Here is a 57,671-nt window from a genome sequence, read left to right as displayed (position 1 = left end):
AGGTTAAGTTCAGTTGTTGTACCTGATTGAACACATACAGAAGCGCCATCAAGCTCTTGAGCACTTGTTAGGCCAAGTTCTTTCTTAACCATGAAGCCTTGACCATCGTAGTAGTTAACGCCTACGAAGTTCAGACCTAGAGCAGTGTCACGATGTAATGTCCATGTTGTGTTACGAGATAGTACGTCGATTTCGCCAGATTGAAGCGCAGTAAAACGCTCTTTTGCTGTTAGAGGTACATACTTAACTTTAGTCTTGTCACCGAGTACAGCCGCTGCAAGAGCTTGACAATACTCAACATCAATTCCTTCCCATTCACCTTTTGAGTTAGGGTTAGAGAACCCTGGAAGACCGGTACTTACACCACAAGTTAGAAATCCTTGAGATGTGACTTTGTCCAGAGTGCTTTCTGCCGCTGATGCCGATGTTGCCATCATCGCAGTTGATGCAGCTACTACTGAAGCAAGAAGTGTTAGTTTATTTGTCATTTGTATCCTTCCTTGTTAACCAGGTGACACCTGATACTCGTGCTCGTTTGAGTTTCTCTTATGTGTTGCGTTTTCTATGACCTTGTTGTTCAAATTAAACGAGTTGCATTTTGCAAATGAAACTGTGTGCGATTTAAACAACTGTTTATAAGGTTAGGAAAGGATCCGTAGTTTCACAAATGTATAATTTAAAAAGAATTTTGAATGAAATCACAAATCCGAACACAATTAGAATGACCAAATGTTAAGTGAATGTAAATAGTGCAACGGTTCACACTGTTGGTGCAACGAGATTTAGATTTTTATATTGATAATCGACTAGATAAATATTCTGAATAAACATCACAATGATGAAATATTAAACTTAAGAAATGTTGAAATTTGGTCAATAAATATTTTTATTACACTTCGATAGTTATGAATATGCTCCAAATTTGGTAGCATGGCTGAATAGTTATTGAAGTAGTCTCAAGGAAGAACATGCGTTATTTCCCAATGTTTTTGGATGTAGAAAATAAGCCAATCTTAGTGGTTGGTGGGGGTGAGGTTGCTTGCCGTAAAGTCGATAGCTTACTACGAGCGGGAGCGGATGTGACTTTGGTGTCTCCCAAGGTAGCGCCTTACTTAAAGCAGCTTGTGGACGAGAACAAGCTTCACTGGGTTCAAAACTTTTACTCGTCACAGATCATATCGAAAAATTACTTGCAGGTTTGGGCCACAACAGACAACCCAAGCTTGAATCACCAAGTGTATAATGATGCGAAAAAACTGGGCATTTTAGTCAATGTGGTTGACGATCTTCCTTACTGCGACTTCATCACACCTTCGATGATAAATCGCGGCAGAATCCAAATTGCCATCTCTAGTGGCGGGGCATCACCTGTTTTAGTAAGAAATATCAGAGAAAAACTCGAAACGGTATTGCCACAAAACATAGGTTTGATAGCAGACTTCGGTGCATCAAAACGCAATTCAATCAAAGAGTCATTCCCAACCGTCGACGAGCGTCGTAAATTTTGGGAGCGTTTCTTGTCATCCAGCTTTATCGAGCAGGTGAATGACAGAGAGCAGTTAGAGTCTTACTACCAGCAAGCGCTAACCGAAGGCATTGATGGCGAAGGGCAGGTCACTTGGATTGAATTCGAGCAAGATGTCGAGCTGTTGTCTATGAAGGCTTTACGTTTGATGCAGGAGGCAGAGCTCGTACTTTCACCGAGCGATTGTCCATTTGAATTTATCGACCTGTGCCGCCGAGATGCAGAAAGAGAGAGCTACGCCAACAGCGGAGAGCTATCAACAAAGCTTGAGCAAGCAAGAGCAGAGAAATTACGAGTGTGTGTGTTTATTCCACCAGCAAGCGTAGAGTTTAATCTGTTGGTCGGCAAAGACCTAAAATTGTCAGCAGCCCAAGTACTCAGTTGAGGTAATTGCTTCTAGTTGAAATGAGAGCTTTCTGGTTGTTTGAAATCGGCTAGAGGCTCGGAATAAAACTAAAGCTGGACCAGATAAATAAAAAGCCACTTCAAAAGAAGTGGCTTTTTGCTATTTCAAACACGACATTGTGCTGATGAATGAGCAACCCAAATCGGCGGTCACTCAAACTCAAAAATTAGTCGCGGAAGTTGTCAAACTGGAAAGGTTGACCAAGTTCACCGCCGCGAACTAGAGCCATAACAGCTTGTAGGTCATCACGCTTCTTACCAGTAACACGAACTTTGTCGCCTTGGATAGAAGCTTGAACTTTAACTTTGTTGTCTTTGATTAGCTTAACGATCTTCTTAGCGACATCAGTTTCAATGCCTTGCTTAAAGATAACCGTTTGGTGCCAAGTGCGACCTGTTTGGTCTGCCGCTTTCGCTTCCATCGCGTTAGGATCAACATTACGCTTCGTTAGGTTGCTGCGAAGGATATCGCGCATTTGCTTCAGTTGAAAATCGTCTTGAGCAGTCAATTTTACTGATTCATCTTTGTAATCAAAGCTTGCGTCAACGCCGCGGAAATCGAAACGAGTCGATAGTTCACGGTTTGCGTTGTCTACTGCGTTACGCAGTTCTACTGCTTCTACTTCAGAGATAATGTCAAATGATGGCATTGTGTTGTTTCCTTAAGCTAAGTTTCTATCTTTAATTGCTGTTGCAAGCATGTCTAGCATTGTTGCAGTATCTTCCCAGCTTAGGCATGGGTCAGTAATCGACTTGCCATATTCTAGGTTGTTAATGTCTGTCATTGGCTGGTTGCCTTCAATAATGAAGCTCTCTGCCATAATGCCTGCAATTTGGTTCTTGTTAGATTTAATTTGCTCACAAATGTCTTGTGCAACTTCTAACTGCTTACGGTGTTGCTTCTGACAGTTAGCGTGGCTAAAGTCTACAACCAAACGTTGAGGTAGATCGAATTCAGCCAGTTGCTTACATGCAGTATCTACAGATTCAGCGTCGAAGTTAGGGCCTTTATCGCCACCACGTAGAATAACGTGACCGTATGGGTTGCCAGAAGTACGGTAAACCGTCATGCGGCCGTTCTTATCTGGAGAGTAGAAGTAGTGTGAAGCATGTGCTGCACGAATTGCATCGATAGCAATCTTGATGTTGCCGTTGGTCGCGTTCTTGAAGCCAACAGGGCAAGACAGTGCAGAAGCCATTTCACGGTGAATCTGAGATTCAGTTGTACGAGCGCCAATCGCACCCCAAGTGATAAGGTCTGCAATGTACTGACCTGTGATCATATCAAGGAATTCAGTCGCGGTAGCTAGGCCAAGCTTGTTGATATCTAGCAGAAGCTTACGAGCTTTGTTCAAGCCTGTTTCAAGTGCGTATGAACCATCAAGGTTAGGATCTGTAATCAAACCCTTCCAACCTACAACAGTACGAGGCTTCTCGAAGTAGGTTCTCATTACAACGAACAGTTCATCTTTGTACTGGTCTTGAATTTTGCTTAGGCGCTCAGCGTAATCAAGTGCCGCATCTGTATCGTGAACAGAGCAAGGGCCTACGATAACTAATAGGCGGTTATCACGACCAGTTAGGATATCTTCGATTTGGCGGCGAGAATTTTTAATGCGCTCAGCAACGTCGTCAGTAATAGGGTGTGCATTGCCTAGTTCGGCAGGAGTTGGCATAGGACCCAGAGCTTGGGTTCTCAACTCATCAGTTTTTAATGGCATGTGATAGCTTTTTTATTCTATTGCGAAGTGGTTAAGATAACGGAATTGAACAGAGGAATAAACTCTATTGAGTCAAAGTTATCTCAGTTATTGCTAATATTCTTATTTTTATCAGCAGGCCAGCGTCAAATAAGGGATTTTCACTTGTATTAACAGGCAGCTATCGGTATTTTCGTTTGAACACAACATAAAAATGCTGGAGCAGCAATGACTCAAGAAAATCAAAGCACTTTGCACCCAGAACTCGTCGTAGGTGATGTGCTGCCTTCTTATAACGATAATAATAATTCCAACCACTTATACGTTTCACTATCAGAATTGGTGATGGATCGTGTCTTTTATCACCCAAGTATCGAGAGTCACTTAGATACTTTGACTGATATTGAAAAAACGTCTTTAGAAGCGATCCTTGGCGATAAAACAGTCGATGAGCATTTTGTTTCGACCTTAGTGATTGCCATTCAAGCTGCCGTTCAGCCAAATCACACTTCTGTTCGTATCGCATTAAGCAGTGCAGACAGCTATGGATTCCGTTCGCTGCTTGGCGGGAACTGTGAAGCAGAAGAGATTAACCCTGCACTAGGTGTTCGTGGCGTTGCTCGTTACGCGACACCAGAATACAGCAAGGCTTTCGCTTTAGAATGTCAGGTTATTAAGGCATTACGTGAGCAGGGCATCAACGTTGAAGTAGTTGTGCCTTACGTTCGTGCGTTAAGCGATGCCGCTAAGATTATTGACCTGCTTGCCGAGCAAGGGCTACCACGCGGCCTTAACGGTTTGAAAGTACTGTTCTCGTGCGATGTGCCGTCTGCAGTGCTACTGAGCGAACGTTTACTGCATTACTTCGATGGTGTAGTGGTAAACGTTGATAGCTTAGCGTCTTTCACTTTAGGCGTAGACAAACACAATGAAGCTCAGCAACACGCTTTTGATCCACAAAATGAGGCGGTCATTACTTTGTTGGATATGATTGTTAAAGCAACCCTGAACGCGAAGAAGCCAGTGCTGCTAGTAACTCAAGGCTTAGTGGATTACCCACGTCTACAAGGTTACATAGCTGATCTTGAAGGCGTAGAAACGGTCGTGACTGCATAAATCGGTTTGTTGTCTTAGTAAGTCAACTGGCTCTATCCGTTTATTTGAAGCGCTAAAGCTTTGAGAATGAAAGAGATATCATTATGCGATGATATCTCTTTTTTGTAACATTTTTTTGACATCTCTATCGCTAATCGATTAACTGGTCTGATGACTGATTTGACTAGGTAATCCGAATGTTGACCCCTCTACAAAAAGCAAATTTCTACTTAAGCATGTTTGGCTTTTTCAAAGTCCCACTTATCTGGTTGTGCCGACCAAAACTACTCGCGTTGGACAACCAACATGTTGAAGTGAAAATCCCGCTTAGAAGGCGTACTAAGAATCACCTTAACAGTATGTACTTTGGCGTTTTGGCTGTAGGTGCGGATGTCGCGGGTGGGTTTCTTGCGATGAGCAAATCTCAGCAGCAAGGTGAAAAGATCTCGTTGGCTTTTAAAGAGGTGACGGGTAACTTTTTGAAGCGCCCTGAAGGTGATGTGCATTTCACTTGTAACGACGGTGAGCTGATCAACACTATGCTGGCAGAAACCATGTCGACCGGAGAACGGGTCAATCAACCCGTAACCATTATCGCGACTTGCCCATCTTTACATGGTGACGAGCCGATGGCGGAGTTCACGCTTACGCTTTCAATTAAGAAAGTCCCTTCAAGAAAATAGCGATTAAATAATAGATTTTGGTTTAGAAGTCATGGGTAACGTTGAAGAGATAAAACAACGGTATGTGAATGGTTTCCACATACCGTTATAGAGAACTTTATAACGGCTCTATGACTCTTGAGTGATCTGCTCAATATCAACTATTTTTGAACGGTTCATAACGATCTTCCAACGGTAGTAGGTTGGTTCGTTATCATGGTTGTTCTCTTTAATGATCAGGTTGAGAAGATGACGCTTTTCTACTGATTCGCGGCTCACTTGTCCTTCATTCAAGCGGTAGATCTTGTTTGAGCCTTTATCCATCAACCGTGTCAGCGCTCTGAGGCTGATCGATAACGTTTCACGAGTCTCCTCATAACCACTCATAAAGGTCGATGTCGACATCTCAGTATGAGAGCGGTAATGCAAGATTTGCTCTTCACGTTGTACCACACGCTTTTTACGGATCGACTGAATGCGATCTGCAAGCTTAGAAAAATTTGCGTAGTCCAACCATTCCAGTTTATGGCCTACTGACTTGTTGGTCGTTGGATCATAGTAACGACGCTTCCATTTTGGCTTGCCTTTACGCAGCCAGCGCCAAAGGATGTCTCTCAAGTCATCTTTAAAGATCTCACGCAGTGCGTAAATGAAAGACATTGCCACGATGAAAGAGGCGGTAATCTCACCAAGAAAGTCACGAGCCAAGATCACAGTAGTGGTCACGACAACCATCACCAAACCGGTCGCGATGCCTTTCACGGCACGCTTAACGTTCTTACCCATCGACGTTGTCTTTTCTTTAAGCACGATAGGGTGTTCAATCAAACGACGCAGCAAACGCATCTTGTTACTCAAGCGGGTAACGTCCTCTCGAACTCTTGCTGAGTTGTAGCGGTTCAGTTTACGGTGCGCGGTCTCTTTATCACAAAGCGTTAAGAGTCGTTCTTTAATCGTTGAATACTCACTACCTCGTGGCATGTGTGAAACTAGCGATAGGAACTTTTGCTCGGTATACCAAGATAGGTAGTTATCGATATTAGCGTAGTAGCGCTTGAGATTTTCTTCGTAAGGGATGCTTCGGCGTAGCTTCTTCAAGATATCTAAAGCCAATTCAATGACTTCATCTACTTCATCAGCCGTTACGTCGTCACTATCAGTTTTATTTAAGCTGCTGACTGCTTTATCTAACGCGATAACATATTGGTAGGCAAACAGACTCAAACTGACACGATACTGTGTTGTAGATAAGCGTCCACGTTTTGCCAAGCGACTGTGTACCAAAGGTAAAAGTGTTTTGTCACTATAGTAGGCACGTTTTTGAGTGATTGAGCTGTAGAAAAAGGCACTTTCAGAAAGCACTTCAGGAGTCAGTCCAAGTTCACCGGGAATGAATAGATAAACGTCCATGTCGAGCTTTTTGGTCTTAGCCATGGCATGGTTAATTTTAAGTGTTATCGCATCTTGTTTATCAACGGTGATCAACGATGTCTCCTAGAATGTAAAAATATGAATGAAACTAGCGAAAGCATATCAGAGATCACGTATAATCTCCGCCAAATTTAAAGTAGAGACAACCTTGATGATTAATATTGGTCAAATAAACAACTTAGAAGTAGTAAAACAAGCAGACTTCGGTGTATTCCTTGACGCGAGCGACTATGGAACCGTGTTGCTGCCGAAACGATTTACTCCTGAAGGTGTTGAAATTGGTCAAAAGCTAGATGTTTTCTTATACATAGATTCTGACAACCAGATCGCTGCAACGACTGAAAAACCAATAGCTCAAGTAGGCCAGTTTGGTTTGATGACGGTTGAAGGTGTTAACAGCACTGGTGCATTCATGAGCTGGGGCGTGAAAGGTAAAGACCTTCTTGTTCCTTTCAGCGAGCAGCGTGGCCGTTTAAACGAAGGTCAGTCAATCTTAGTATATGTGTATATCGATAAAGCATCGAGCCGTATCGTTGGTACAACGAAGTTCAACAAATGGTTAGACAACACGCCTGCGACTTATAAGCAAAATGAGCAAGTCGATCTCATTATCGCTGAGCGCAGCCAGTTAGGTTACAAAGCGATCGTGAACGGTGAACACTGGGGTATGATTTTCCCATCTGACATCATCGGTAAGCTGTTCATTGGTAAAACACTAAAAGGCTACATTAAAAACGTTCGTGAAGAAGACGGTAAGATTGATTTGTCTCTTCAGAAGGTTGGTGTGGCTAAGATGGATGACCTAAGCATTAAGGTTCTTGACCTGCTTGAGAAGAAAGGCGGTTACCTGCCTTTGAATGATAAGTCTTCTCCTGAAGTTATTTTCTCTGCATTCAGAACCAGCAAAGGTACGTTCAAGAAGACAATTGGTGGTCTATACAAATCTGGCAAGATCACTATCGACAAAGAAGGTATCAGCTTAGTTAAGTAAGCGAGCCTGTCGGTCAAAAAAAAGCCCAAACCTTCCTGTTTGGGCTTAGGGGAAAGGGTTCCGAAGAGCCTACGCTAATCGTTTTAATCTTTTGACTGTTAGATTGAAGTCTAGTTTAGATTCTCTAAAGTGCGATTTTTCTTTTTGGAAATAGTGACTTGAATTGATATTTATATAATTAGCTGTTGATTTACAAGCGCTCGCACACTGACTTATATGGCCGATAGAATAGAAAAAGCCCAAACAATTAACGTTGTTTGGGCTTTTTGTTTATTAAGGTGTATTCAGTGCGAACGCTTTTAGAAAAGGTTCTTATCGCGCACGAGTTCGCGTGGTAAACCGTTCTTCACTCGGTTGCCAACCCACTTACCAAGGCCGATGATTGCACCATTGTACTTCACTAGCACTTCACCTTTTCCTGACAAGTTTTCAGGGCGAACATCGCGGCCCATGAACCATTCACGAGCATCTTCAATACTAAGCTCTACAACATTAGCTTCATTACCTGTTGCGAGCGTTGTCGCTACTTGGTGCTGCCAGCGGTAACCTTTTTTATGGGTTTCAGCGATCTTGATTCCCATGCGAGAAAAACGGAACTCACCGATCATCGGCTCTAGCGCTTCTGGGAATAGCCAAACGTCTTTGTCGCGAATCCAAACCTGAGTATCGCTTGGCAATTCGATATCGAGAGTACTCATTAGTTGTTCAGCGACTTCTTGCTGAGTTTTCTTTGATGCTTTTTCAAATGGGAATTTACCCATACGTTTTTTAACTTCTGGTGGAGTAACAGACGCTAGTTTACGGATACGTGCAACAAAGAAACCTTCAGAGTCATAGACCTGTGGGAAGATGTGAAGAAAGCCTTCTTCTGTCGTGGTTGCTGTTGCGTTGTCGAATAGTGATTCCAGAGATTCGAATTCAACCGCATCACCAAAGGTTTCTTTTAGGTGATGACACACTTGTTGGTTCTCTTCGGTGCTAAGCGTACACGTTGAGTAAACCAAAACACCATTAGGTTTAAGAGCATGGAATGCACTTTCAATCAGATCTTTTTGCGTGTCGGCAATGTCGACCACTGATTGATACGTCCAGTTCTTCATCGCATCGGCATCTTTACGAATGGTGCCTTCGCCAGAGCAGGGTGCGTCTAGCAACACAGCATCAAACTGTTCTGGTAACCAACCACCAAAAACTCGACCGTCAAAGTTACTTAGAGCGGCATTACGAACGCCACAACGTTCGATGTTAGCGTGAAGGACTTTCACACGGCTTGCTGCATACTCATTGGCAACCAATACACCGCGATTATTCATTAGCGCAGCGATTTGCGTTGTTTTAGAGCCGGGTGCAGCCGCAGTGTCTAGCACCGCTTGGTAATCAGCTTCGCCTTGGAAAAGTGCCGAGGGTGGCATCATCGAGCTGGCTTCTTGGATGTAGAAAAGACCAGACATGTGTTCTGCCGTATTACCTAGTGGCGCTTCACTTTCGTCCGCTGTAATCCAAAAGCCCGTTGCACACCAAGGTACAGGTTCCAGTTCCCAGCCTTTCTCTTTTGCTCGTACTAGGAAGTCTTCAACACTGATTTTCAATGTGTTGATTCGAATACTTTTACGAAGTGGTTTTTGGCATGACGCAACAAAAGAAGCCATATCTAGATGACTAGGCATGATTGCTTCGATGTGCGTTAGGAATTCTTCAGGAATATATACGTTAGCGTGCAAAAGAGTATCTCGATTTATTGCATTAATGCGGGGAGTTTAAAGCAAAATGAGGCCGTCCTAAACCATATTTGCAGCAAACAACAAAAATGCAGCCTAATGGCTGCATTTTGATGAAGAATTAATCTTCCAGAAACGTCAGAGAGTTCACTCTATGGACGAGGAATTGCGGTTCTCCATGATTTCCACTCATCTTCGGCTTGAGGATAGAGGTAGAAAGACTGATCTTCGCTTGCTACTGGTTGAAGTTCATTTGTCGGTGGCGTTGAGAATGTAATACCACCTCTTAACAAGCTGTCTACCGTTCCGGCTTTGATGTTTGCGCCTGACAGGCCGATAGAGACATCGACGCCCGACACGTTCCAGAACACGGTGTTTGCGCGGATTAGATACGCGTAGTCAGGTTCTATTTGAATCGTAGATATGATGCGATCAGCAAACTCGCCCAGCTGAACATCTATAACACTGCCAATTTCTAGTTCACGGAATAGGATAGGTGTACCTTCAGATACTGAGCCGCGCGTTTCGCTTTGCAGTTGGAATATCTTGCCTTCAGGCTGCACAGGTCCTTTGCTAAGCTCAAATTTCGTGTTTCTTTCACCTTTGCCCGGGTCTACGTTGATGTGTTTAGAGAGCAGCGCAGAGACGTTTTTGATGCCATTAAGGCCAATCTCAGGTTCTGCCAACCAGAAGTGACTGTTCGTCACGGCAATCTTGTCGACGTACTCAGGTAAAATACGCGCAGTAATTTCAATGCCGCCCTTGTTGAAGTTCGGAATCACCAAAGTAACCTCACCAACAGTGACACCTTGATATTTGATCGCCATGCCCTTGTTGACTTCTTGATCGCCAGAAGAGGTGATAGTAATCGCGCGGCCAAATTTTCGAGCAGATTTTGAATCTTTGTAAAGCTTCCACACGTCACCAAGTTTGTTGTCGATTCCCGGCAGAGAGTCAAAAGCAATACCGCCTTGGATAAGGGTTTTAACTGGTGCCGCTTTAATGCTGATACCCGATAGCGACGCATCAACCTCAACGCCTGATCGGTTCCAGAAAACAGTGTGCTTGTTGAGTAAGTGCGTGTAACGATTTTCGATTGTGACTTTGATTCTTACGCCACCGTCGGCAAGCTGAAAATCAGAAATACTACCCACTTGTAGGTTGCGGTAGAGGAGTGGACTGCCTTTAGAAATTGAAGGTAACTCACTGGCAAACAAAGAAAGTGTCTTTGAACCAGACTGATTAAACTTAGCAATTTCTGCTAACGACTTACTTTGGAAAAGTTGGTAGTCCGCTCGAGCTTCAGATTTACCTTCACTCACAAAGCTAATCGAGCCGGTAAGAAGCTGTTTTGCTGGTGGGACCGTAACACTCAAGCCTGATTCGGTTAGCTCTGCAGTCGCACTACCTGTCACAAAGAAACGGTTGTGGCTTTTGATAAGGTGCGCGTACTCATTATCGATAAGTGCATCCATGAAGACTTCGTGTTTATCAGAGCCCGTACCAACACCATCAACTAATCCCACATGGATGATAGAGCCAACGGCAATGCCTTTGTAGAGAAGTTGTGTACCGACATCTAACCCGAACGAATTGTTCGACGTTAAGCGAATCGCAACGGATTTCTCTTGTTCCTGACTGAATTCATTTTTGCGGATTGCAGTAAATCGACGCGCCTTTTCACCTTCACCCGGTACCAAGGTTAAAAAGTTACCTGTCACTAAATTGGCAATGTTTTTCATGCCAGTAAGCGACAGTTCAGCCTCTTCTAGAACGAATTTACTGCCGCTGTTTAAAAAGTCACTGAATGCCGGTTGGATAGCGGCAGATGCAACGACGTTTTCACGCCCTTCACTTAGCGATAAATCAGTGATTTGACCGATTTCAATGCCGCGATACATGATCGGAGCACCCGTTGCACTGATTTTATTATCATCGGGAACGGCAATCTTGATAGAGATACCTCGACCCGCTGTTTTCAGATCTGGGTAGAGTTTGAACTTAGTATTCATCTCAACCGGTTGGCCTTCTCCTGGAGAGTCGACCGCAATTGAACCGCCAAGCAATGCACTTAGGCTCTCTAAGCGAACATCAACACCAGAAAAGCCAATACTGGCACCTAAGCCACTGACATTCCAAAAACGGCTTTGGTCGGTAATGATATGGCTGTATTCATCTTTAATCGACGCTTGAATCGTAACGGATTTCGCGTTGTCGTTTAACTGGTAGTTGTAAACCTCACCAATTGGGATTTTACGGTAAACGATTTGAGAGCCAACAGACACGCCGCCCAGATCTTTGGTCGTCAGTGAAATGTTCAAACCTTCAGAAGCCAGTAAGTCAGAAGGGGAGGATTCTAACGCTTGGAAAATGGTTTCTGGGTCTTGTTTGGTTTCGCTCGGGTGGATAGCAATATAGTTACCTGAAACAAGTGCGTCTAATCCTGAGATACCCGACAAACTTGCTGTCGGTTTTACAAGCCAGAAACGAGTGCCTTTTGAGAGTAGCTTCTTCGCTTCAGGGTAGATGTCTGCATCGACATAGATGCTCGATAGATCTTTGGATAAAGTGATGTCGCGCACCATACCCACCTCTAAGCCTTGGTAACGAATCGTTGTTCGACCTGCGACTAAACCTGCGGCATCTGAGAAGTATATTTGCACACGTTGCCCAGCATCGTGTATTGATTTCATGACCAACCAACCGGCTAAGGCGACGGTTAATATCGGCAGAATCCACAAAGGGGAGATGCCTTTGTTTTTCCTTACTTCTGGTGAATATGACGTTTGTGATTGGTTATCGTTGTTCATTCACTGACTCATCTTTAGAGGTGTAGTTATCCCAAATTAGCCTAGGATCTAAGCTTTCCGCTGCTAGCATCGTGAGAACAACTACGACGCCAAAAGCGACTGCACCATAACCTGGTGTAAAGTTTAAAATTTGCCCGCGGTCGACCAAGGTCATCATGATCGAAATAACGAACAGGTCCATCACCGACCATTTCCCCACCCATTTCACAATGAAATAGATGGTCATGCGTTGTCTGTGGTAAACGGCGCGCTTCATCTTGATACAGATTAAGATGTACGCGAGGCCGAGTATTTTCGCGACGGGCACGACGATACTGGCAATAAAAATGATCGCTGCAATGCCGTACATATCGCTATTTATCAGCGACGCGACACCAGAAATTATGGTGTCTTCTAGCCTTTGTCCGTTTGTTATAAGGATAGAAATCGGAATAACGTTGGCTGGCACAATAGCCACTGATGCGGCAAACAGCAGAGCCCATGTCTTCTGTATAGAGTAGGGCTTGCGGTGGTATAAGTCATGGTGACAACGCACGCAAGTATGTCCATCCGGTTGAGATAGGTGGCAGTTGTGACAGTGTATGTTCTTACTTTCAGCAAAAGAGTAGTCAGATTCTTTTGCCCAAGCTTCCCAGTAGCGACGCACACTGATACGGCTTACCAATAATACGCTGAAAAGTTGCAGAAGAATCAAGCCAACCAATCCTGGGCCTACAAAAATATCTGAGTAATCTTGCAGTTTGAAACATGAGACCGCCAAACTTACCAGAAACACATCCAACATCATCCAATGTTTGAGAGTCTGAATAATGGCTAATGCATAACGAAAGGGTGTAAAGATCTTAAGACGCAGTGATGCATGAGTGATGAGTACCGAGGTGCACACGAGCAACGGAGCGATCGAACTGCAGAACAGGATCAGCAAACCAAGTAGAGGAAAGCCTTCGCCCATTAAGGTAAAAACACCCGATGGTAACGTCGCGGGTATCATGACGCCAATCAGGCGAATACTGATGAATTCAAAAAAGTGCGATGGGATAAACAGCAATAAGCAGGTAATTGCGATTGCTAGGTTTCCAGAGAGGCTAGGGGTACCGCCTCTATAAAGCTGAGTTCCGCATCTTGGGCAGTAAGCTGATTTCCCTAAAGGGATGTCCATTTTATCTACGGGAAGTTCGCAGCCCTGGCAAAGACGCACTGAGCTGCTGTCGCATTGGTGTTTTGTTGATAAAGGGTTGGTTACGGATGGGGAGGTCACGCGACCTCCCAAGTTGAAACGTAAGTTAGGTTAGTAACCCGACTTAAAGACTCAGAGCCACAAACATCAGGCGTGCGATTGCACACTGCCGTAGAGTGTTTGATAGAGTCCTTGTTGTTCAACCAATTCACCATGTGTTCCCGTCTGTGTGACTTGTCCATCTTCTAAAACATAGATTAGATCGGCTTGTTTCACCGCTGATACTCGATGAGCCACTATCAAAGTTGTGCGATCTTTCAAAAACTCGCTCAACGCTTTATGCAGTGCTGACTCTGTTGCTGTATCGAGTGCAGATGTCGCTTCATCAAGAATAACAAACTTAGGATTGCTCAGCACCATACGAGCTATTGCTAAGCGTTGTCGTTGACCACCAGACAGTCGAACGCCATTCCTACCAATTTGTGTATCTAAGCCATTGCTCAGTTGCTTGATGACATCTTGCATTTGAGCGACTTCAAGCGCACGCCACAACGACATTTCGTCGTATTCAGCACCAAGGGTCAGATTATGCCTTAATGTGTCGTTAAAGAGTATAGGTTGTTGTAAAACAACGGCAATTTGATTGCGTATTACATCAAAGCTGATGTCATCGGTTGTTTCACCGTTATAGCGAATGCAACCTGAGTCCGCTTGGTAAACCCCAATTAGCAACTGGATTAAGGTAGATTTACCACCACCACTCGCACCCACCAAAGCGACTTTCTTACCTGCAGGGATGTGTAGTGATAGCCTATTTAAAACAGTGTTTTCTAATGTGTAAGAGAATGTAACGTCTTCGATGTCGACTGTCACTTCTTGATCTTCATAAAACGGGTTTACTTTGCTAATCGGGCGCTTCTCTTCTTCTAATTGAAGTAGATCGTTGATGCGTTGCAGTGCCGCTTTTGCACTATACCAAGAGAATTGAATCCCTAGCAGCTCTTGAACCGGGCCCAACATGAACCACAAGTAACCAAATACCGCAAAAATCTGACCAATGGTTAAGTCACTGAATAGAACCATTAGCATAGCGACAGCGCGGAAAAGCTCGAAACCTAACAAGAAGAGGAGAAACGAAACGCGGCCAGCAGCTTCAGATTGCCAAGCGTATTTGTCGGCATCGATTCTTACTTGGTTTGCTTGAATCTTAAGCTCATCGAGAAAAATGCGTTCTTTATTCGCTGCACGCAGTTGGTAAATACCATCTAAGGTTTCCACCAAGCGATTCTGAAAACGTTCGAAAGATTGGTTCTCGTACTTTTTAAGGTGCTTAACCTTGCTGCCTAGTTTACGAGAGAAATAAATAACAACAGGATTGACCAGTAGAATGAACAATCCTAAACGCCACTCTAACCACAACAGCACGATCGCTGTCCCGAACACGGTCAGGAAGCTGATGATAAATTTAGAAAGAGTCGAGCCAATGAACTTATCTATTGTCTCTATGTCTGTTATTAGGTGAGCATTAATACCGCCACTGCCTTTGGTTTCGTATTGTCTAATGCTAATGCGACCAAGCTTATCTATCATCTTGCTGCGCATTTGATAGGTAATTGTTTTGGACACAAGCGTAAACTGACGCCCTTGCAGAATGTTCAACGCTTGGCTAACGGAGCGCATGATAATCACTAACAACAAAGTTAGTGCTATATAGCCAGTCGGTGTTTGTAATGAAGATGGAAGTAGGTGGTTCATCATCTCTAAGCCTGAAGCGGGCTTATCGAGTAATACTTCATCAACCATTAATGGCATGAGCAACGGGATAGGGACACTAATGAGAGTTGCAAATATGGCAATAATGTTAGCAAACAGTAATTTGGACTTGTGTTTTTTTACTTGAGTTATTAACCAAGAACGGCTAATAGTGTCTTCTGAATTGTTCATTGTAATGAGAATAAGTCCTATTTAGTTTGATGGCCGCATTCTACTGCGTTCTCTTGATAATGGAAGTCTCAATTTAATTGGAAGTTAATATGAAAATAGAACATTACCAACGCTTAACCAAACAAGCCGTTGCATTAATTGAATCAGAAACCGATCTAACTGCTAATCTTGCTAATATCAGTTCATTATTATTCATGGAATTGGATGACTTGAATTGGGCGGGTTTCTATTTAATGAAGCAGGATTTAGCTAAGGAAAAAGACGAACTTGTACTGGGCCCTTTCCAAGGTCAACCTGCTTGTGTGCGAATTCCGGTCGGGCGTGGTGTGTGTGGAACTGCGGTTGCGACGAATACAGTTCAGCGCATTCATGATGTTCATGAGTTCGAAGGTCACATCGCTTGTGACGCTGCAAGTAACTCAGAAATCGTTATTCCGTTCTCGATTGGCGGAAAAATCGCGGGCGTTCTTGATATTGATAGCCCAAATGTTGGTCGTTTTTCTCAAATTGACGAGGACGGATTGACATTTTTCATGGCAGAAGTGGAAAAGCTGCTTAATTCGCACGCGAACAAGGCATAAATTATTCTCTTACTGTGGTTTTTCCCAAGCATCTCTCTATAATACGTAAAAATATTTTCTTAATGCTCGCGGAAAACCGCAAAAACCAGGAACCCACATGGAAAACACTGAAAAGTTAAAAAACAGCAAAGAAGTTATCGCATATATTGCTGAATGTTTCCCTAAATGCTTTACTCTAGAAGGTGAAGCGAAGCCACTTAAAATTGGTATTTTTCAAGATCTTGCTGAACGTCTAAATGAAGACGAAAAAGTAAGTAAGACTCAGCTTCGTGCAGCGTTAAGACAGTACACATCATCATGGCGTTACCTGCACGGCGTAAAAGCTGGCGCAGAACGTGTTGACCTAGACGGCAACGCGTGTGGCACACTAGAAGAAGAGCACGTTGAACACGCTAAAGCTACACTTGCAGAAAGCAAAGCGAAAGTTCAGGCTCGTCGTAAAGAACAAGCACAAAAAGCTCGTGAAGAAGGCAAAGCGAAACCTAAGGCGAAGAAAGCTCAACAGCCTCGTCGTCAAGCGCCTAAAGCACCAAAAGTAGAAAAGCCTGTAGAAACACGCGCTTTGAACGCTGACGAATTCATCGCTGGCAAAGAAGTAAATGTGAACATGGGTAAAGGAAACATGGCTGCGACCATTGTTGAAATCAATAAGGAAGATGTGCGTGTTCAGTTAGCAAACGGCCTACAAATGGTTGTTAAAGCGGAGCACTTGCGCGCTTAAAGGAGATACTCCTACGCATGAAATGCCGTTCAAAATTGACACTGATTGCTGCTAGCTTTTGGCTAGCAGCTTCAGCTCAGGCTCTTGAAGCCAAATTAGATCAGGACGATTTACCTCTACTCGCTCCTGAGGTCCAACACGAAACTGCTAGTAAACGTGTTACTTCTCGATTTACTCGTTCTCACTATAAACACTTCAATCTCAACGATGATTTCTCTCAAGCTATCTTTAATCGTTACTTAGAGATGCTGGATTATAATCGTAATATCTTCACTCAAGCTGATATTGACTCTTTCTCTGCGTCATCTAAACAAATTGATGATCAGCTGAAATCGGGCAATAACCAGATTGCATTCGATGTTTATAATCTGTCTATGCAGAAGCGTTTTGAACGTTTTCAATATGCATTGTCTTTGCTAGATACAGAGATTAAGTTTGATACCGATCAAAGTATTGAGCTCAATCGTAGTGAAGCTGAGTGGCCAAAAGATATCGCTGAAGTGAATGAGCTTTGGAGAAAACGCGTTAAATATGATGCGTTGAATCTAAAACTTACTGGTAAAGAGTGGCCAGAGATTCAAGAAGTTTTGGAAAAGCGTTACAACAATGCGATGAAGCGTATTACGCAATCGCATAATGAAGATGCTTTCCAGATCTACATGAACGCATTTGCGCGTGAAGTTGATCCTCACACAAGTTACCTTTCTCCAAGAAATGCAGAACAATTCCAATCTGAGATGAACCTATCTCTAGAAGGTATTGGTGCTGTGCTTCAGATGACAGACGACTACACCGTTATTCGCTCTTTAGTTGCTGGTGGCCCTGCGTCAAACAGCAAACAATTGAGTGATGGAGACCGCATTGTTGGTGTTGGTCAAGATGGCGAAGAAATTGTTGATGTTATCGGGTGGCGTTTAGACGATGTAGTACAACTTATTAAAGGCCCTAAAGGGACCAAAGTTAAGCTACAGATCTTGCCAGATGGTAAAGATGCAAAAAGTCACGTTGTCACAATTGTTCGCGATAAGATTCGTTTAGAAGACCGCGCTGTTAAATCAGAAGTGATCGAGAAAGACGGCAAGAAAATTGGTGTATTAGAAGTACCAAGTTTCTACGTTGGCCTTTCTAAAGATACCGATAAACTGATCACCGAGCTTAAAGAGCAAGGTGTTGAAGGTATTATTGTTGACCTCCGAAACAACGGTGGTGGTGCACTGACTGAAGCAACTGAACTCTCTGGTTTGTTTATCAAAGAAGGACCTGTTGTTCAGGTTCGTGATAGCTACGGTCGTGTCAAAGTGAACAGCGATACTGATGGTCAAATCAGTTACCAAGGCCCGTTAACGGTATTGGTGAATCGCTACAGTGCTTCGGCATCTGAGATCTTTGCAGCAGCGATGCAGGATTACGGTCGTGCAATCATCCTAGGTGAAAACTCTTTCGGTAAAGGTACGGTACAACAACATCGTTCTTTGAATCATATCTATGATTTGTTCGATAAAGAGTTGGGCTACGTTCAATACACAATCCAGAAATTCTACCGAATCAATGGTGGCAGTACGCAAAACAAAGGTGTAGTACCTGATATTGCTTACCCAACGCCAATAGACCCGGCAGATACTGGTGAAAGTGTTGAAGACAATGCTCTACCTTGGGACAGCATTGATAAAGCAAACTACTCAGTGTTACAGCGTAACGATGAGCAAATTGCTGCTTTAACAGCTCAACACCAAGCTCGTATTGCGACAGACATGGAATTTGGCTTTATCGCGCAAGATATTGAAAAATATAAGGCAGATAAAGACGATAACGACCTTTCTTTGAATGAAAAGGTACGTCAGCAAGAGAGCGATGATGCGGATGCGCTTCGTCTAGATCGTATCAATCAACGTCAAAAAGCCGCTAAGTTAGAGGCATTTAAAACGTTGGATGATATTCCAAAAGACTACGAAGCCCCGGATGCTTATCTTGATGAATCAGTTGCTATCATGCTGGATATGATCAAGAAATAAACAAAATACCTGTTATAAGGTGATTGTTTAAAGACGTACTATTTGAAAAGCGAGCTTAGGCTCGCTTTTTTTGTACCTGTGTTCTTGCCTCGAATAATGTCATGTTAACGGCATGCTTCCTCGCTTTTTAACTTGCTGCAGAACCACTGTTATTTGATTTTCGGCTGTGAAGTACACTGTAAAAATAACTAAACTTAAGTATTATTTTTCGAGTGATAATGACATTTAAGTTACTTCGCACTTAAAATTTAGTGACTTAGATCATATTTTTTCGCTTTCTATTCATTACGTGCCTAAGCTTAAAGAAAACGAGGGGACGCTTATGAAATGGATTCTACTATTTTTATCTTGTTTAAGTTTTGTGGCTTTTGGGAGCGAGGTCGCTTCGAGTAACCAACAATCAAAAAGTGATAGTAATCTATCTCATTTTGACCTTCCTTTGCTGCTTGGTGATTGGTATTTGATGAATCCTGATCCTGAGCAAGGCACTGAAAACTTTAGAGCGATCAAGCTCACTCTTGATTCAAACTACTCATTCACTATCGATATCCAAAAGAAAGACTACAGTGTCGATCATTGGGAAGGTTTGTATAACGCCAATGAAGACACGATTATTTTGGGTTTGAATACCTCAGAACCTCAGGTTTACGCGTACAGCAGTAATCACAACATGCTGAATCTTAACGGTGTTATGTTCACTAAGGCCTTGCCAAATGCATTGGCGGGAATCTGGTCAAGCGCCCAACTGTCTGGAAGCGATCTACGTGCGAGTAACATTCAAAAAATGGATTTAGTCCTTCAGCCGGACTTTATATTCATGTTCCGAGTATCAGATGAAGAAGGTGGTGAAGTCATTCGTCGCGGGGTGTATTACACAGAAGGCGATCAACTAGTGTTACTTTATGAGAACGGTGAACACGGCACTCGATATACACTGAACAGCGATGTGTTAACGCTGCAAGGTGAAGAGGGAGATATGTTTGCGGTACTCAATCGCATTCGATAATCGTCAGTTTTAGCAGTAACGGCGTACTCGTTGATAATATTGTGCACAGTTCATTTCTTAGGCGTTCCTGTCTGATTTGATTGATAAAATAGCAAAACATGGAGGCATTTTCTTACAATGCCTCCTTTTTTTAATATTCCCCTTGTTTTATTGGCGCTCAACCTTTAGATATATACAGTTAAAAATAATTACGTATAACGATCAAAAGGAACCCGTCATGGCACATACACCTCAAGCCAAGTATCGTAAAGATTATCAATCACCATCTCACACGATTTCTGAAATCGAACTTACTTTCGATTTGTACGACTCAGCATCCATTGTTACGGCTGTTTCTAGTGTTAAGCAGGAGAAAGACAGCACGACATTAGTACTTGATGGTGAAGGCTTGAAGTTGGTTTCTGTTTTGGTTGAAGGCAACGAATGGACTCAGTACGAGCAGTCTGAAACTCAACTTACGCTGAATGACCTTCCAAAAGAATTTACTCTAACCATCGTTACCGAAGTTAACCCTGAAGGGAACAGTGCACTTGAAGGCTTGTACAAGTCGGGTGGCGCGTTCTGTACTCAATGTGAAGCTGAAGGTTTCCGCCGTATCACTTACTACATGGATCGCCCAGATGTGTTGGCGAAATTCACTACAACGGTAATTGCAGACAAAGCAGAGAACCCATTCTTATTAAGTAATGGTAACCGTGTAGATGAAGGTGAAGCTGAAAACGGTCGTCATTGGGTGAAGTGGCAAGACCCACATCCAAAACCAGCGTACTTGTTTGCTTTAGTAGCGGGTGACTTTGATGTACTTCGTGACGCATATACAACGCAGTCAGGTCGTAATGTCGATCTAGAAATCTTTGTCGACAAAGGCAACCTAGACCGCGCAAATCACGCGATGGTTTCTTTGATTAACTCAATGAAGTGGGACGAAGAGCGTTTCAATCTTGAGTATGACTTAGACATCTACATGATCGTAGCCGTTGATTTCTTCAACATGGGTGCGATGGAAAACAAAGGCCTGAACGTATTCAACTCTAAGTTCGTTTTAGCGAACGACCAAACAGCAACAGATACTGACTACCTAGGTATCGAAGCAGTAATCGGTCACGAATATTTCCATAACTGGACAGGTAACCGAGTCACTTGTCGTGACTGGTTCCAATTAAGCTTGAAAGAAGGCTTAACGGTTTTTCGTGATCAAGAGTTTTCATCTGATCTTGGTTCTCGCGCAGTAAACCGTATCAACAATGTTCGTATTATTCGTGGGCCACAATTCGCTGAAGATGCGAGCCCAATGTCTCACCCAATTCGCCCTGAAAAAGTGATAGAAATGAATAACTTCTACACATTAACGGTGTACGAAAAGGGCAGTGAAGTGATCCGAATGATCCACACATTGTTGGGTGAGGAAGGTTTCCAAAAAGGCATGAAGCTGTACTTTGAACGTCACGATGGCACGGCGGCAACATGTGAAGACTTCGTAGCGGCAATGGAAGATGCATCGGGTGTTGATCTGTCTCAGTTCCGTTTATGGTACAGCCAGTCTGGTACGCCGACGCTTTCTGTTGAAAGCCACTACGATGCAGAGAAAAAAGAGTACACGTTAACGACTCGCCAAGTAACAGCGCCAACTCATGAGCAAACCGAAAAGCAGGCTCTGCATATTCCACTAGATATCGAGCTATACACAGCTGCGGGTGAAGTTGTTGAGTTACAATGTAACGGTAAGCCAGTTCATAATGTATTAGATGTGAAAGAAGCAGAGCAAACGTTCGTGTTTGAAAACGTTTCTGAGCAACCGATCCCATCATTACTTCGTGAATTTTCTGCGCCAGTGAAATTGGAATATGACTACTCAGATGAAGAACTGATCTTCTTGATGGTGAATGCTCGCAATGAATTCTCTCGTTGGGATGCGGGTCAAATGCTATTAGCGAAGTACATCCGCAGTAACGTGGAGAAAGTTCAGCAGGGTCAAGCGTTTGAGCTTTCTGATTCTGTTGTTGATGCATTCCGTGGCGTACTGCTGAGTGATTCACTAGAGCCTGCGTTTATTGCAGAAATGCTTTCTCTACCAAGCCACAATGAAGTATCGGGTTGGTACGAGCGCGTTGATATTGATGCGGTCGCATCGGTTCTTAACTCGATGAAAGTTACATTAGCTGCAGAACTTGAAGACGAGTTAGCGGCGGTTTATCACAGCCACGCACTAACAGAATACACGATCGATCACGATTCGATTGGTAAGCGTACTCTACGTAAAGTTTGCTTAAGTTACTTAGCTCATACTGGGCAGGGTAATGACTTGGTTGTTGCGATGTATCAACAAGCGAATAACATGACAGATACGATGGCAGCAATGGGCGCGGCAAACAGTGCACAACTACCATGTCGTGAAACCTTGATGGTGGATTACAGTGACAAGTGGAAACACGATGGTCTTGTTATGGATAAGTGGTTTGCATTGCAAGGTACAAACCCAAGTTCAAACGCACTTGAAGTGATCAAAGCGTCGATGTCGCACCAGGCGTTCAGTTTGAAGAACCCGAACCGTACCCGTAACTTGGTCGGTTCATTCTTAAACATGAACCCGGTTCAATTCCACGACAAGTCTGGTCAAGGCTATGCATTTGCAGGCGAGATCTTACGTGAACTGAACAGCAGCAACCCGCAAGTGGCTTCACGTCTGATTGACCCGCTACTTAAGTTCCGTAAGTACGATGATGAACGCCAAGCTCTGATCAAAAAAGAACTAGAGACGTTAAAGAACATGGACAACCTAGCAAAAGACTTGTTTGAGAAAGTGACGAAAGCACTAGAGGCTTAAGTCAGCGCGCATTCAGGTAACTGTTTGCTAATAAGCGGTTTACTAATAAACTGTTTGCTATAATGAAAGGTCATCAGTGGTAGAGAATATCTGCCACTGATTTTTTGTTTCTGGTTCATCGAATTTTCGATAAGCTAGAGCAGCTTCAAGTTCAGTTTCACCGTCAGACATCTAAAAGTGCCAAAAAACACTGGCACTGTATATTTATACAGGTATCGTATGAATCGCTATATTTTCCAACTTAACATCTCATATCAGCAGTTTTTGGCCAGCTATTCTGGCGCCGCAAGTAAAGTTCAAGTGATAACAACAACAGGTTTACGCTTACAGTTACCTGCAACTCGGTTCAGACCATTTCTTACACAAATAGGGGTTAGAGGGCAGTTTAGGCTGACAACTGACCAAAAAAATAAGTTTATTAAGTTAGAAGCTCTGTAAACCTTGGCGTGCCTAGTGAGTTAAAAGGAATCTTAATCACATAATCAAACATTTCAGCTCTTACCACCTCCAAAACAATTAACTATTTTTCAATAATGCTTTTACAATAAATGAATGCATTACCTTTGCTTAACTCGTTAGTAGAAAAGCGCTCAACGGCACGTTTCAAACACCAGATTAAGTGATCCCCCTAATAATAAAATATAATTCTAATTGTGGAGTGTGACTATGACCGCACGTGAAACTGTGGTTCCAGTTTTACTTGAAAAAGTTTACAAGCTGATTCAAGACAAACTTGACCTTGCTCATCGACCTCTCGTAACTCAACTTGCTCAACACTTGTTTAGTAACGTTTCTCACGACGATCTAACTCAGAGAAACGAATCCGATTTATATGGTGCTGTAGTTAGCTTATGGCATCACATCAATGAAAAGAAAGCCGACGAAATCTCTGTACGCGTATTCAACCCGACGGTAAGTCGTCAAGGTTGGCAGTCTACTCATACTATCGTTGAGATAGTCGTTCCAGACAGTCCATTCCTTGTTGATTCCGTAAAAATGGCATTGACTCGCCTAGACCTTTCTTCTCACCTTATGCTTCATAACCCAACACAAATCTCTCGCTCAGATAAGGGCAGTGTTGTCGGTGTAAGCAATAACGAAGGTGCATTCCAATCGCTTTTCCATATCGAAGTTGACCGTCTGAGTAGTAAAGCTGAAATGACAGCACTTAAAACGGAGTTGCTGGATATCTTTACCGACACTAGCTTAGTCGTGAACGATTGGTTGAAGATGGTTGAAAGACTTGAAGAAGTGACCAATCAAGTTGAACAGCAAAAAGAGAGCATTCCAGTAGACGGCCAGCGCTTTGATGAAACGTTGGCGTTTCTTCGTTGGTTAGGCCAACACAACTTTACATTCATGGGTTATAAGGAATATGACCTAGTTTCAGTTAACGGCGACACTGAACTGCAACCGACCAAGGAGCAAGGTCTTGGTTTGTTTGCGAACTCAGATCGTGTACGTAACGTTAAGCTATCTGAGTTTTCTGATTCGGCACGTCTTGAAGCGAAAAAGCCTTATGTGCTTATCGTAACCAAGGGCAACACGGCTTCACGCATTCACCGCCCAGCTTACAACGATTACATTGGTATTAAGAAGTTCGATAAGAACGGTAAGGTCATTGGTGAGCACCGCTTTACTGGTCTTTACACATCTGCCGTTTATAACCAAACCGTTGAAACGATTCCTCTTGTTCGCGAGAAAGTAGAACGTATTTTGGATGCGAGTGGTTACCGTGAAGGTTCATACTCTTACAAAGCGCTGCACAACATTCTTGAAAACTACCCACGTGATGAACTGCTGCAAGCTCGAGAAGAAGAGCTACTAGAAGTCGGTACGGGCGTAGTACAAATGCAAGATCGCGATCTCCTGCGTTTGTTTGTTCGCAAAGACCCGTTTGGTCGTTTCTTTAGCTGCATGGTTTACGTAACAAAAGATCGTTACAACACTGAGCTTCGTCGCCAAACACAGCGCATCTTGAAACAGTACTTTGGTTGTGAAGAAGAGGTTGAATTTACAACGTACTTCTCTGAAAGCCCGCTAGCAAGAACGCACTATATTGTTCGTGTTGATAACAACAACATGGATGTGGACGTGAAAACAATTGAGCAAAATTTAATGGAAGTATCGTCTACGTGGGATGACCGTCTGTCTGAATCTATCATTGCAAACTTCGGTGAAAGCAAAGGTCTTCCATTGTCGAAAGAGTACATGCGTGCATTCCCACGTTCGTACAAAGAAGACATGATGCCAGGTTCTGCTGTTGCCGACATTGAACGTTTAGAAGCGCTAAGTGAAGACAACAAACTGGGTATGCTTTTCTACCGTCCTCAAGAAGAAGCGGCAGATTCAAAAGCCGTTCGTTTGAAGTTGTTCTACCACAGCGATGAGCCAATTCACCTTTCTGATGTTATGCCAATGCTTGAAAACTTTGGCCTACGCGTTATCGGTGAATCTCCATATGAAGTGCGTAAAACCAACGGTGTGACCTATTGGATCCTTGATTTCTCTATGCTGCACAAGAGCGATAAGACCATTGATCTTCGTGAAGCTCGCGATCTTTTCCAACAAGCCTTTGCGGCAATCTGGGCGGGTGAGTTAGACAGCGATGGTTTCAACCGCTTAGTACTTGGCGCTGGTCTTTCTGGCCGTGAAATCTCAATCTTACGTGCTTATGCTCGTTACATGCGTCAAGTTGGTTTCCCATTCAGCCAACAATACATTGAAGACACATTGTCTCATTACCCAGAATTAGCGAAAGGGCTAGTGAGCCTATTCGGCAAGCGTTTTGACCCGAAACTGAAGGGCAGCGTAAAAGGCCAACAAGATCTTATTAAGAAGATCACTGAACAGTTGGATCATGTAGAAAGCTTGGATGATGATCGTATCATTCGTCGCTACATGGAAATGATCACTGCAACGCTTCGTACTAACTACTACCAAGTAGACGAGAATAAGCAGTCTAAACCTTGGTTGGCTCTGAAAATGAGACCAAGCGAGATTCCAGATATCCCTGCGCCGGTTCCTGCGTTTGAGATCTTCGTTTACGCACCAGACATTGAAGGTGTGCATTTACGTGGCGGTAAAGTAGCACGCGGTGGTTTACGTTGGTCAGACCGTCAAGAGGACTTCCGTACTGAGATTCTAGGCCTAGTTAAAGCGCAACAAGTTAAGAACACGGTTATCGTACCGGTTGGTGCTAAAGGTGGTTTCGTTTGTAAGCGTCAACACATGATGTCTGGCCGAGACGAGATCTTTGCTGAAGGTCAACGTTGTTACAAGCGCTTCATCCGTGCATTGCTAGACGTTTCAGACAACATCATTGAAGGTGAGGTTATCCCACCTAAGAGCGTTGTTCGTCACGATGAAGATGACCCATACTTGGTTGTTGCAGCCGATAAAGGCACCGCGACATTCTCAGATCTAGCGAACTCAGTAGCTGAAGAGTACAACTTCTGGCTAGGTGATGCGTTTGCATCGGGTGGCTCTAACGGTTACGACCACAAAGCCATGGGTATCACGGCGAAAGGTGGCTGGGAATCGGTTAAACGTCACTTCCGCGAAATGGGTATTAACTGTCAAAGCACAGACTTCACTGCCATTGGTGTGGGTGATATGGCGGGTGACGTATTTGGTAACGGTATGCTGCTATCTAAGCACATTCGCTTGCAAGCTGCGTTTAACCACATGCACATCTTCATTGACCCGAATCCAGAATCAGCATCAAGCTGGGTAGAGCGTGACCGTCTGTTTAATCTGCCTCGTTCAAGTTGGGAAGATTACAATAAAGACCTGATTTCTCAAGGTGGTGGCATCTTCTCTCGCCGAGCGAAGTCTATCTCTTTGACACCTGAAATTCAGAAAATGCTGGGTACCAAGAAAGCATCAATGGCACCAAACGACTTGATCAAAGCGATCTTGTCTATGAAAGTTGATCTACTTTGGAACGGCGGTATTGGTACTTACGTTAAGTCTTCTAGTGAGACTCATACCGATGTGGGTGACCGTGCAAATGACGTGCTACGTATCGATGGCCGTGACCTGAAAGCTAAGGTTGTTGGTGAAGGCGGTAACTTGGGTATGACTCAATTGGGTCGTATTGAATACGCTCTAACGGGCGGTCGAGTTAATACTGACTTTGTCGATAACGTTGGTGGTGTAGATTGCTCGGATAACGAAGTTAACATTAAGATCTTCTTGAATGGCTTGGTGTCTAATGGTGATCTTACCGTTAAGCAACGTAACCAAGTTCTTGAATCTATGGAAGATGAAGTAGGTGAAATCGTACTAGACGACGCTTACTGCCAAGCTGAGTCTATCTCTGTTACTGAGCATCAAGGTGTAGGCTTAGTGAAAGAGCAAATCCGCTTTATCCACACAATGGAAAAAGCCGGGTACTTAGACCGTGGTTTGGAATACATCCCAGATGACGAAACGCTGCTAGAACGTGAGAAGCAGGGCCAAGCACTAACAAGACCAGAGCTATCAGTATTGATCGCTTACGGTAAAATGGTTCTAAAAGAAGATCTTGTGAGTGATGACATTGCGAATGATGAGTTCCATGCTCAACAACTGATGCAATACTTCCCAACAGAGTTACGCCGTAACTACTCTCAGCACATGGATAACCATCCACTTCGTGCAGAGATCATTGCGACTGCGCTTGCTAACCAAATGGTTAACGAGATGGGCTGTAACTTCGTGACTCGCTTGCAAGAAGAGACGGGCGCGAACATTGTTGATATTGCGAATGCTTACGCGGCATCACGTGAAATCTACGGCCTGGGTAAGGTATTGAAGAGCATCCGTGAACTGGACAACATCTCAAGTTCTGAAGCTCAATACGAATTGCTTTACCATGTACGTCGTACGCTTCGTCGTCTAGCACGCTGGTTGCTAAGAAACCGTACCGGTAAACAGTCAGTGAATGCATTGATTGAGCTTTACCAAGGTGATGTCGTCGCAATTACTGAGAAGCTGGATGAAAACCTAGTGGCTTCAGAAGTAGAAGAGCATCAAGCAATGGCTCAAGTATGGATTGACCAAGGTGTAAACGCTGAGCTGGCTAATTCAGTGGCTCGTTTGTCTAGCCTGTACTCAGCACTGGATATATCTACAGTGGCTCGTGAAACAGGTAAAACAGTACAGCAAGCGTCTAAGCTTTACTTCAACCTAGGCGACCGTTTGTCACTGCACTGGTTCTTGAAGCAAATCAATGGCCAAGCTATAGACAACAACTGGCAAGCACTGGCGCGTGCAGCATTCAGAGAAGATCTGGATTGGCAGCAACGCCAGTTAACTGGTCAAGTACTTAACTGTGGTTGTGCTTCAGATATCGATGTGATTAAAGCGCTTGATGACTGGATGGAAAGTAACTCTGTTTCTCTACATCGTTGGGAAAGCATCCTAAACGAATTCAAAGTAGGTTCTGTTCATGAGTTTGCTAAGTTCTCAGTAGCACTGCGTGAATTGATGCTGTTGAATCTAAACTGCATGTCAAAAGACTAGTTACTAGATAAGACGAAAAAGTATAAGGGCAGGCCAAAAGGTCTGCCTTTTTCGTTTCGGTAAAGTGGAAACAATAGGCCTAACGACTTTTGAAGAACAAACTTCGACGCAAACGTTGTTTGTTGTTAAGTGACCTGATGGCTGTACTAAGGTTGAGATTAGAAATGGCTTAATAACTTGAAGAAACGATAACGTTTGCTTAATAATGAACCTCATTCGTTAGCAAACTTGATTATCTTACCCTTACAGACAGTAATAGATTGAATAGTTGGGTAAATAAGTAAATAATAGCGCCCCGTTTACACGGGGCTTTTTTCTATCGGAGGCACAATGCTTTACCGTCTAGCCAGAACTGGCTTTTTCCAACTTGATGCCGAAAAGGCACATGATCTTGCAATTCAAAATTTCAAGCGCTTCACAGGCACACCTATTGATCTTTTGTATCGCCAACAGTTACCTCACCGACCTGTAGAGTGCATGGGTCTTACTTTTAAAAACCCAGTTGGCCTTGCTGCTGGCCTAGATAAAAACGGCGAATGTATTGATGCATTTGGCGCAATGGGTTTTGGTTTCGTAGAAGTAGGAACAGTGACTCCGCGTCCGCAAGCGGGTAACGACAAACCTCGTTTATTCCGTCTTGTTGAAGCTGAAGGTATCATCAACCGCATGGGTTTTAACAACCTAGGCGTCGACAACCTTGTTGAGAATGTTAAGAAGTCGAACTACGATGGCATCTTAGGCATTAACATTGGTAAGAATAAAGACACACCAATTGAAAAGGGCGCTGAAGATTACTTGATCTGTATGGAGAAGGTATATCAATACGCTGGTTACATTGCTGTGAACATCTCTTCACCAAACACTCCAGGACTTCGTTCTCTACAATACGGCGAAGCTCTAGACGATCTATTGTCTGAACTTAAAACGAAACAATCTGAACTGGAAGAGAAGCATGGTAAATATGTTCCTCTTGCTCTTAAGATTGCTCCGGATCTAAGCGACGACGAAATTCGCCAAATTTGTGAATCATTGATCAAAAATAAGATCGATGGTGTGATCGCAACAAACACAACATTGGATCGTTCAATCGTTGAAGGTATGAAACATTGTGATGAAGCGGGTGGCCTAAGTGGACGTCCTGTTCAATCTCGTAGTACTGAAGTAGTTCGTAAACTTCACGAAGAGCTGGGTGACAAACTGCCGATCATTGGAGTAGGTGGTGTTGACTCGTATGTTGCTGCAAAAGAGAAAATGATGGCAGGCGCTAAGCTTGTACAAGTTTACTCTGGTTTCATTTACAAAGGTCCAGGCCTTGTAGGTGACATCGTTAAAAATCTTTAAACGGCAAGACGCTTTTATTTCTGAAAAGCGACAATCTGGCATCGTCTTAATAAAAGAGACACTGTAACTCACTGAGTTGTAGAGAAAAGCGACAAGAAAGAGGAATTCATTTCCTCTTTTTTTTTGCCTATTGCTCAGTAAAATTACTGTAATTGAAGGTAATTTTGCGTTTTACCTAATGGAATGGTTCAACAGTGTGAGACGAAATGATGCTTAAACCTAGCGATACATGGAGTTGGTATTACGATGAGCAGCAATGTTCATTAATGCTAAACCTCGGAGAGGATATGATTTTCAAAACGAATCTGGTCCGCAATAAGCTGGTGGACTGCGCGTTTCGAGATAATGAATTCACCGTTGATGACGCATCTTCATACCAAACCTTCAAAGAACAAATTTCTGGCTTAGAACTGTCTGAGCCTCGTCAAGCTGAATTAGCACTCTATTGTGTGGCAGCAAAGCGTTTCCATAAGCCTGTACAGCCTAAGAGTTGGTTCTTCGACTCACAAGGTACTGGCCATGAATATCCTCAAGAAGGGGATATTGTACAAATGAATAACGAGCATAGCTTAGGGTATTTCATTGTATTAGAAGTGGGAGAGTGTGCGAGCCTATGTGCATTTGTTGACCTAGAAGAGTTCCTGTTAACGCCTTCAAAAGGGTTACGCTTTGGCGACTCGATTAAGGTCATGCACGATAGAATGGTAGACGCGAACGCTATCCTTCATCAGACACACATAGCGATGGTAGGTTAACCTCTAATCTAGCACATCATTTCAACCACGCATCGCAGCACACAAACGTATAAACCTTCCTCAGAATCGGCTCATTAGCCGATTTTTTTGTGCCTAAAAAACCTCATCCTGATAAATACATCACGGCTTAACCATTTAAATAGTGAACTTACGACTATTTTTTCACCTTAATTTCTGCCCGTTTTCATCGCCAGAAGAGTAAATCTACCGTCTTTATTCCCTGTTTTTGGTCTTTTGTAGTTAAATTTCATCCATAAATCTCATTTGGTATATACCAGTTTTGAGGTGAATATAAATTCACATTGCTACTTTGGTTAATAAGTGGTCAGAAATGAAGTTGGTTTGATAGGTCTTATGTTCTAAGGGGATGTGGGTAAGCGATCGCTTCAACACTGTGCATTTGCTAGCCAGTTAGTCGAAAGATTCAATGAAAAGACGTGTTTAGTGTGATGCTCTAGTTACAAATTCAGGTATAATCGAACTCATTTTTATCAATAAAAGAACACTATGAATCAATATCTAGCGGTTACCTCAAACGGCCTTGAGAATTTATTAGTTGAAGAACTAACCCAACTAGGGATTACAAACGCAAAACCTGTTCAAGCAGGTGTTAAATTCAAAGCGACCAATGAGCAAATTTATCGTTGTTGTTTGTGGAGCCGTTTGGCTTCTCGATTTGTACGTGTCCTTTCTGAATTCACTTGTATGGACGACATGGATTTGTACCTATCAACCACTGCGGTTAACTGGGTAAATCAATTCCATAGCTCTAAGCGTTTTGTTGTTGACTTCAATGGTACGAACAACGAAATCCGTAATAGCCAATACGGTGCGATGAAAGTAAAAGATGCCGTTGTTGATTGCTTTGAGAAGAAGTCTTTACCTCGTCCTTCTATTAGCAAAGAGAACCCAGACATTCGTATCCACGTTCGTTTACACCGTGATAAAGCGATTCTTGGTGTTGATATGGTAGGTAGCGGTCTTCACCAACGTGGTTACCGTCCTGAATCAGGTCGAGCACCACTACGTGAAACTCTTGCTGCCGCGATTCTTCTTCGTAGTGGTTGGGACGCAACTAAGCCTTTCCTAGATCCAATGTGTGGTTCAGGTACGTTAGTGATTGAAGCGGCGATGATGGCTGCAAACATGGCTCCAGGTGTTAAACGTCAGAAGTGGTGTTTTGAATCACTAGAAGATTTCGAACCAGAGCTATGGGCTGAAGTGAAAGCTGAAGCGAACGTTCAAGGTCGTCGTGGTGTTAAGAAAGTGGAATGTAAGTTCTATGGCTACGACAATGATGAACGTATGATCAAAACAGCGCGTGACAATGCTCGTCGTGCCGGTGTTGAAGAGTTGATTGAATTCGAAGTAGGCGATGCTGCAAAACTTAAACGCCCTACGGAATTTACGGATGGTGTGATTGTTTCTAACCCGCCTTATGGTGAGCGTTTAGGTACCGAGCCGGGTCTTATTGCACTTTACACAGCATTCGGTGCACAGCTCAAAGCTGAATTTGGTGGCTGTAACGCATCTATCTTCTCTAGCTCAGACGAGCTACTAAGCTGCTTACGCATGCGTGCAGATAAACAGTTCAAGTTGAACAACGGTGCGTTACCGTGTCACCAAAAGAACTACTCAATTTCAGATCGTCCGATGTCAGAGCGTCCATCAGGCGAGCAAGAACAATTGATTGCACCTGATTTCGCGAACCGTCTTAAAAAGAACATCGGTAAAATTGGCAAGTGGGCTAAGAAAGAGCAATTAGATTGTTACCGTATCTACGATGCGGACTTACCAGAATACAATGTAGCGATTGATGTATACCCAGGTCACCTTGTGATTCAAGAATACGCAGCGCCTAAAGATGTACCGGAAGAGAAGGCAAAACGTCGCTTAACCGATATCATCCGTGCTTCTATTCAAGTAACAGGCGTAGAAGCAAACAACGTTGTGCTTAAAGTTCGTCAGAAACAGAAAGGCCGTTCTCAATACCAGAAATTGGCTCAAGACTCATCGAACTTAGAAGTGAACGAGTATGGCGTTAAGCTGATTGTTAATCTTCATGATTACCTAGATACCGGGTTGTTCCTAGATCATAAGATCACTCGTCGTCGTATCGGTGAGATGGCCGCAGGTAAGGATTTCCTAAACTTGTTTGCTTATACAGGAAGTGCATCTGTTCATGCTGCTGTGGGTGGTGCTCGTTCTACAACTACTGTTGATATGTCTAATACCTACCTAGAGTGGGCGAAAGAGAACATGGAGCTTAACGGTCGTGTTGGTCGTCAACATCAGTTTGTTCAAGCTGACTGTCTACAATGGCTAGCTAAAGAGCAGGGTTCTTATGATCTGATCTTTATCGATCCACCTACGTTCTCTAACTCAAAGCGTATGGATCAATCTTTCGATGTTCAACGTGATCACATTCAGCTGATGGAAAACCTTAAACGTCTTCTTCGTGAAGAAGGCACGATTGTGTTCTCTAACAACAAGCGCCACTTCAAAATGGACTTGGAAGCTCTAGATGAGTTAGGTCTTAAGGCTCAGAATATCTCAGCGAAGACACTTCCATTGGACTTCTCTCGCAATAAGCACATTCATAATTGCTGGTTGATTACACATAAGTAGTTAAGAGATCGTATAAGGATATATAGTGCTGACTCTCTACAGTACAGAAGGGTGCCATCTATGTGAGATGGCATTCCAACTCACGGAACAGTTAAACATTAGCCATCACGTCAACGTTGTTGACATTGCATTTGATGATGAGCTCTTTTCCCGTTACGGGGTCACTATTCCGGTGCTCAAATTTGAAAGCTCTGACCTTTCTCAAAGCTCAGAGCTTAACTGGCCATTTGGCTTGTTAGAACTTAATGATTGGTTAAAGAAGAATGGCATTACTTACAATTCATAATGGGCAATTAGCATTTGGTGATCACCCATTATTAGATCGTGCGGACTTCGTGCTGCAAGAAAACGAACGTGTATGTTTAGTAGGGCGCAATGGCGCTGGTAAGTCGACATTGATGAAAATCCTATCTGGAAACATCATCATGGACGACGGTAAGATGCAAATCACGCAAGATGTGGTTGTATCTCGCCTTGAGCAAGATCCACCGCGCAATGAGCAAGGTACCGTTTATGATTACGTTGCTGGTGGCCTAGCGGAAATCGGTGAACAGCTGAAGATCTATCATGATCTTCTGGATCTCATCGGTACTGACCCTAGTGAAAAGAACCTAAATCGTCTTACTCGCGTTCAAGAACAACTGGATCATGCGAATGCATGGCGCTTTGAAGATCGCGTAAGCAACGTATTGGCTGCACTTAAGTTGACAGCTGAAACAAAGCTGACTGATTTATCTGGTGGTTGGCAACGTAAAGCGGCGCTTGCTCGTGCGCTTGTATGTGACCCTGACGTGCTTCTACTTGACGAACCGACTAACCACTTGGATGTTGCGACCATTGAATGGTTAGAGGGTTTCCTGAAAGACTTCCGCGGTTCAATCATCTTTATCTCGCATGACCGTGCGTTCATTAAATCGATGGCAACACGTATTGTCGATCTTGATCGCGGTAAATTGAGCTCTTTCCCGGGCGATTACGAAAATTACCTTGTTGAGAAAGAAGAGGCGCTTCGTGTTGAAGAAATGCAAAACGCTGAATTCGATAAGAAGCTTGCTCAAGAGGAAGTTTGGATTCGTCAGGGCATCAAAGCTCGTCGTACTCGTAACGAAGGCCGTGTTCGTGCGCTTAAGAAGCTACGTGAAGAACGTTTGAACCGTCGTGAAGTGCAGGGCAAAGCGATTATCCAAATCGACGATGGCCAGCGTTCAGGCAAGATTGTATTTGAAGCTGAGAATCTTAACTTTGGCTTTGAAGGCAAAGAAATTGTTAAGGACTTCAGCTTCAACATCATGCGTGGCGATCGAATCGCTCTGATTGGTCCTAACGGTTGTGGTAAGAGTACGGTACTTAAGCTGCTTCTTGACCAGCTTAAGCCTGATTCAGGTCGTTTGCATTGTGGTACTAAGCTTGAAGTCGCTTACTTTGACCAATACCGCGAAATTCTAGACCCTGAGAAGTCTGTAATTGATAACCTCGCGGATGGTAAGCAAGAAGTGACCGTAGGTGGCCGTGAGCGTCATGCTCTAAGCTACTTACAAGATTTCTTATTCTCTCCAAAACGTGCTCGCACTCCTGTTAAAGCACTATCTGGTGGTGAGAAAAACCGTCTGTTATTGGCGCGTATTTTCCTTAAGTCGAACAACTTGTTGATTCTCGATGAGCCAACCAACGATCTAGATATCGAAACTTTGGAACTTTTAGAAGATTTGCTTGCCAACTATCAGGGTACGCTGCTTTTAGTGAGCCACGATCGTCAGTTTGTTGATAATACGGTAATGACAAGTTGGATCTTTGAAGGTAATGGCGTTATTGAAGAATTTGTTGGTGGTTACCATGATGCCCAGCAGCAAAGAAAGCAGGCATTAGAGTACCGACAGGTTGAAAAGCCATCAAAGCCCGAGAAAGTAGTTGAGGAAACTCCCAAAACTGCGCCAGTTAAGGCTAAACCTAAGAAGTTATCGTATAAGCTACAACGAGAACTAGAAGCGCTACCAATGCGTTTAGAAGAATTGGAAACTCAAATTGAAACTCTTCAGGAAGAAGTCAACGATCCCAGCTTCTTTTCAAAATCTGTAGAGCAGACACAACCAGTTTTAGATAAGCTATCTGCAGCAGAGCAGGAGCTTGAAGTTGCTTTTGAGCGCTGGGAAGAGCTCGAGGCACTACAACAGGAAAGTTAAGAAGTAATAATGACTTGTACTAAATTTAAATTAACTACAGTTGCAGCATTAGTTTTAGCTGCAACTAATGCCAATGCTGCGCTTTACAAGGTCGTTGAAGTCACTCCTTCAATTACAGGTGCCTCTGAAATCAATGGTGTGGCGATTCAACCTGGTGTTGCGACAGACGGAACGAATGAGCTTGCGTTAGGTTGCTTCGATTCAGCTGCAACCAACTGTACCGATAGTGCATTTAAACTTGCTGGTGAGACTCGCGATACGCTTGAAGCGGTAAGTTATCGTGAAGAAGTACCATTCGCAATGGATGCACCATTTCAGTACATTCAAGAGCGTGATGATTTCGAAAACTATTGTTATCGAGAGCTGAGATATTCTACATGTGAAAGTTGGGCTGAAAACCGTTGGAATGACACTTGGAGTAAGGAAAGAAATGACCTTACTCACGTAAATGCGAAAGCGTTTGTTGAAGGTGGGGATACTTTTGAAACTCGCAATACGGTAATCAATTCTTTAGATGAGAATGCCCAACCTGTGGGGATCAAATCCAAAGATGATATTCGCAATAATGCATTGTTTACGACGACAGCGGCGCCAACTGGAGCTTCAGAAACTCGTGCTTGGAAAGCGATAACGGCAAGCAACGGTACCGTTTACAATGTAGGTAGTATCTCTGAAGAGTTTGATCCGACTGACACTTCTGAACCAGATAAGGCGTTTGCTTCTAAAGCGGCAATTTGGGGTGGCACAACAACAAAAGAAATTGATTGGGTCAGAAGTGGTAATGCCCAACAAGGCGATTATTTTGCTCAAGGCAGTATGCGTTCAATTGTTGAGTCGAGTTCGATCTTTTATGGTGTCGGTTACAACACTGTAGATGGGAATGGCGACCTTCAAGACATGAACGCAAGTGTTTTTGTTAGTGATTCATTAGACATTTCAGGCTCTTGGTCAACGAAAGTTATTAGCGGTGCAGAGGTTAAGTCTGGTTCATCTAACGATGATGCGAGATACAGTAACTCCGTTGCTACTGACATCAACGATAACTTGTTTGCTGTGGGTTATTCTAAGCGTAATGGTTATGTACCAGAGAGCGGTAGTGCAGGTAACAAGATTTTCGTTGTTACGGATGCATCTGCAGTGACTCCGACGGCAACATACCTGTCTGGTGGTATCTTCTTTGGTGGCTCAAGTGGTGAAGCTAAAGCCGTTAACAACTTCAATGAGTTTGTCGGTCAAATAGATGCAGAAACCACTCGTGAGGTTGATGGTAGTGAGCGTAGACATAGAGGCTTTATCTACCCTTACGATCTCCCGTCTTCAACTGATGAACGCCGTGTTGATATTTTTGGTGGTAAAGCATGGTGGTTAGATGACTTAACAAATGATGGTGATGCGTCTAGTCACAATAACCAATTTAGAATCATTGATGCGACGGATATCAATGATGCTGGCGTGATTTCAGCAACGGCTATCAAATGTACAGTCGACGGTAATGATAAGCCTTATGACACAACATCACACAACTCATACTGTGGTGGTGCCTCATCTAACGCAGTCGAAAAGGTTGTAGCTGTTAAGCTTATCCCAATCAAGGGAGCAAGGTATGACACTGGCTCTGACATTGATAGCGTAGTAACTCGTAGCACCGACACCGAGAAAGTTGAGCGCCAAGGTGGTAGCCTAGGTTGGTTAACTTTGACTGTGCTTGGTCTATTAGGGTTCCGCAGAAAATTTAAATAATTTTATCTCCTGAGCCCGAGTTCACAATTCTGAACTCGGGCTTTTTTTCACCTTGAGAAAAGTGAAAATTTGACCGATTCTTAAAGTTGGAGTCACAAAAACTCCGTAAAGTTGTAATCATTGTATGTTAGTAAATGTAACACCCGTATGAGGACTGCACTATGAAGAGACAAAAGCGTGATCGACTAGAACGAGCACAATCTCAAGGCTACAAGGCTGGTTTAAATGGACGGTCGCAAGAAGCTTGCCCATATAGCCAAATGGATTCTCGGTCTTATTGGTTAGGTGGATGGCGTGACGCCAAAGATGACAAGCAATCAGGTCTCTATAAGTAGATAGGGCGTAAAGAATTCAAGGTCAGGGCTCCATTGTCTGTTGATTACAACGGCTGGAGCCTTGTTAGTTTCAGAACAACACAAAGACTCCCAGAGCTATGTAGCATTCTAGTTTCGCTATCATAAGCGTATCGCTGGTGGATTTATCCTGTTTCAAGCTTAATACGGGATACTTTAATGCACTATAACTAAATTTATTGGAACGAAAATAAAGCAGCCATGGGCTGCTTTACTAAAAATCTAACTATTAGATTAGAATGCTGACGTATCTTGGAAAAGGCCAACTTTCAAATCTTTAGCAACGTAGATCTCTTTACCATCAACAAGTACGCGACCATCCGCAAGGCCCATAACTAGACGACGGTTAACAACACGCTTCATGTGGATCTCGTAAGTTACTTTTTTCGCTGTAGGCAGAATTTGACCAGTGAATTTCACTTCGCCAACCCCTAGAGCACGACCTTTACCTTCGCCGCCAACCCAACCAAGGTAGAAACCAACCAGCTGCCACATTGCGTCAAGGCCTAGACAACCAGGCATTACAGGGTCACCTGGGAAGTGACAATCGAAGAACCATAGGTCAGGAGTAATATCCAGCTCAGCAAGAACTAAACCTTTACCGTAATCACCTTCAGTTTCAGACATCTTAGTGATGCGATCCATCATTAGCATGTTCGGTGCTGGTAGTTGAGGGCCTTGTGGCCATAGTTCGCCTTGGCTTGATGCTAGAAGCTCTTCGCGAGTGTAAGAATCACGTTTGTTTTGCATTATCAATTACTCCGATTTTTGATAGGTGCATATTAGTGAACAGGTGTACGCTAAACAAGTCCGATCAGTACTAGACAAACCAGTTTTTAATGCGTCCAACGATTCCAATAGGGTGCTCATGTCTTTCAAAGTTTTCAATACGTTCCGCGATTTTACTCAGAACGCTTTCTTGTTCATCGTCTCTAAATGGTTTGTTCATAATGAGAGGAATTGCTTCGTCTACATTAGACACAGACCAAATATGGAATTCTTCATTCTTAATGCTTTCAATAAGGTCAGGCTTTAGTGCAAGATGCCTTAAGTTCGATCTTGGAAGGATCACACCTTGTTCGCCTGTTAAGCCGTTGTGCTTACACACATGGTAGAAGCCTTCGATTTTCTCGTTTAGCCCGCCAACAGCTTGCACACGTCCAAATTGGTCAACTGCACCTGTAACCGCAATTTGTTGATTGATAGGGTATTCAGACAAAGCACTAACCAGAGAACACAACTCCGCAAGAGAAGCACTATCGCCATCTACTTCGCAGTAAGACTGCTCAAATACTACGGAAGCTGCGTATGGTAATGGATCTTCAAGGTTTAGTGCGCTGCTCACAAATGCTTGCATGATCATCATGCCTTTAGCATGAAGATTACCACCCAGCTCGGCTTTGCGCTCAACATCGGCAATATCACCATCACCAAAGTGAATAACACAGGAAATTCGTGCAGGTTCACCATACGATATTGGGTGTCCCGGAACATCGATGACCGTCAATCCATTAACTTGACCAACTTGTTCACCTTCAGTTTCGATAATGACTTGGCCATCACGAATATCATCAAGGGCGCGTTCTGGTAGATAAGATTCACGGTTGTATTTGTGCTGTTGAGCTTGCTGGATATGGTGAATATCAATCTCACCATTGTCGGCTTCAATCAAAGCTTCGTTCAATAACGCGTTGTGCCAAATAGGGCACAGTGGGATATAGCTTTGATCTTCGGTTTCTCTTGCTCCGGCAGTAAGAATGCCAGTCAACGCTTGTTGCGTGATGTTTGGTAATTCATAGCGTTGTTGAAGCCACTTAAGGTAACCAAGATATTGAGTCAGAGTGTCTTCTGAGAGCTTAATGTCCTGTTCAATTTCGCTGAATAGGCAAAAACCGGTTTGAATATCGCTGTCTAGGTAATCAAGGTCACCTAGTTGAGCTCTGTCTCCAACTACAATTAACTTAATATTGTAAGTAAGAGGTAAGGTTGGCGACTGATTCAAGTGTTCAGGGTTACTGCTGATAGGCTCTACAGCTTCACCAAGCAGCGCAGATTTAAGCAGTAACCAGCTTCCTGGGTTTGCCAAGATCAGGTTTGCTGAAACGATCAGATAACCGTTGTTTGCTCTAGCCAGTAGGCCAGGTTTTGTCGCAATAACCTTACCGTCTTTCGATTGAACTTGGTCAAATAGAGAGGCAGCATTTAAAGACTCAGTTTTGATAACCGGCAGAGTGTGATCATCTAAAGCAGTGACTAGAGATTCAACAATCATTTGACGATAGATTGAATTGTCCGGAGCATTTACCAGTAAAACGCGCGAAAGGTTAGACAAGCGAACAAAGCGGGTTAGCGCATCTTTGAATCTATGTTGAATATCTGAAAACGGGAAAGGCGAGATGTCAGGGAATTGCTCTAATTGAGCGCTATATTCGTCGTACTGAGGCGTAACATGTCGCCAATCTACTTGAGTCATTTAAGTTTCTGATTATGATAATGAGGTAGGGAGTATATAGAAAAACCGATCTCGCTTGTAGCTCTATGTGGTAGTTACTAATCACTAAGCTAATATAAGTATGATCTTGGTCTATTCTTTCAAGACAATAATTGTGAAATAACCTATTCTGGGTTACGCTGTCACTAGGATTAACTCTCGAGATTAGACATGAAATATCAGCAACTTGAAAACTTGGAATGTGGTTGGAAATGGAACTATCTGGTCAAAAAGTGGAAAGAAGGTGAATCGATTACTTGCCATATTGATTCAAGTGAAGCTGACGTTGCTGTTCAAGCCTTATTGAAGCTGGAACACCAGCCTACGGGTGTTCTTGAGTGGATCTCTAACAACATGTCTCCTGAGCTCGATAACAAGCTTAAACAAGCGATCAGAGCTAAGCGAAAACGCCACTTCAATGCTGAACAAGTTCATACAAAGAAGAAATCAATCGACCTTGATTACCGTGTATGGGAAAAGCTATCTCAACGTGCGAACGAGCTAGGTTGTACGCTCTCAGATGCCATCGAGTATTTGGTTAGCGAAGCGTCTCGTAGTGAGCAGGCCAGCAAGACGGTGACTAGCCTCAAAGAAGACTTAAGCAAGCTCCTTTCTGACGATAAATAACCATCAACAGTAGTGGTGACATTATGATGTACGTAATCTTAATCGGTGCGGTATTAGTTTTTTGGTTAGTAGCAGTCGATCGACCGGTATTGAAAATTAAATTTAGCGACGGGGCGATCGAACAAGTTAAAGGGCATCTTCCACCGAGCTTTAAGCACAACCTTCAAGAGATTGGTCATAACAATACCTTTAAAGGCGAGCTAAAAGTGTATGCAAAACGTTCTGGTTACAATCTCAAGTTCACTAAAGATGTTCCTAAAAACGTACAGCAACGTATTCGTAACGTGTTCCCGCATAATGGTTTTAAGTCTAAAGGCTCAAAGAAAGCGTAATCGTTGAGAGTTACGCGTTAGCTGGTCAATCCTCATACTAAGTTAATCCTTCATTTCTCTTAAATCTCCGCATACTGTTCTCACCCTCAACAAAGAGAGAGCAGTATGAGATATCTAGTATTACTATTATGTTTTTTATCCCCAGTCGCTTTTCCCGACGATGCATTGGTTAATCCTGTAGCTAAAAAGATAAAAGTCACCGTCATGAAAGGGCTCAACAAGAGTAATGTTGATTTCGAGGGTTATTGCGATCTGATGATTGAGATGAAGCACTCTAAAGGTTATGCAAGAATCAAAAAGGTGAAAACGTCTGGAGATAGTAAAGTTTGCAAGCAGGCGAAAAAACACCTACCGACGAAGAAAAGGTTCAAATACAGCTTTCCAGAAAAGTATATCCGGCTACATATCACACACTAGCCACTCTCAACGCACTATAACTAAATATCCTTAATTTTATTGAAACAATTTCGTGAACCAATCTCTAATTTCTATTAATATTAGTTTTGTTATAAAGGCAGGATATGCCGATACAAGAGCATTTACGGCAAAGGAAAGTCACGGTTGTTGTTAGCAAATAAAAGTTATACCCCTGAAGTAGTTGAGATCTCAAGGAAGGTCTCAATCAATGTTGAAGCTCGCTTTAATCGATGGTTAATCTCACCTGAATATAAGCTCGCACAATCTACAGTAGACACGTTACTAAGTTTGGAAAATAGGTATTGTGATAGTGTCATATTTGATGAATCTGACCGCATATCTCACAATCAACGTATTTTATTGCGCTGCGAGCAGGATAGAGTCAATGCTCATCGTGAAAAAGTCGACGCGAAGCAACAAACCTTACGATACGTTATCGATGATGTCAGCAATGCCGCTTCTGCGCTAATGCTTGAGAAGCTTCAAGGTACCTTAATAAGTTCGTTGTTTTCAGACTTACCCGATTACAATCAGTTCGCTAGTGTTGCGTATTCGCCATCTTTAAACTTTTCCAAACTCCATGAAATATCCGCGAAAAGTAGGCCATTGAGCTCAAGTTTAATCGAGTTTGTTTCCAATCAAGAGTTTGCAGATAAATATGGAAAGAAATCTAAGGTAATTCTCGATCCAAAAGTTGCAGCACGACAAATAGGAATAGAAAATTGTCGTTTATTGTTCCCATTGTTAATGAGTCAACAGCTGATTAAGTGGAATGATGGCAACATTAAACACATCACACCTAAGGTTTGGCAACACTTGGTCGTGACGTCAAATGCGACTCGAATTCGACTTCAAGAAACGTCGGTTAAAGATCCTAACGTAGGCATTTTACTTGGTGTGTTGAGAGTTCTGCCTTTGTTTTTAATTTGTAACCACTTTTCTTCAACGTTTGAAGACGCATTGGTAAAAACGATGCTTGGTTATCGTGAAGCAAGTGACAAGCATGACGAATATTATGCTTGTACTGAGGTGATGCCAAACACACAGTTTCTTGAATCAATGGTCGAGCAGCTAGAGCTTAAGCTACTAAAAAACCTCGTTGAATTTATAGATTGGAGCCCTGGAAATCAGTTCATCAAGAGGGCACTTCTAGAGGAAGTGAATGACATTCCAGTACTTGAGCGAACGGTTTATGGTGCAGCTTTGGCTCAAGGTAGAAAATATTCTGTTTTCGAGGCGTTAGATAATAGTGAACTATTTAACGTTAAGCACCGACCTTATTGGTTTTCAACTGTTCAAATGTCTATCGCGACGATTGAGCAGATGCAAGATAAAGGATTGGGAAAGCTTACGGTGAACATGTAATAAAAAGAGAGAGTCTCATTAATGTCGCTCTCTTTTTTGTTGCGCTGTAACTTTATGTGAATGTCTTGTTTTGGCGCTAAACAGTAGGATTACACTCTACTTAACTGACCACTTCGAAGGTAAACGACTCTTGCTTTGCTATTGCGTGTTTAACAGGGATACCAAGGCGCTGGCAAGTCATCAGAACTTTCAATTTCCTGTCGGCAGGAGCGTGCTCTGACAGAATCACCGAGCTTAGGCACTCTCTATTAAGGTAGAGTTTATTTCCGATCATCTCGTCATCAGGTAATACCCAGCGGTATTCCTTTTCATAACGCCAATTAGAATGCTTAATTTTGAATATCTCAGCTCCCAGTCTTGATGTTTGTAAACCTCTTAGCGATGCCGGGCGGAACATATTCGGTTCGTCTTCATACTGGACTTCAAAACAGTTGAGATTGGCCTCACCGTTATAGCAGTTGAGATCATACTCGATACACATGCCTTTAAAGTTGTCACCATACTGCGACCATAGTATTGGGTGGTCGCTCGACTGAGAGAAACACATGATCTTAAAGTTTTGTTGAAGCTCTTTGTTGAATACGTGGTTAGATTCAAAAGGGTTATTAAAAGTTTTAGCGTAATCAAACCACAACGAACACTCGGAAATAGATTGTATGTTTCTGTCGTGGAGCGATCTGAACTTATAAAGTTTAGGCAACATATCAAACACCTAGTTTACAAAATTGCCTGATGTTAACACTTTAATTTATTTTTAAGGATTGAATGCATAGCATTTGATTGCTTAATCACCAAATTTATTCATATAACTGTTTGATAGATCAAAATTTAAACACGAAGTAGTAGCCTGTTAAAGTGGTTTATTTTGCGTTAGGACAAAGCTTTCAAGTTGTAACTTTTTACAGAAGATACAACGTAACTTTATTTATGGTTGAATTGAATTGTCAAAGTAGAGGTCGAGTAGGGAAATAGGTGATCAAAATTAAAGCCGAGCTTTAAAAGGACGGCTTTAGTAGTATTGAGCCTACGAGTGAATCAAGTTTAGAAGTGGTACCTTGCACCTAGGTAAGCGGTTTGAGGTGACACATCGATGGATTCAATTTCAACGTTTGCATAGCGGTAACCAATATGGATATCGATGTTGTCTGTTACCATCGCACCAAGCTCAGCACCAACTTGGTAGGCTGCTTCAGACTTAGAGTCTGATACTCCAAAAGCTTTCGCTTCCATATCCATAGAGCCAACACCGGCTAATAAAGATACATACAGATCTAATACGTCACCTTCAACAATAAACTTTGGTTTAATGTTTACGAAGAAAGCATGGCCTTCAATATCCATTAAGTCGTTATAGCTAACTTTTCCGATTTTTCGGTACTCGGCTTCTAGCCCCAGTTTGACGACATCATGTGTATTGAATTCGTAGCCTCCAACCAAGTTATAGCTAAAGTCTGATAGATCAGATGAATCTTCAATGGCGCTGCCACGATATTCTAATTCAGTTTCATTATAAAAGCCGATATCAACACCAGCATAAAAATGACCATGCTCTCTAGGTGAGTTTTCGTTTTCACTAGCAAGCGCCTGCGAGCTGATGCCAAAAAAAGCGGTGAATAGCGATAGGGCGATTGTACTGATTTTCATGTAAAGCCTTCTAAGATAATAAGTTATTCTGTTCCAGAATATGTTAACAAACAAAAGATACTCTAACTAATTGAGAACTAGCCTAAACATCTGATTTTAAAGACTTGTTGGTAATAGAAGTGTCATTATCGCAGTTATGAGACAAGTTAATATAGTCCAGACAGAGGTTAATAGAATTTATGTTGCACTGTAACTTACGATTAGCCAAGTCGTTTATAGAAGTTCGTTTTGGATGGCAACGCAGTTTGGTAACAATGACCGTTGGGCATCAGAAAATTCAAAGTTAGTGGTTTGAAAAACGAGTACGGATGTTACTGATGACGTTGATAGTTGATTCAATTTGGTGAAGAACAAGCCAACATAGGTAAACAAGACTAGATGATTCGGGAGTTCGCTTGGTCTTTTGGGACCGTTAAATCTAGCGAACAAGAGTAACCAAGTCTTTTCAGTTTATTGGTAGTACGGACAATAGACCGAGAGTTAGTGGAAGCGTTAATCATCTAGGTTCTTTTGGTAAGCAAAATCAGGGTAATAGCTTTTAACACTCAACCAGCAGAGACTCTGGACTAACTTTGGAGAGGCATCCGTAATTAGAAGTCTTAATTAAGTTTGAGCAGACATGTGATAAAGCCATCACGATTTAATCCAATTAACGCGGAGTCAAAGCCAGCCAGTAATTAAATAGATAGATTCATGCGGCGCTGTACGTAAAATTACGCGAGTAACAGGCCCTGAAACCTCTCAGATTTCAATCTCCTTTTTGGTACGTATTATGTATATTATGTTAAATGGTGTTTGGTATTTATAAGGCAGGTATCTTTGTGCGATGCCCTGCCTCTTGTTTATCTACCAAATCGATGTTCTATTTAACAGTAAGGCTATTTACCATAAAATACCTAATAAACATATTTCCTAATCTTCGATTAAGAATACGTTTATTAGACTTCAAGCATTAATCGATCAATTGCTTCTGTGATCTCTTTAGTTCTTACTGGCTTGGTCACGAAATCATTCATGCCGACATCTAAGCACGAACATTTGTCTTCTACTGATGTGTGTGCTGTTAGCGCAACGATTGGTGTTTTGATGTTTGCGTCTCTCATGTATTTGGTTGTGGTTAATCCATCCATGACCGGCATCGACACATCCATTAAGATAATGTCTATTGATTCGTTGCCTCTTTCAATAAAGCCAATCGCTTCTTCACCATTACTTGCGATGAAAACCTCGTGGCCTTGTCTTGTAAGGATTAACTTTATCACCATTTGATTCGTTGGATTGTCTTCGACAACTAACACGGAATAACGGCTTCTTAACTCTCGTGAAGATTCGTCTTCTTTGTTAGCCAGATTATTCGTAACTCTAGTAAGCACTGGCAACTGTACTTCGAATTTGGAGCCTTTTCCAGGCTCACTCTTTACCGATATGCGCCCGCGCATCAGTTCAACCAGTCTTTTAGTGATGGCCAAGCCTAAACCTGTGCCACCAAATCTACGTGTGATTGTGCTATCAGCTTGCACAAATGGACTGAACAGCGACGAAAGTTGTTGCGAGCTAATGCCAATCCCTGTGTCTTCCACCGTTATATAGAAAGAGCTCTGCTGGTACTTTATAGAAACATGGACATGCCCACGCTCAGTGAACTTAATCGCGTTACCGATCAAATTAAATAGGATCTGTGCCAAGCGACTTGGGTCGATGTAATGAAGTTCACCTTCAGGGATATCGCTAGTTACTGTTAGTGGCAAACCTTTATCGTCTGCTGTCTTCTTTTGTTCAGATAATACAAAAGTTACAGTGTCTCTTACGTTGCTCCATTGAGGAGCCAACGAGAAACACCCAGATTCAATCTTAGAAAAATCCAATACGTCACTGATAATTGCCAGCAATAGCTCAGATGATGTGCTCATATTAAGCAGTATAGACTGTTGTTCTTCGTTCAATGATGTGGATTTTAGGGTGTCTATTAGGCCAATTATGGCATTTAGCGGTGTTCTTAATTCATGACTCATCATCGCGAGGAATTCAGACTTGGCCTTGTTGGCTCTTTCTGCGTCTTTTCTTGCTGTGACAAGCTCTGCGGTACGTTCTCGAACGGTTGCTTCAAGCTTTTCTTTGTTCTCAATATCGAAAACAGCACGCTCTATCAACGGTCGAAAACGGTTTAGTGTGGCCTTAGTTTCAATACTAAAGTGCTTGGTATTCGAGTGGATAAAGATGATGACGGATTGTGTTAGTCCGCTATCGATACCAGTAATTAGAACAGAGTTGATTTGATCGAGGATAATGGGATGTAAGGAATTGAATTCACCCAGAGACTTGGGTTCAAAAAGGATGGCGCATTCTCCATTGATCACTCGAGATAACTTGCCACAATCACTCCAATTCATCTGTTCGAAGACTTTGTTATTGCTTAGCAGGGTTTTGAAACTGCCTTCGTTCCCTACCCTTGATACCACGATAAAGTCATCAAACTTAATGTATTTTTTGAGCACGAACTCGAGACTGGAGAATATCTCAGATATGTTACTTGCCTTACTGATCGCAGAGATGGTTGATAAGATCACCCTGTTCTCTTCAGCCAGCTTTCGCTCACGGGCTTTTAGTTTTTGCAGTTCAATACGTGCTTCTTGCAGCGCTTCTTGACCTTCAGAACCCATTACTTTTTCAACCTATAAAACGTTGCAGACGATACCATTAAATTCCCGTGTGCATTCTCGCCACCAGAGAGCCTGCCTTGTTCACCAAACGTAAATGGACATATGTATGGGAGCCCATTAAGTGCTTGATTTATTTGGTCACAAACCTCATCCATATCTTGTTTAAGGTTCAACATTGGGCCTGCACAAAAGATATTGATCGCCCCTAGTTTCTCTTCAAGATCCATGTCGTTGTAGTATGAGGAGTGAATGATATTCGCGGCGCGGCTAATCAACTGCTGCTTAGACCCTTGCATCAGGTAGATGGTGTCGCCTTCACTGATGTCTGTGAACAGCTCAATCCCATTACACTCCGTCTCTCTGATCGAATGAGACAATTTGAAATATGGGTAATCGTAAGAAGAGCCGACTTTCCTGCCTAATGGGTAGACTGACGACTTTTCGAATATGTAGCCATCATCACTGCCATCTAAGTGGAAATTAGTCCATTCGTTGTAAACGGTGACGGCTGGCCTGTGGTCTATCTCCAACAAAATTCGGTTTCTTACTTTGGTCACGGTGCCTGAATACCGCGTAGGCGTATGACCCGCGCTGAAAGAGGAATAGATGGACTGAGACGCAAACACTACCGTTAAAGACACACCATTTATAGACAGCGACTCTTCGGTGAAGATACTCCAATTTCCGGAAACCTGGTTGTCTGCAGCACTGCCACCAATAATTGGCACTTCAGTACCAAATTTCTTATCGATAGCCGCCATCACCTTTTCTTCGTTACCCGGTGTGGAATGCAGCAAGATAAGATCAGGAATTTCACCTTCTCGGTTGGCGTTCTTGAGTGCTTTGTCTATCGCGCTGAAGGTACTGCGGTCTATGGAGTCGCTGAAATGTTCGATTCCCGTACCATAGGCGTTGATCCCCGAGTCATGAATAATGAGGACGCCAATGACTGGACCAGAATGAAAACCAGTTTCGGTCATAATGCCGTGACAAGTAGTACAGCCATGTATGGGAGTGTTCGGGAGAGCATCTACGAAATATCTCTGCACAGCGAGTGTCGAATACTCTTCTGTGCAGTAGCAAATAAGACAAGCAATATCGTCAGGGTTTTCCACCCCGCTGAGCAACTCATCTACTGCGATTTTATCGTCTAGGGAGTAAGAGACTTTTGATAGAAATTTCATAGATTCTGGGTAACTTTATTAATGCTCTCTTTATAACACTTTAATGCATTGTGTTTCACTGATTTGGTACATGTTTCTATCAAAAGAACCGAGGTGTGCCCCAGTTTCTCTCTGTTACTCCTTAGAAAGGTTTACAGAAAACGTGCTCACCTGTTGTGGAAATGTAACCGTTATTGAGGAGGTCTTATCACTAGTTTGTAACAGCCAATTTGATGGTCCTTTTTCTTCCAGAATTCCGCTTTCATTATAGCTAATGATAAATTTGCCAGTTTTAGATGTTTCGATCGAATACCCTAGGTTATTGCTTGAAACTGAAACATTATGATTATCAATACCAAATTTACAAGGTTTTGAAACTATACAGTTTACTGTTTCGTTATTATCGTATGTTACTGTTCTCCAAGTAAATGCAGCTATTAAAATAACCAACATGACGATAATTTGAACAAGCCTGCCTTTTGTTAGCTTTTGTGCCGCCATTATAATCTTTACTCCTTGTTACAAAGTTCAAAGTTTTTAAATAAAAATCCAATTCCAGACCAAGCGTAAGGTTACTACTCTGTCATTGATTTGTTAATTCAAGTATAGTGTCGCGTTGAAAATGCCACTTTTTTTTAAAATCAGCAAGTGGAAATAAAGCCCTGAATAGGCTGAATTTCCTTTTCTAATTTGGGTGGCATTACGACGTGAGTCGTGTTGGAAGTAAAGTGTAGTAAATAAGAAATTGGAAGCATGCAAATGAGCCAAGAAAAGCAGCTTGAACAAAACTACAACTATACGGTCGTCCGTCAATTTACCCTAGTTACAATTTTGTGGGGTATTGTCGGTATGGGCGTTGGTGTTTTGATTGCCGCTCAATTAGTTTGGCCACAGCTAAACTTTGATACGCCGTGGTTGACGTACAGTCGTTTACGTCCCCTGCATACTAATGCGGTTATTTTTGCGTTCGGTACAAGTGCGCTGTTTGCAACATCATATTATGTTGTACAACGTACCTGTCAGACGCGTCTCTTTGGTGGCCCTCTCGTAGCCTTTACCTTTTGGGGTTGGCAAGCGATTATCCTGTCCGCTGCAATTACTTTACCGTTAGGTTTAACCTCTGGTAAAGAATACGCAGAACTTGAATGGCCAATCGATATTGCTATTACTCTTGTGTGGGTAGCTTATGCGGTCGTGTTCTTCGGAACCATGATTAAACGTAAGACATCGCACATTTACGTAGCAAACTGGTTCTTCGGAGCCTTCATTATCACGGTTGCCGTGTTGCACATCGTTAACAGCCTAGCTGTTCCTGTCTCTGCGTTTAAATCGTACTCGATTTATTCCGGAGCGATCGATGCAATGGTGCAATGGTGGTACGGACACAATGCGGTAGGCTTCCTATTGACAGCTGGTTTCCTAGGCATGATGTACTACTTCGTTCCTAAACAAGCTGGTCGCCCTGTTTACTCTTACCGTTTGTCGATTGTTCACTTCTGGGCTCTCGTGTCTCTGTATATCTGGGCTGGTCCTCACCACCTACACTACACTGCACTTCCTGACTGGACTCAATCTCTAGGTATGGTTATGTCTTTGGTTCTGTTTGCTCCATCTTGGGGTGGCATGATCAACGGTATTATGACTCTATCTGGTGCGTGGCATAAGCTTCGCTACGACCCAATCCTACGTTTCCTAATCGTTTCTCTATCATTCTACGGCATGTCGACTTTCGAAGGCCCAATGATGGCAATCAAAACGGTTAACGCACTATCTCACTACACGGACTGGACTATCGGTCACGTTCACTCTGGTGCGTTAGGTTGGGTTGCAATGGTTTCTATCGGTTCGGTTTACCACTTAGTTCCTAAACTATTTGGTCAAGAGCGTATGTACTCTGTATCCCTAATCAATGTTCACTTCTGGTTAGCAACGATTGGTACGGTTTTCTACATTGTAGCAATGTGGATCTCTGGCGTGATGCAAGGTCTGATGTGGCGTGCAGTTAACTCTGACGGTACATTAACTTACAGCTTCGTTGAATCTGTAGAAGCGTCTTACCCGTTCTACTTTGTACGTTTCTTAGGTGGTTTCATCTTCCTATCTGGTATGTTCTTAATGGCATACAACACGTACAAAACTGTTTCTGCACCTAAAGATAGCCTTAAAGCTATCCCTCAACCGGCTTAAGGAGATTTAGAATGAGCTCAAATTCAAATAATCGCCATGAGTTGGTAGAGAAGAATGTTGGCCTACTAGCGATTCTTATCGTTATTGCTATCAGTTTTGGTGCTTTAGTAGAAATTACCCCACTTATTTTCCAAAAGCAGACTACTGAACCTGTAGAAAATCTACGTGTTTACTCTGCTCTGGAAATGGAAGGTCGTGATATCTACATTCGCGAAGGTTGTAACGTATGTCACAGCCAAATGATTCGTCCTTTCCGCTCTGAAACTGAACGTTACGGTCACTACTCTGTAGCTGGCGAAAGCGTTTGGGAACACCCATTCCTATGGGGTTCTAAGCGTACTGGTCCTGATTTAGCGCGTGTTGGTGATCGTTACTCTGATGAGTGGCACCGCGTTCACCTTATCGACCCTCGCGAACTTGTTCCTGAATCAAACATGCCTGGTTTCCCATGGCTTGCTGAGAATGTACTTGATGGCAAATTGACTAAACAGAAGCTTGAAATCTTCCGTAATCAATTTGGTGTTCCTTACACAGACGAACAAATTGCTAACGCTAAACAAGATGTTGAAGGAAAAACAGAGATGGATGCAATCATCGCTTACCTTCAATCGCTTGGCCACGCAATGAAATAAGGAATAATTATGGACATTATTACATTTCAAAGTGTTTGGACTGTTACTGTTTTTGCTTGTTTCATCGGCATCGTTTGGTGGGCTTTCGGTAAAAATCGTAAGTCGCGCTTCGACGAAGATGCAAACCTAGTGTTCGCTGATGAAGCACCTGCGAAAGATAAAAATCAAGGAGTGACGAAGTAATGAGTACATTCTGGAGTATTTGGGTAACAGTAATCACAATCGGTACATTGATTGGCTGTGCAGCCTTACTTCGTTGGTGTTCCAACGATAAAACAGGTGTAGAAGAAGGTCAGGATATGGGCCATGAATACGATGGTATTCGTGAGCTTAATAACCCGCTACCTAAATGGTGGACATACCTTTTCGTTAGCACAATTGTGTTTGCAGCTGTTTATCTAGCTCTATACCCAGGCCTTGGCAACTTTAAAGGTCTACTAGGTTGGACGAGTTCAAACCAAACAGTTCGTAGCGTAGAAGAGTCTCGCTCTGCAATCGCTGCTGCGCAAGCAAACAAACAGTTAGACGCATACGCGAAAGAACTTGATGATGCTGACACCTACTTTGGTGAAGCTTTCAGAAAGCTAGCTCACGACGAAAACGGTCTACGTTCTGTCCCTGACATTGCATCAGATGCCGATGCAATCAAAGTGGGCCAACGTTTGTTCCTACAAAACTGTTCTCAGTGTCACGGCTCTGATGCACGTGGTCAGAAAGGTTTCCCGAACCTAACTGATGACGCATGGCTATATGGTGGTGAACCACAAGCTATCGTTACTACCATCATGCATGGTCGTGTCGGTCAAATGCCAGGTTGGAAAGACGCTCTTGGCGAAGAAGGCGTAAAAGAAGTAGTTAGCTACACGCTTAGCCTTTCTGGTCGTAGCGTAAACGCACGTGAAGCAGAGGCTGGTAAAGCTCGCTTTGTAGTGTGTGCAGCGTGTCACGGTACTGATGGTAAGGGTAACCCTGCTGTTGGCGCACCTGACTTGACTGACCGCGACTGGCTATTTGGCGATTCTCGCGCTGATGTGACGGAAACAGTCATGTACGGACGTTCTGGTGTAATGCCGGCTTGGAAGGACATCCTCGGTGAGGATAAGGTTCAGCTCGTCTCTGCCTACGTCTGGAGCCTCAGCAACTCAGATAAAGAGTAACATAATAATAACAGCCCCTTCTTAAGGGGCTGTCTTTCTTTTACAGTTATAACCTTAAGTTTTTGTAAAAATTAGTTTTATTTCATTGTATATATTGAGAATAATAATATGGAACAACCTTGGTATAAGCAGTTTTGGCCGTGGTTTTTGATCTTCCTAACCGTTGGCGTTTCTATGCTAACATTGGTTCGAGTCGCGATACTTACCAACCATTCAGTTAACGTTGTCACTGAAGATTACTATAAAAAAGGTAAAGGTATTAATGTCGACATTTCGAAAGTAAATGTTGCTAAAGAGCTTGGCTTATCAGCTTCAGTTAGCGAGAAAGGTAACTCAGTTATCATTACTCTCGACAAAGGCAAACTAGACCACTTCCCTGCTATTAGCGCAATGTTCGTGCACCGAACGCTGCCTGACCGTGATTTTACTCAGCTACTGACCGCTGATGCGAGAGGCAACTACACGTTGACTCTGGACCATGAAATGCAAGGTCCATGGTTTATCGAGCTTTCGCCGCATGATTCTGAATGGTTAGTGCAAGGTCGCATGAACTTCCCTATTGATACTCCTACTCAACTAACGAACTAAAGCTTATGTGTGAATCCTGTTATCACTGCGGTGAAGATGTACCAGCGGAAACGGATTTTAAAGTAGAAATCTTAGGATCGGTGCGACCTATGTGTTGTCCGGGTTGCGAAACCGTAGCCCAGACAATCGTTGATAGCGGTCTGGTCTCTTACTACCAATATCGTACCGCTCCAGCTGAAAAAGCGGATCTCGTGCCAGAGCAACTTCTGGCACTCAGTCATTACGACAACGAAGATGTTCAATTGGAGTTCGTCCGTAACTCTGAAAACACCTCTGAAGTGACATTGTCACTAGAAGGTGTCTCTTGTGCTGCTTGTGCTTGGCTTATTGAAAAGCAAGTCTCTTCAAAGTTAGGGGTTGTTAGTATTCGTGTTAATACCACGACTAACCGCGCCCTGCTCAGTTGGGACAACACTCAGACGAAACTGAGCGAGCTGTTGTCTGCAATCCATACCTTAGGCTACAAAGCCGCACCTTTTGAGGCTGATCAACAAGAAGCCGCCTATCATCGATCGATGAAGAATTATCTCTATCGTCTTGGTATTGCTGGTTTAGCAACCATGCAGGTCATGATGCTGGCTGTGGCGTTGTATCTTGAAGTCTTCGGTAACCTTGAGCCCGAATTCAAAAGCTACTTCCGTTGGGTGAGCTTAATCTTTGCAACACCGGTTCTGCTCTACTCTGCATTGCCTTTCTATATCAACGCGTGGCGTAGCCTCAAAGGTCGAACATTGGGTATGGATGTACCTGTGTCGATCGCTCTTTTGTTTGCCTACGTTGCAAGTTTGGTCGCAACGGTGACAGAGAAAGGTGAAGTATTCTTCGAATCTATCTCGATGTTTACCTTCTTCCTACTGCTTGGTCGTTTCCTTGAAATGCGCGCTCGTCGTAAAGCCGCCGCTGCTAGTGGTAACCTGCTTAAGCTCGTTCCTGCTATGGCAACAACGTTAGATGGCGAACAAGTTCCAGTCAAAACCTTAAAAGTTGGCGACCAAATTCGCGTTCTACCGGGTGAGCACATTCCTGCCGATGGCAAAGTATTGTCTGGCAGAGTTCATATCGATGAATCGATGCTGACTGGCGAATCTATCCATGTGGTCAAAAACGAAGGCGATACTGTCTACGCTGGTACATTGAATGGTGATGAGTCGTTTGAACTGGAAGTGATGACATCAAAAGCGGATTCGGTGATTTCCAATATCGTTCGCCTGCAAGACGAAGCGCAATTGTCTAAACCCCGCATTGCAGAAATTGCTGATGTTGTGGCTCGATACTTTGTTGCGGTGATCTTAATCATCTCATTCGGTACTTGGTTTTACTGGCACCAAACACGACCAGAAGACGCTTTCTGGATCATGCTTTCGGTATTGGTCGCAACGTGCCCTTGTGCTCTGTCACTTGCAACACCGACGGCGATTACTTGCTCAACGTCTCGCATGGGTAACTTCGGTATTTTGCTGCGCAAAGGCCACGTATTCGAAACCTTGTGCAAAGTAAATCACTTGATCATCGATAAAACAGGTACATTGACTGAGGGTGATATTCGTATCAGCCAAGTTGAAACCTTCGCTGAACTTGATAAAGACACTTGTCTCAAAGTAGCGGCGAGCCTGGAACAACACGCTAACCACCCTATCGCTAAAGCGTTTAAGACTCATATTTCTGATGATATCGAAGTAGAGTCTGTCAATAACGTAATTGGTTCAGGCATCACTGGTGAGTGGAACTGCCAAGAAGTTGCGATTGGTAGTAGCGAATTCATTCTAGGCGAAGCTCAACCATCGGAAAGCAACGGCATTTACTTGTCGATGGCGGGCCGTCATATCGCGACGTTCACTTATGAAGATCCCATTCGTAAAGAAAGCATCGAGTTTATTAAGCAATTTAAAGAAGCGGGCATCAAAACAACTCTACTTACTGGCGATTCTTTGATCAATGCGAAGCCTGTTGCTGAAGAGATCGGTATTACTGATATTGTTGCTAACGCGAAACCTGAAGATAAACTTGCTTACTTGAACTCTCGAGATGCAAGTGACATTACTATGATGGTTGGCGATGGGATAAACGATGCCCCTATTCTTGCGGGTGCTCACCTTTCTGTCGCTATGGGCGGCGGTACGGATGTGGCGAAAGCCTCTGCGGATATGGTGTTGTTGGGTGATAAGCTTGATAGATTACTTAAGTCGCGTACTTTGGCGTTAAAAACGCGTAAGATAATTCGTGAAAACCTAGCATGGTCATTGGGATACAACCTACTCATCCTTCCATTGGCCGTTGCGGGTTTGGTTGCTCCATACATTGCCGTTGTGGGCATGTCTGCCAGCTCTATTATTGTTGTGTCTAACTCGTTAAGGCTTTTAAAAGAGCAAGGTAAATAATGGAAAGTTTATACATTCTGATCCCCATTGCGATTGTTCTGGTGTGCATCGCTGTTGGTATTTTTCTATGGGCGGTGAAGAGCGAACAGTTTGAAGACCTAGAACGTCAAGGTCACAACATTCTGTTTGATGAAGACGAAAAGGCTCACAACCATTCTGATAGCAAACCTGTCAAGAATGAGAAAGCTAACGGCGAGAGCCAAACTAACGTAGACAAAAAGAACGATGACGCCTGATTGGATCGGAGCCTTTGTTGTTGGATTGATCGGCGCAGGTCACTGCATGGGAATGTGTGGTGGTATTGCGTCGCTTCTTTCGATTGGCAACAGTAAACCTTCCCCTGTTATTCCCCTACTTTATAACCTAGGGCGCTTGCTAAGTTATGCCGTGATTGGCGGTGTGATTGGCGGTGCAATCTCTTCGATAGGTCAGCTAAGCGATTTTAACGCTCTGCTAGGTTGGCTGCGATTATTTGCTGCTGGCTTCATGATCGTCTTAGGGTTGTATATCGGTAAATGGTGGTTCGGCTTGTTGTTCTTTGAAAAAGTCGGACAGAAGCTATGGCGTTATATCTCTCCTTTAGGTAAATCATTTCTACCCTTGAAGCACCCTAGCCACGCTTTGCCGTTTGGCTTTATTTGGGGTTGGCTACCATGTGGCTTAGTTTACTCAATGCTTACGTGGGCGGCCGTATCAGGAAGTTGGTACAACGGTGCAGGTATTATGCTTGCTTTCGGTTTAGGGACGCTCCCAGCGATGCTGACGGTTGGTATGGGTGCTAATTTCCTCAAGAAACTGCAACAAGCTGACTTATTTCGCCAACTAGGCGCAATTTTAATCCTCATTTACGGTTTCTATACCGGTTATATGGCACTACAGCTCATTATTTATACCGTATAGCCATTCTTTAAATCCGGTTTTTTTACTACCCAACTGGATAAAGGAATGCTAAAATATTGACGTATATCAAATAGTGAAAGATTGTTATGATTTCTGAAAAGCCTGTGACGAAACGTGTTCAGTCTGGTGGCTGTGCGATCCATTGCCAGGATTGTAGTATTAGCCAGCTCTGTATTCCGTTTACTTTGAATGAATCTGAACTCGATCAACTTGATCAGATCATTGAGAGAAAAAAGCCTATTCAAAAAGGCCAAGAGTTATTTAAAGCCGGTGACGAGCTTAAATCTCTATATGCTATTCGCTCTGGAACGATCAAGAGCTACACGATTACCGAGCAAGGTGATGAGCAGATTACTGCATTCCACCTAGCGGGCGATCTTGTTGGCTTCGATGCGATTACTGGTGACCAACACCCTAGTTTTGCACAAGCGCTAGAAACTTCTATGGTATGTGAAATCCCATATGAGATTCTTGATGACCTATCAGGAAAAATGCCTAAATTGCGTCAGCAAATTATGCGCCTGATGAGTAACGAGATTAAAGGTGACCAAGAAATGATTCTGCTTCTTTCTAAGAAGAACGCGGAAGAGCGTCTTGCTGCATTCCTTTACAACCTTTCGACTCGCTTCTCTCAACGTGGCTTCAGCCCGCGTGAGTTCCGCCTAACGATGACTCGTGGCGATATTGGTAACTACCTTGGTTTGACTGTTGAAACAATCAGCCGTCTTCTAGGTCGCTTCCAAAAAGCAGACATCTTGAGCGTTAAAGGCAAATATATCACTATCGAAGATCACGATGCGTTGATGGAACTTGCTGGCGTTTCAAAAGAATAGTCTAGATATCAATGATGTAGTTCAATAATGAGCTACATCATGTTTCTCTCTTAAAACCTCTTATATTTCTCTTAATCTCTCCATAACTACGCTACATTATTTATATGTTCGGTCTGAAAAGTAGGCTTAGTTATGAGTATCTATAACAAAATTTTAGTTGTCGCAGACATTAATCACGATGAGCAACCTGCTCTAGTTCGTGCTATCCAACTTGCTAAGAAAAGCACCTCAACAAGCCACATCACTTTCTTTTTGTCGATATACGACTTCTCGTATGAAATGACATCTATGCTCTCTATCGATGAAAGAGACGCAATGCGCAAAGGCGTAATTCACCAACGCGAAATTTGGATGAATAAAGTCGCAGAACCTTACCTAGATGATTCTATTGAATTTAATGTACAAGTGGTTTGGCATAACCGCCCGTACGAAGCGATCATTGCTGAGGTTTACAGCGGCGAGCACGACATCTTAATCAAAGGCACGCGTAAGCACGATACCTTGGAATCTGTCATCTTCACTCCAACCGATTGGCACTTATTGAGAAAGTGCCCTAGCCCAGTGCTATTGGTTAAAAACAATTTCTGGCCAGATCACGCGAAGATTTTTGCTTCAGTTCATGTAGGTTCTGAAACAGAAGCTCATTTAGAGCTTAACGATACGATGGTCGACAGATTGCTAGAGATCACCGGTCGTTTGGATGCGGAACCGTTCTTGGTGAATGCCTACCCAGTGACACCTGCGAATATCACCATTGAACTGCCAGAGTTTGACCCAACGTCTTATACTGACGCGGTTCGTGGTCATCACTTAACGGCAATGAAAGCATTGCGCCAGAAGCATGGTATGTGTGAAGAACAAACTGTGGTTGAGCAAGGCTTGCCTGAAGATGTTATTCCTCGCGTCGCTTCTGAAAATAACGCTGCGATGGTGATTCTGGGTACAACGGGTCGTACTGGCTTGTCTGCCGTATTTATTGGTAATACAGCGGAACATGTTATCGACAAGATTAACTGTGATGTGTTGGCTCTTAAACCGTCTGGTTACGTGAGCCCATTAGACCCTAACCTTTCGAAAGGTTAAGTCATAGAAAAGTTTAACTTATAAAAAAACGCCTCAAGCATTGCTTGAGGCGTTTTTGTTGTGCGCCGAGCATGGCGTTGATCTAGGAGGTGAAAGTCCTCTACGGG

The 57,671-nt window shown here is 43.1% G+C and carries 47 protein-coding genes (1 of these 47 running past the window's edge); 32 read left to right on the top strand and 15 right to left on the bottom strand.

What is annotated here, in order from left to right; genetic code table 11:
- On the bottom strand, positions 1-488 hold the start of the coding sequence (locus AB6D58_RS08315) for an amino acid ABC transporter substrate-binding protein (RefSeq protein WP_017059701.1). Its footprint begins 541 nt before the window's first position; 488 of the gene's 1,029 nt are visible here — the first part of the coding sequence; the start codon lies at positions 486-488; its stop codon lies beyond the left edge, outside the window.
- Between the two features lie 480 nt (positions 489-968).
- Here AB6D58_RS08315 and AB6D58_RS08310 point away from each other — a divergent pair, with 480 nt between their 5' ends.
- A complete protein-coding gene (locus tag AB6D58_RS08310) occupies positions 969-1,910 on the top strand; it encodes an NAD(P)-dependent oxidoreductase (RefSeq protein WP_372156954.1) in 942 nt (313 codons plus the stop codon).
- Between the two features lie 187 nt (positions 1,911-2,097).
- Here the strand turns inward: AB6D58_RS08310 and AB6D58_RS08305 are convergent, their stop codons facing one another.
- Together AB6D58_RS08305 and AB6D58_RS08300 are read right to left on the bottom strand one after the other, a co-directional pair.
- Positions 2,098-2,580, bottom strand: coding sequence for a YajQ family cyclic di-GMP-binding protein (locus AB6D58_RS08305; RefSeq protein WP_017063832.1), 483 nt, complete (start codon positions 2,578-2,580; stop codon positions 2,098-2,100).
- Positions 2,581-2,592: 12 nt separating this feature from the next.
- Positions 2,593-3,651 (bottom strand): 3-deoxy-7-phosphoheptulonate synthase, encoded by a 1,059-nt coding sequence (locus AB6D58_RS08300; protein WP_017059698.1) that lies wholly within the window; start codon positions 3,649-3,651, stop codon positions 2,593-2,595.
- A 207-nt stretch (positions 3,652-3,858) separates the two neighbouring features.
- Here AB6D58_RS08300 and AB6D58_RS08295 point away from each other — a divergent pair, with 207 nt between their 5' ends.
- Together AB6D58_RS08295 and AB6D58_RS08290 are read left to right on the top strand one after the other, a co-directional pair.
- A complete protein-coding gene (locus tag AB6D58_RS08295; protein ID WP_372156952.1) occupies positions 3,859-4,746 on the top strand; it encodes a putative PEP-binding protein in 888 nt (295 codons plus the stop codon).
- A 176-nt stretch (positions 4,747-4,922) separates the two neighbouring features.
- Positions 4,923-5,408, top strand: a complete 486-nt coding sequence (locus AB6D58_RS08290; protein ID WP_017059696.1) for a PaaI family thioesterase — start codon at positions 4,923-4,925, stop codon at positions 5,406-5,408.
- Positions 5,409-5,516: 108 nt separating this feature from the next.
- Here the strand turns inward: AB6D58_RS08290 and AB6D58_RS08285 are convergent, their stop codons facing one another.
- The gene (locus tag AB6D58_RS08285; RefSeq protein WP_017063834.1) at positions 5,517-6,872 is read right to left on the bottom strand and encodes a hypothetical protein; all 1,356 of its coding nucleotides are present in this window, start codon (positions 6,870-6,872) and stop codon (positions 5,517-5,519) included.
- Positions 6,873-6,900: 28 nt separating this feature from the next.
- Between AB6D58_RS08285 and AB6D58_RS08280 the strand changes: the two genes are divergently transcribed.
- A complete protein-coding gene (locus tag AB6D58_RS08280) occupies positions 6,901-7,809 on the top strand; it encodes a S1 RNA-binding domain-containing protein (protein WP_372150400.1) in 909 nt (302 codons plus the stop codon).
- A gap of 299 nt (positions 7,810-8,108) precedes the next feature.
- Here the strand turns inward: AB6D58_RS08280 and rsmF are convergent, their stop codons facing one another.
- From rsmF to AB6D58_RS08260, 4 genes are all read right to left on the bottom strand, one after another.
- On the bottom strand, positions 8,109-9,530 hold the full coding sequence (gene rsmF, locus AB6D58_RS08275; protein WP_372156950.1) for a 16S rRNA (cytosine(1407)-C(5))-methyltransferase RsmF: 1,422 nt from the start codon (positions 9,528-9,530) through the stop codon (positions 8,109-8,111).
- Positions 9,531-9,679: 149 nt separating this feature from the next.
- A complete protein-coding gene (locus tag AB6D58_RS08270) occupies positions 9,680-12,337 on the bottom strand; it encodes an MlaD family protein (RefSeq protein ID WP_372156948.1) in 2,658 nt (885 codons plus the stop codon).
- A complete protein-coding gene (locus tag AB6D58_RS08265; protein WP_372156946.1) occupies positions 12,324-13,607 on the bottom strand; it encodes a PqiA/YebS family transporter subunit in 1,284 nt (427 codons plus the stop codon). Before AB6D58_RS08265 ends, AB6D58_RS08270 begins: the two co-directional genes overlap by 14 nt.
- 54 nt (positions 13,608-13,661) lie before the next feature.
- Complete coding sequence (locus AB6D58_RS08260) at positions 13,662-15,458, bottom strand: ABC transporter ATP-binding protein (protein WP_372156944.1); 1,797 nt, start codon at positions 15,456-15,458, stop codon at positions 13,662-13,664.
- Between the two features lie 89 nt (positions 15,459-15,547).
- Between AB6D58_RS08260 and AB6D58_RS08255 the strand changes: the two genes are divergently transcribed.
- The 14 genes from AB6D58_RS08255 to rmf all read left to right on the top strand — a co-directional run bounded on the left by AB6D58_RS08255 (position 15,548) and on the right by rmf (position 37,089).
- The gene (locus tag AB6D58_RS08255; protein ID WP_017059689.1) at positions 15,548-16,039 is read left to right on the top strand and encodes a GAF domain-containing protein; all 492 of its coding nucleotides are present in this window, start codon (positions 15,548-15,550) and stop codon (positions 16,037-16,039) included.
- A 97-nt stretch (positions 16,040-16,136) separates the two neighbouring features.
- Positions 16,137-16,760 (top strand): RNA chaperone ProQ, encoded by a 624-nt coding sequence (proQ, locus tag AB6D58_RS08250; protein WP_017057223.1) that lies wholly within the window; start codon positions 16,137-16,139, stop codon positions 16,758-16,760.
- A 17-nt stretch (positions 16,761-16,777) separates the two neighbouring features.
- Positions 16,778-18,772 (top strand): carboxy terminal-processing peptidase, encoded by a 1,995-nt coding sequence (prc, locus tag AB6D58_RS08245; protein WP_372156942.1) that lies wholly within the window; start codon positions 16,778-16,780, stop codon positions 18,770-18,772.
- A 322-nt stretch (positions 18,773-19,094) separates the two neighbouring features.
- Positions 19,095-19,778, top strand: a complete 684-nt coding sequence (locus tag AB6D58_RS08240) for a hypothetical protein (RefSeq protein WP_017068918.1) — start codon at positions 19,095-19,097, stop codon at positions 19,776-19,778.
- A gap of 217 nt (positions 19,779-19,995) precedes the next feature.
- Positions 19,996-22,602: an aminopeptidase N gene (gene pepN / locus AB6D58_RS08235; protein WP_372156940.1), complete on the top strand. Its 2,607-nt coding sequence runs from the start codon at positions 19,996-19,998 to the stop codon at positions 22,600-22,602.
- A 219-nt stretch (positions 22,603-22,821) separates the two neighbouring features.
- Complete coding sequence (locus AB6D58_RS08230) at positions 22,822-23,040, top strand: DUF2835 domain-containing protein (protein ID WP_004733645.1); 219 nt, start codon at positions 22,822-22,824, stop codon at positions 23,038-23,040.
- 228 nt (positions 23,041-23,268) lie between these two features.
- Positions 23,269-28,110, top strand: coding sequence for an NAD-glutamate dehydrogenase (locus tag AB6D58_RS08225; RefSeq protein ID WP_017066961.1), 4,842 nt, complete (start codon positions 23,269-23,271; stop codon positions 28,108-28,110).
- 330 nt (positions 28,111-28,440) lie between these two features.
- Positions 28,441-29,451 carry a quinone-dependent dihydroorotate dehydrogenase gene (gene pyrD / locus AB6D58_RS08220; RefSeq protein ID WP_017063847.1) on the top strand — a complete coding sequence of 337 codons (1,011 nt, stop codon included), beginning with the start codon at positions 28,441-28,443 and terminating at the stop codon, positions 29,449-29,451.
- A 206-nt stretch (positions 29,452-29,657) separates the two neighbouring features.
- Entirely contained in the window at positions 29,658-30,206 is a 549-nt protein-coding gene (locus tag AB6D58_RS08215) for a cell division protein ZapC (protein WP_017063848.1), read from the top strand.
- A gap of 507 nt (positions 30,207-30,713) precedes the next feature.
- On the top strand, positions 30,714-32,834 hold the full coding sequence (rlmKL, locus tag AB6D58_RS08210) for a bifunctional 23S rRNA (guanine(2069)-N(7))-methyltransferase RlmK/23S rRNA (guanine(2445)-N(2))-methyltransferase RlmL (RefSeq protein WP_017059679.1): 2,121 nt from the start codon (positions 30,714-30,716) through the stop codon (positions 32,832-32,834).
- Positions 32,835-32,859: 25 nt separating this feature from the next.
- Positions 32,860-33,120 carry a glutaredoxin family protein gene (locus AB6D58_RS08205; protein ID WP_019823251.1) on the top strand — a complete coding sequence of 87 codons (261 nt, stop codon included), beginning with the start codon at positions 32,860-32,862 and terminating at the stop codon, positions 33,118-33,120.
- Positions 33,098-35,014, top strand: coding sequence for an ABC transporter ATP-binding protein (locus AB6D58_RS08200; RefSeq protein ID WP_136982182.1), 1,917 nt, complete (start codon positions 33,098-33,100; stop codon positions 35,012-35,014). Before AB6D58_RS08205 ends, AB6D58_RS08200 begins: the two co-directional genes overlap by 23 nt.
- A 9-nt stretch (positions 35,015-35,023) precedes the next feature.
- A complete protein-coding gene (locus AB6D58_RS08195) occupies positions 35,024-36,754 on the top strand; it encodes a DUF3466 family protein (RefSeq protein WP_136982181.1) in 1,731 nt (576 codons plus the stop codon).
- 161 nt (positions 36,755-36,915) lie between these two features.
- Positions 36,916-37,089 carry a ribosome modulation factor gene (gene rmf / locus AB6D58_RS08190; protein ID WP_017059676.1) on the top strand — a complete coding sequence of 58 codons (174 nt, stop codon included), beginning with the start codon at positions 36,916-36,918 and terminating at the stop codon, positions 37,087-37,089.
- Between the two features lie 252 nt (positions 37,090-37,341).
- Here rmf and fabA read toward each other — a convergent pair whose 3' ends face one another.
- Together fabA and AB6D58_RS08180 are read right to left on the bottom strand one after the other, a co-directional pair.
- Complete coding sequence (gene fabA, locus AB6D58_RS08185) at positions 37,342-37,857, bottom strand: bifunctional 3-hydroxydecanoyl-ACP dehydratase/trans-2-decenoyl-ACP isomerase (protein ID WP_017059675.1); 516 nt, start codon at positions 37,855-37,857, stop codon at positions 37,342-37,344.
- 70 nt (positions 37,858-37,927) lie between these two features.
- Positions 37,928-39,580 (bottom strand): Lon protease family protein, encoded by a 1,653-nt coding sequence (locus tag AB6D58_RS08180; RefSeq protein WP_017066880.1) that lies wholly within the window; start codon positions 39,578-39,580, stop codon positions 37,928-37,930.
- 189 nt (positions 39,581-39,769) lie between these two features.
- Here AB6D58_RS08180 and matP point away from each other — a divergent pair, with 189 nt between their 5' ends.
- From matP to AB6D58_RS08160, 4 genes are all read left to right on the top strand, one after another.
- Positions 39,770-40,225, top strand: a complete 456-nt coding sequence (gene matP, locus AB6D58_RS08175; RefSeq protein ID WP_010440786.1) for a macrodomain Ter protein MatP — start codon at positions 39,770-39,772, stop codon at positions 40,223-40,225.
- Between the two features lie 23 nt (positions 40,226-40,248).
- Positions 40,249-40,557 (top strand): DUF3634 family protein, encoded by a 309-nt coding sequence (locus AB6D58_RS08170; RefSeq protein ID WP_017059672.1) that lies wholly within the window; start codon positions 40,249-40,251, stop codon positions 40,555-40,557.
- A 105-nt stretch (positions 40,558-40,662) separates the two neighbouring features.
- Entirely contained in the window at positions 40,663-40,974 is a 312-nt protein-coding gene (locus tag AB6D58_RS08165; RefSeq protein ID WP_136982179.1) for a hypothetical protein, read from the top strand.
- A gap of 144 nt (positions 40,975-41,118) precedes the next feature.
- Positions 41,119-42,339, top strand: a complete 1,221-nt coding sequence (locus tag AB6D58_RS08160) for a hypothetical protein (protein WP_017066879.1) — start codon at positions 41,119-41,121, stop codon at positions 42,337-42,339.
- A 100-nt stretch (positions 42,340-42,439) separates the two neighbouring features.
- On the opposite strand, the gene AB6D58_RS08155 is transcribed toward AB6D58_RS08160, so the two are convergent.
- The 5 genes from AB6D58_RS08155 to AB6D58_RS08135 all read right to left on the bottom strand — a co-directional run bounded on the left by AB6D58_RS08155 (position 42,440) and on the right by AB6D58_RS08135 (position 48,307).
- Positions 42,440-43,042, bottom strand: coding sequence for a DUF2971 domain-containing protein (locus AB6D58_RS08155; protein WP_136982178.1), 603 nt, complete (start codon positions 43,040-43,042; stop codon positions 42,440-42,442).
- 338 nt (positions 43,043-43,380) lie between these two features.
- Entirely contained in the window at positions 43,381-43,983 is a 603-nt protein-coding gene (locus tag AB6D58_RS08150; protein WP_017059668.1) for a porin family protein, read from the bottom strand.
- Between the two features lie 938 nt (positions 43,984-44,921).
- On the bottom strand, positions 44,922-46,643 hold the full coding sequence (locus AB6D58_RS08145; RefSeq protein WP_017059647.1) for an ATP-binding protein: 1,722 nt from the start codon (positions 46,641-46,643) through the stop codon (positions 44,922-44,924).
- The gene (locus tag AB6D58_RS08140) at positions 46,643-47,827 is read right to left on the bottom strand and encodes an FIST signal transduction protein (RefSeq protein ID WP_017063855.1); all 1,185 of its coding nucleotides are present in this window, start codon (positions 47,825-47,827) and stop codon (positions 46,643-46,645) included. Before AB6D58_RS08140 ends, AB6D58_RS08145 begins: the two co-directional genes overlap by 1 nt.
- A 114-nt stretch (positions 47,828-47,941) precedes the next feature.
- Positions 47,942-48,307: a hypothetical protein gene (locus AB6D58_RS08135; RefSeq protein ID WP_017059645.1), complete on the bottom strand. Its 366-nt coding sequence runs from the start codon at positions 48,305-48,307 to the stop codon at positions 47,942-47,944.
- 252 nt (positions 48,308-48,559) lie between these two features.
- Between AB6D58_RS08135 and ccoN the strand changes: the two genes are divergently transcribed.
- From ccoN to uspE, 10 genes are all read left to right on the top strand, one after another.
- Entirely contained in the window at positions 48,560-49,993 is a 1,434-nt protein-coding gene (gene ccoN, locus AB6D58_RS08130) for a cytochrome-c oxidase, cbb3-type subunit I (RefSeq protein WP_009846707.1), read from the top strand.
- Between the two features lie 11 nt (positions 49,994-50,004).
- Positions 50,005-50,625: a cytochrome-c oxidase, cbb3-type subunit II gene (ccoO, locus tag AB6D58_RS08125; RefSeq protein WP_017059643.1), complete on the top strand. Its 621-nt coding sequence runs from the start codon at positions 50,005-50,007 to the stop codon at positions 50,623-50,625.
- A 9-nt stretch (positions 50,626-50,634) separates the two neighbouring features.
- Positions 50,635-50,808 (top strand): CcoQ/FixQ family Cbb3-type cytochrome c oxidase assembly chaperone, encoded by a 174-nt coding sequence (locus AB6D58_RS08120; RefSeq protein ID WP_004733679.1) that lies wholly within the window; start codon positions 50,635-50,637, stop codon positions 50,806-50,808.
- Complete coding sequence (gene ccoP, locus AB6D58_RS08115; RefSeq protein WP_017063857.1) at positions 50,808-51,782, top strand: cytochrome-c oxidase, cbb3-type subunit III; 975 nt, start codon at positions 50,808-50,810, stop codon at positions 51,780-51,782. The genes AB6D58_RS08120 and ccoP overlap by 1 nt, the downstream gene beginning before the upstream one ends.
- A gap of 108 nt (positions 51,783-51,890) precedes the next feature.
- Positions 51,891-52,370, top strand: coding sequence for a FixH family protein (locus tag AB6D58_RS08110; protein ID WP_017059641.1), 480 nt, complete (start codon positions 51,891-51,893; stop codon positions 52,368-52,370).
- A gap of 5 nt (positions 52,371-52,375) precedes the next feature.
- Entirely contained in the window at positions 52,376-54,748 is a 2,373-nt protein-coding gene (locus AB6D58_RS08105; protein ID WP_136982177.1) for a heavy metal translocating P-type ATPase metal-binding domain-containing protein, read from the top strand.
- Positions 54,748-54,984 (top strand): cbb3-type cytochrome oxidase assembly protein CcoS, encoded by a 237-nt coding sequence (gene ccoS / locus AB6D58_RS08100; protein ID WP_017070549.1) that lies wholly within the window; start codon positions 54,748-54,750, stop codon positions 54,982-54,984. The genes AB6D58_RS08105 and ccoS overlap by 1 nt, the downstream gene beginning before the upstream one ends.
- On the top strand, positions 54,974-55,648 hold the full coding sequence (locus tag AB6D58_RS08095) for a sulfite exporter TauE/SafE family protein (protein WP_017070548.1): 675 nt from the start codon (positions 54,974-54,976) through the stop codon (positions 55,646-55,648). Before ccoS ends, AB6D58_RS08095 begins: the two co-directional genes overlap by 11 nt.
- Before the next feature lie 86 nt (positions 55,649-55,734).
- Complete coding sequence (locus AB6D58_RS08090) at positions 55,735-56,481, top strand: FNR family transcription factor (protein ID WP_017059637.1); 747 nt, start codon at positions 55,735-55,737, stop codon at positions 56,479-56,481.
- Between the two features lie 132 nt (positions 56,482-56,613).
- Positions 56,614-57,564 (top strand): universal stress protein UspE, encoded by a 951-nt coding sequence (uspE, locus tag AB6D58_RS08085; protein ID WP_136982176.1) that lies wholly within the window; start codon positions 56,614-56,616, stop codon positions 57,562-57,564.
- Positions 57,565-57,671: the final 107 nt, after the last annotated feature.

The sequence above is a fragment of the Vibrio sp. 10N.239.312.D08 genome (genome assembly GCF_041466145.1).
Lineage (GTDB): Bacteria > Pseudomonadota > Gammaproteobacteria > Enterobacterales > Vibrionaceae > Vibrio > Vibrio crassostreae_C.
The sequence above is the reverse complement of the archived record's forward strand: the minus strand, read 5'-3'. Positions and strand labels throughout refer to the sequence as shown.

Coding starts and splice junctions, on each gene's coding strand:
- AB6D58_RS08310 (WP_372156954.1), top strand. CDS start 969: ATGCGTTATTTCCCAATGTTTTTGGATGTAGAAAATAAGCCAATCTTA.
- AB6D58_RS08305 (WP_017063832.1), bottom strand. CDS start 2,580: ATGCCATCATTTGACATTATCTCTGAAGTAGAAGCAGTAGAACTGCGT.
- AB6D58_RS08300 (WP_017059698.1), bottom strand. CDS start 3,651: ATGCCATTAAAAACTGATGAGTTGAGAACCCAAGCTCTGGGTCCTATG.
- AB6D58_RS08295 (WP_372156952.1), top strand. CDS start 3,859: ATGACTCAAGAAAATCAAAGCACTTTGCACCCAGAACTCGTCGTAGGT.
- AB6D58_RS08290 (WP_017059696.1), top strand. CDS start 4,923: ATGTTGACCCCTCTACAAAAAGCAAATTTCTACTTAAGCATGTTTGGC.
- AB6D58_RS08280 (WP_372150400.1), top strand. CDS start 6,901: ATGAAACTAGCGAAAGCATATCAGAGATCACGTATAATCTCCGCCAAA.
- AB6D58_RS08270 (WP_372156948.1), bottom strand. CDS start 12,337: ATGAACAACGATAACCAATCACAAACGTCATATTCACCAGAAGTAAGG.
- AB6D58_RS08260 (WP_372156944.1), bottom strand. CDS start 15,458: ATGAACAATTCAGAAGACACTATTAGCCGTTCTTGGTTAATAACTCAA.
- AB6D58_RS08255 (WP_017059689.1), top strand. CDS start 15,548: ATGAAAATAGAACATTACCAACGCTTAACCAAACAAGCCGTTGCATTA.
- proQ (WP_017057223.1), top strand. CDS start 16,137: ATGGAAAACACTGAAAAGTTAAAAAACAGCAAAGAAGTTATCGCATAT.
- prc (WP_372156942.1), top strand. CDS start 16,778: ATGAAATGCCGTTCAAAATTGACACTGATTGCTGCTAGCTTTTGGCTA.
- AB6D58_RS08240 (WP_017068918.1), top strand. CDS start 19,095: ATGAAATGGATTCTACTATTTTTATCTTGTTTAAGTTTTGTGGCTTTT.
- pepN (WP_372156940.1), top strand. CDS start 19,996: ATGGCACATACACCTCAAGCCAAGTATCGTAAAGATTATCAATCACCA.
- AB6D58_RS08230 (WP_004733645.1), top strand. CDS start 22,822: ATGAATCGCTATATTTTCCAACTTAACATCTCATATCAGCAGTTTTTG.
- AB6D58_RS08225 (WP_017066961.1), top strand. CDS start 23,269: ATGACCGCACGTGAAACTGTGGTTCCAGTTTTACTTGAAAAAGTTTAC.
- pyrD (WP_017063847.1), top strand. CDS start 28,441: ATGCTTTACCGTCTAGCCAGAACTGGCTTTTTCCAACTTGATGCCGAA.
- AB6D58_RS08215 (WP_017063848.1), top strand. CDS start 29,658: ATGATGCTTAAACCTAGCGATACATGGAGTTGGTATTACGATGAGCAG.
- rlmKL (WP_017059679.1), top strand. CDS start 30,714: ATGAATCAATATCTAGCGGTTACCTCAAACGGCCTTGAGAATTTATTA.
- AB6D58_RS08200 (WP_136982182.1), top strand. CDS start 33,098: ATGGCATTACTTACAATTCATAATGGGCAATTAGCATTTGGTGATCAC.
- AB6D58_RS08195 (WP_136982181.1), top strand. CDS start 35,024: ATGACTTGTACTAAATTTAAATTAACTACAGTTGCAGCATTAGTTTTA.
- rmf (WP_017059676.1), top strand. CDS start 36,916: ATGAAGAGACAAAAGCGTGATCGACTAGAACGAGCACAATCTCAAGGC.
- fabA (WP_017059675.1), bottom strand. CDS start 37,857: ATGCAAAACAAACGTGATTCTTACACTCGCGAAGAGCTTCTAGCATCA.
- AB6D58_RS08180 (WP_017066880.1), bottom strand. CDS start 39,580: ATGACTCAAGTAGATTGGCGACATGTTACGCCTCAGTACGACGAATAT.
- matP (WP_010440786.1), top strand. CDS start 39,770: ATGAAATATCAGCAACTTGAAAACTTGGAATGTGGTTGGAAATGGAAC.
- AB6D58_RS08170 (WP_017059672.1), top strand. CDS start 40,249: ATGATGTACGTAATCTTAATCGGTGCGGTATTAGTTTTTTGGTTAGTA.
- AB6D58_RS08165 (WP_136982179.1), top strand. CDS start 40,663: ATGAGATATCTAGTATTACTATTATGTTTTTTATCCCCAGTCGCTTTT.
- AB6D58_RS08155 (WP_136982178.1), bottom strand. CDS start 43,042: ATGTTGCCTAAACTTTATAAGTTCAGATCGCTCCACGACAGAAACATA.
- AB6D58_RS08150 (WP_017059668.1), bottom strand. CDS start 43,983: ATGAAAATCAGTACAATCGCCCTATCGCTATTCACCGCTTTTTTTGGC.
- AB6D58_RS08145 (WP_017059647.1), bottom strand. CDS start 46,643: ATGGGTTCTGAAGGTCAAGAAGCGCTGCAAGAAGCACGTATTGAACTG.
- AB6D58_RS08140 (WP_017063855.1), bottom strand. CDS start 47,827: ATGAAATTTCTATCAAAAGTCTCTTACTCCCTAGACGATAAAATCGCA.
- AB6D58_RS08135 (WP_017059645.1), bottom strand. CDS start 48,307: ATGGCGGCACAAAAGCTAACAAAAGGCAGGCTTGTTCAAATTATCGTC.
- ccoN (WP_009846707.1), top strand. CDS start 48,560: ATGCAAATGAGCCAAGAAAAGCAGCTTGAACAAAACTACAACTATACG.
- ccoO (WP_017059643.1), top strand. CDS start 50,005: ATGAGCTCAAATTCAAATAATCGCCATGAGTTGGTAGAGAAGAATGTT.
- AB6D58_RS08120 (WP_004733679.1), top strand. CDS start 50,635: ATGGACATTATTACATTTCAAAGTGTTTGGACTGTTACTGTTTTTGCT.
- ccoP (WP_017063857.1), top strand. CDS start 50,808: ATGAGTACATTCTGGAGTATTTGGGTAACAGTAATCACAATCGGTACA.
- AB6D58_RS08110 (WP_017059641.1), top strand. CDS start 51,891: ATGGAACAACCTTGGTATAAGCAGTTTTGGCCGTGGTTTTTGATCTTC.
- AB6D58_RS08105 (WP_136982177.1), top strand. CDS start 52,376: ATGTGTGAATCCTGTTATCACTGCGGTGAAGATGTACCAGCGGAAACG.
- ccoS (WP_017070549.1), top strand. CDS start 54,748: ATGGAAAGTTTATACATTCTGATCCCCATTGCGATTGTTCTGGTGTGC.
- AB6D58_RS08095 (WP_017070548.1), top strand. CDS start 54,974: ATGACGCCTGATTGGATCGGAGCCTTTGTTGTTGGATTGATCGGCGCA.
- AB6D58_RS08090 (WP_017059637.1), top strand. CDS start 55,735: ATGATTTCTGAAAAGCCTGTGACGAAACGTGTTCAGTCTGGTGGCTGT.
- uspE (WP_136982176.1), top strand. CDS start 56,614: ATGAGTATCTATAACAAAATTTTAGTTGTCGCAGACATTAATCACGAT.